Here is a 55,528-nt window from a genome sequence, read left to right on the forward strand (position 1 = left end):
GGCGGGCCAACTTATTGACCAACAAGTATAACTCATACTAAATCTAGATATTTTCACCTGCCTATTACCATGACTGAAGTAATTTTTCAAGTACATTTTATACCAAATTAGATGCTCTTACCCTGCTCTCTGGGGTTCGTAGCTTAATTGGTAAAGCATCTAACTGGCTAGAAAGATATCGGTTCAAATCCGATCGCAATCCACCACACCAATTTTAGATTTTAGATTTTAGATTTACTCGACAGGTGAATCTTTTACGCGGGGTCATAGCTCAATTGGTAGAGCGCTTGCTTTGCACGCAAGAGGTTAGGAGTTCAATTCTCCTTGATTCCACTGCGATGTCTGAAGTCGAAGCGATCGAGACGTTGGTTATTTCAACTAGCGACGTACTCATTATCGCGCTATATTATTTAGTAAAAACTGAAAACACTACTAATGCCGAAAAAATCTAAGTACACCAAGGAGCTTTTAGAGCCAATCGTCAGGGAAAGCATTACCCTTACTGAGGTGCTTAAAAAATTGGGTTTGGGAAAAACAGGAGGGAATCGCAGGAATATTAGTTCGCGCCTTAAAAACTTAGGAATTTCAACTCAACATTTTGTTGGGGCTTCTTGGGCTAAGGGAGAAACTGCTAGTAGTAATCCTGCCATTTGGCATAATAGAAATAAGAATACATATCCTGATGAGGAGGTATTTGTAGAGTGTTCAACTTATAATGGTGGCCCCAAGTTGACTAAAAGATTAATTCAAAAAGGTTGGAATTATAAATGTAATGAATGCGGGATTGACCAGTGGAGAGATAAGCCCTTAGCTTTGCACTTAGATCACATCAATGGAGTTCACGATGACAATCGATTAGAAAATCTCAGATTTTTATGTCCAAATTGCCATCAACAAACAGAAAATTGGGGTAACAAAAATCAAAGACTAAAGCAGGCAATCGACCACCAACTATTAGAGACACATATTTCTTCAGAAAAGGGGAGGATAAATGATTGTGCCAATGGGAAAAAAGAAATAAAAGTAAAAAGGAAGAAATGTGGCTCTCCAAGAATTAACTCCAGAAAAGTTGAGCGTCCTTCTAAAGAGGATTTGCAAAAGCTAGTCTGGGAAAAACCAACTACTCATATAGCTATAGATTTTGGTGTGAGTGACAAAGCAGTGGAGAAATGGTGTAAAGCTTATGACATTGAGAAACCTACTAGGGGTTACTGGGCCAAACAGAGTCGCAATCATACAGGTATGCAATGCCAAAACGAAAGCAGCTAATTTGCCATTACCGAAATTGTAGTTCGACTCCTATCGATATCCAATGAGAGTTAAGTAAACTGGTAGATTAACTTTAGACTCAATCATAGCATGATTAATAAGGAAGATGCCGCTAAATGGTTGGCAACCAGTCTTGAAAACTGGGGTACAGGTAACTGTAAGGGTTCGATTCCTTCATCTTCCTTTTAACCCACCGGAAGTCGAAAAGCGAGACACCGTGCTGATAACGCGGCGATAGGAGGGGCAGTACCTCCTCGGTGGATTGCTTATGATTTTATATATAAATAAGGGAGAATCATGGTCAATTTTTTACGACATTTGCTATCATATACTGAGCAAAATTGTGGGGAGGTCGCCTAAGTGGAATGGCACCGTAAAAATTTTGGAAAAGCGGCTCTCAAAAAGACGATCGCGTTTGTTGAGTAGGGTAAAAAGTTGCTTCGCGACGTTCCCTGAAAACGCAAACTGGCAGCGGGTTGCAGATGCACTGAAAGGAATTAAAAGTCCGAGATGGGGGCAGTTCCCGTCTGCTTGCGGGCAGTAAGGAAGCGCGTTTCCTGAAAGCTGCTGGCGATCGATGCGGGTTCGAGTCCCGTCCTCTCCATTCGTGATTCAAAAGCGACGAGTTTCAACCCGTACTCTGACAGTTAAAGCATAGATACTCGGCAGTTAACCGACTCAAATCAATGCTTTACGCCCTTGCACGGGTTTGAACCTCAGTTGCTGTTAAGGCTGACATCCCGATCGCAACTGCCGATCGGCCGCAGTCTGGTCATCAACTGCTTCAGCAAGAAGCCATTGCTGTTCCAAGCTGTATAAGGAGTAGCCCCTTGTCCCTTCAGGCACAAGGTTTGTCGGGCTTTGTTGTGGCAAATAGTTGCCAGCAGGCTAACGACAGCCACTAAGCCGAGTTCATCGACAAGGGCTTCGAGTTGATCTTGAGTCATAAGTACACCTCCAGGGTTGACTATTCCTGAAATATACCATATAGTACCTTTAAAGGGTACTTAAAGTATACTAACAGTTACTTAAACTCTGGTTCATCCACGAGGTTGTATTCCTTGACGGCCGCCATGACTAGCAGAGTGGACATAGGAACTCCTGTCTGCTGGGAGATTTTTCTCAGTTTTTCGTGCAAACTCTTGGGAACTGTGACTTTAATCACAGCAGTCTCTTCTTTGTCGGCCATTTTCAGCAGTCATATTTAGTTGACATCAGCTTATCTTCTTTCGGAGTACTGATCGCCCTTTCCGACGATCGACTGTAGGGATGCGGGCGATCGCGCACTTGAAAAGCGCTACTGCTAGGATGGTTTCAGCCTTGGTGATTCCCAAAACTTCTTAAAAAACGTTAAATATGAGAAAACTAATATATTACGTTGCTTGCACCGTTGACGGTTTTATTGCTCGCGAAGATGGCTCATTTGATTGTTTTCCGATGTCAGGAGAACATTTTGCCGATTTGTTCGATCGCTTTCCCGAAACTATTCCGGCGCACCTTCACGAAGCACTAGGCATTCGCGCGGGAAACAAGCAGTTTGATGCTGTTTTGATGGGACGCAAAACCTATGAAGTCGGGCTAAATGTGGGTTTACTAATCCTTATCCCAGCTTGAAACAGTATGTCTTTTCGCGCAGTATGCCAGCCAGCCCAGATCGGAATGTTGAACTCGTTTCCGACAATCCAGTTGGATTGGTTCAGGAATTGAAGCAGGAAACGGGTAAAGATATCTGGCTGTGCGGTGGCGGTGAGTTAGCGGCAACTCTTTTTTCTGAGATTGACGAGATGATTGTCAAGTTGAATCCGGTAGTCATGGGGGCGGGAATTCCGATGTTTGCGAGGGCGATCGCACCGACGAATCTGGAACTAGGCGATCGCCAAATTTACAGCAACGGTTTCATGCTGCTGCATTATCGAGTTAAACACGGCGACGATTAAAACTTAGGTTAAATTATGATTAATTTAAAACAGTTCAACTATTATCTCGTGCTCGATCTTGAAGCAACCTGCTGCGACAAAGGATCGATCGCCCGAAATGACATGGAAATTATCGAAATTGGAGCAGTGATGATAAAATCCACAACACTAACCATCGTTGATGAATTTCAAAGCTTCGTCAAACCCATACGCCATCCCATTCTTACCGAATTTTGCACGTCATTAACATCGATCGCCCAAACGCAAGTCGAGATCGCCCCAACTTACCCAGAAGCAAGCGCTATGCTGAAAAACTGGCTGTCTGGCTACTCAAACGGTGTATTTGGTTCCTGGGGCGACTTCGATCGCAAACAATTTAAAAAGGATAGCAACTTTCATCAACTCCCTTTTCCCATTGCTTATCCTCACGTCAATCTCAAAAAAGTGTTTTCAGAAACCCAAGGTTTGCCAAAACGGTACGGCATGGAAAAAGCCTTAGAACTTGCGGGTTTACCTCTAGAAGGAACTCATCACCGAGGGATTGATGATGCTAGAAATATCGCTAAATTGTTGCCTTATATTTTAGGTGATAAAATGCTGGGCTGAGTTGTCATATTTATTCAATTACATAATTTTTTGATTGATAAGTCAACCGCAGATACAAAGCGGATAAACACCGATTAACGCAGATAATTGCCAGACAAGAAAGTGAATGAATACAAAGTTTTTTGTATTCATCTGCGTTCATCTGCGTTCATCTGCGGTTAAAAATAAAAAACTTGGAAACTGCTGCTGTGTGGACGGCGACTGGTTTGGAAAACCAGAGTGCAGCGATAAGCTGTAGAGGTTCGACTCCTCCATTTTCCGTTTGAGCAGTTGTAAGATGGTGAGTGTGGCGATCGCTAGTCAATAGAAATAACGTTCGTGCCTGCACAACACAGTTGCGTTCAATAAACGCATGATGCTACAATAAGTAGATGAATTGTGAGTGGGATGAACATAAAGCAGCGGCAAATCGGTCAAAGCACGGAGTCTCATTTGAAGAGGCAAAAACTGTTTTTGACGATCGGCTATATGTCGATTTCTACGATCCCGACCATTCTGATGAGGAAGATCGATATATTATTATTGGAGCATCGCGCCGAGGTCGTTTATTAATAGTGTCGTATACGGAAAGGGGCGATGCAATTCGTTTAATTAGCGCCAGAGAAGTAACAAGAGGGGAGCGAGAAGTTTATGAAGAAGGTTGAAACAGATATGGAAGATGAGCTGCGATCGGAATACGATTTGAAGAGCTTGCGAGTGAGAAAGTTAGGCCCTGGACGGAAGAGTTTTGGCGGGCTGAACGTTCATCTGGAACCTGATGTTGCAGAAATGTTTCCTGACTCTGAAGCAGTGAATGAAGCTCTAAGATTTTTGATGAGAGTTATGAAAGACAATAAGTATTCTGTCGGTAATATTAGAGGCGATGGCTAGAAGTTACTGAGGGCGATCGCGATCGAACAAGGTATGCGTTTTGCCATTCGCGAGGGCGATCGTACCGTCGGTGCGGGTGTCGTCTCCCAAATTATCAAGTAGGCGGTTTGGGAATCAATTAGAATCAGTAGAGTGGGCAGTGCCAACCTTACAAATTGCTTGAAATGGATTGTGGTTTAACACACATCCCTGTTTTCCGTGATTACAGTCATAAGAGTTACTGCGGAAGCAAGGGTTTAAATTCCTTGTTGTAGGGGATAGTGGAATGCCAGCAGGTCAAGGATTTGTGGAGCAGAAATAATTGGATTTCTTCTATCTCCGGCAGGAGAGTTCCTCTGTTCTCTTCTGATAGGTAAATCGAACATTTGAGACGAAAGTACCGATATGAAAGTAAGAATAAGCGACACCTATACCTTGATCGCCAACTACTTCTAGGGTGAATTCCCCGGAATGACCTGAACTACCGGGCTCGAACGTAACATTGTTTGGACCTTGGGTAGGTGCCACAAATTTTACGCTGCCTACTCGCTGGATGATGGGCTGACAGTTTTTGATTGAATCCACAACTCCGCCATAATTCCAAAATTCTTTGTAAGCCCATTGCTGTCGAACCTCAGCAGGTGCTGCTACACCAGGAAAACCGTTGTTGTTAACCAATATAAATGTTAAAGCTATCGCAGACGGAATTAAAATTCTGAACAATGAAACGATTAGATTGCTTGTGGATTTACTCCGCTTAAATTTTCCAGCAACATAAATTCCTAAAATAGATAGCCAAAAAGAAAGTAAAACCCCCAATGGCCAATCCAACTTGTGTGGCAGAGTCGGCATTGATGAGTAGAAATAGGTAACTAAGTAGCCGCTCAGCAAACCGATGATGCAACCGAAAACCAGAAACAACGGCTCACTTTCCATTTCTTGTTGTGAAAGTTTTCTATCCACCATAGCAATGGTGTAAAGACCCAGAAGATATAGTGCCAGAGCTGTCATTATCCACAAGTAAAACCACTCACCAAGTGTCGCTTGACGATAGTTCATATAATTGCCTATAGATGTGAGGAATATAATGTCGATTGCTGCTATTAAAAGCAACTCTAATCTATCTAATAGTGCAACTCTATTGTTTCTCATAAGGCGATTGTTCCCAAAAGTATATAGTTCCTCGAAATACGACTGTATCTTGATGTTTTACAGAAGTCAATCCTGTTTTAATTGACCACAACTTAGAGGATTACGCTATTTTGGTATTGGGCAATTTAGCCACTGACGGCTGGCTCGATCTGGTGCTGATACGATTTGTGATGTTTGAAGAAGTTAAATTGCCAGTCGATCGCACTTAAATTCAATATTGATTCATCTCGCTCGCCCCCGATCGCGAAATCGCGGCCGATTCCCTACGGGATAGCTTCGCTTAACGCACTTTTTGCAGTTCCGGTAACTTGAAAGCCAAAACAATATCTGCTTCGGGAATTCCCGCCGCCATCAACTCGTAAGCAACTCCATCTTCCGTACCGTCGTGTTCGATCCAAAGTTTATTGTCGATAATTTCAATGTGGATCAGATTTCCATAGATGCGATAACCGTTTTGCCAGCCTGTTTCGACTAACAAATAGCGATCGTGCTTTTCGTCTAATACTAATTTGACCTCCGCTAGGTCGTCATTACCGAGAAAATCGATATATTCTTGGAGAAGTTTTTCAACGATGCTGCGATATTGAAGGTTCACTGAATCCATTGCACGATCGCCTCCTCTGCTGGCTCGAAGGTAACTAAACGAATGATACCATCAGTAGCTTCAGGGTTCTTGGCTCTTGTCGATCGCCCTTACAGAAAACTCGCGATCGGGCGATCGGCACAAAAATTTACAAAAATAGTTGATTTTTCAGAACAGTTGTGTTATAGTAGCCTAGATGCGGGAGTATAGCTCAGTTGGTTAGAGCAGGTGACTCTTAATCTCAAGGTCGAAGGTTCAAGTCCTTCTACTCCCATCTTTAAACAACATAGTACAATACCAATACCCGCAAGCTGTGGTGATATTGTCAATCTTAAAATTATTGACAATAATATCTGTGTCAATCAGCTTGTACAATAATCTCCATGAACATCCAGCAATTTGTTGACAATTCCCTCGGACAATGGCGATCGCAGCGCAGCGCCCATCACTTGACTTTCCGACACTTTGAAGCGATCGAGTCAGTCATTGATATCGTTGCAGTCTCACCCGATGATGCTGCCGTAATCGACCTCTGCAAATCCTACAACATTGACCCAGCCCAAGCAGTAAACCCCTTTCAAATGACCTGGGAGGGACACACAGATTGGGACGAAAACGCCGAAATGAAAGGCAGTTGTATCCTCGTACCAATCCCAGATCCGACAGTCCCCAATCGCGGTAAATTACTGCGAGACCAAGGATATGCCGAAACCATTCCCGCCGCCGCCGACTATCACATCACAGACGATGACACCTTTGTCCTCCTGACAAGCTACGATAACGCCGCAGCCGAAGAAAAAATTTGGTTCGCCAATCCCAACCTGCGCTTTCGTGTTTCCCTGATCAAAACAAGTCAAGGAAGTGGAGTAGTAACCGCATCATTTTCCTCAGAAATTCGATCGCTCTCCGCGAAATAACACCACTTCTCAAAAATCATGCAACAGTATTTGTAGGGTGCGTCGTCACAAACAATCCCTAATGTTCATCAACAATATCGGGGCGACGCACCTTACGTAAAGAGTCAATGAAACAAGCCGAACAATTGTTGGGTAGCCAGAGTTTTGATAAATGGTATAGCGGTTCTCAATCAAGTAAGGTACTCGCCGCAAATTACCAATTACCTTTTTACCAATCGCCAATTACCAATCAGTACATCCCTTGATAATTGCTATATAACCAAGTTTAAAAAAAGCTTATGAATTCATTTAAAACCAACGATTTAATCACTCTCGCTCAGTGGATGGCAGGGGATTTCAGCAACTACAAACAATCCTTTGAAAAGCCCCAACAATTTGCCCATATACATATATTTTTCCGACCTTTACCCTTTGAATTTTTCAATGCCATTGGATTTTACTCTGAGCAGGTTTATGACCACGATATGTGGACTCCCTACCGTCAAGGAGTACACAAATTAATTGACCAGGGATCACAAATTTATATAGAAAATTATAGTCTCAACGATCCAGTGCAGTACGCCGGCGCAGCAAGGGAATTAAGCATTCTCAAGACAATTACACCCGATTGTATTAAGCGGCGCTACAATTGCTCTATGGTTTTCAAACGAGAAGGAGAAATGTTTCGTGGTAGTGTAGAGCCAGGAAACCAGTGTCTCATCGAAAAAAAAGGTTGTTCAACCTACCTGATCAGTGACGTAGAAATTACCGAAACAACCTGGAGCAGTCTCGATCGCGGTATGGATGTAAATACTCATCAACAGATTTGGGGATCAGATAACGGCTCTTTATGGTTTGAAAAGCGTCAAAGTTTTGCTACAGAACTACCACAGATCTAATTATTCGTAGGAATAATTTACAGGCGATCGCAGCACATCCTACAGCCACACCTATCGCCAACAAATACTCCGGCACAAAAAAAGAACTACCTGTAGTACGTGAAGCAGCCACATCCTAGGTTATGTTAAATTATGTAAATTTTTCTAATCTAACATCTAATTATGGTAAATTTTCACATAACACAATAGTGGAGATTTTTTAAATGGTTTTTGGACCTGCATCTCGACTTGGAGTCAGTTTATTTGAAGAAACACCCTGTTTAGAACTGATGCCAGGACGTTCAGAAGAAGAAGTAGAAACCATTATTCGTGCCGTATATCGGCAAGTTTTGGGTAATGCTTACGTCATGGAAAGCGAACGGGCGACAATTCCTGAATCGCAATTCAAACGCGGTGAATTGAGTGTACGCGAATTTGTCCGCGCTCTTGCAAAATCAGATGTTTACCGTTCTCGCTTTTTCGATACTTGTCCTCGCTATCGGTTTCTTGAACTCAATTTCAAACATCTTCTCGGTCGCACTCCCGATGGCCTAGAAGAAATGAGAACCCATAGCACAATTTTAGATACCGAAGGCTACGAGGCAGACATTGATTCTTACCTCGACAGCGATGAATACCAAAACGCCTACGGCGAAAATATCGTTCCCTACTACCGAGGCTACAAAACCCAACCAGGACAAAACATGGTTGGGTTTACTCATATGTTTGCTCTCTTGCGTGGTGCTTCCAGCAGCGATTTCAAAGGAAGTCTGTCTGGAAAATCCCCAGTTCTGAACAAATACGTGATTCAGCAAACTCCTGTAGCAGTCATTCCTCCTTCCGGCGGTTCAGTTGGGGATGGTTGGTCATTTCCCGATAGACAGCGGGCTGCTAAAAGTGTTTACAACGTGGGCTCCGGTGACGAGGGTAAGGTGTTCCGTATCGAAGTCACTGGCTATCGCACTTCTGCCAAGAATCGGGTTCAAAAAATTCGGCAGAGCAACCAAGTTTATGTAGTGCCGTTTTCCAGACTTTCCCAAGAATATCAACGCATCCACAAACAAGGCGGCGTAATTGCCAGCATCACTGCTGTCAACTAGAAACCGCTTAAACTTGTAGCTTCACGACTTGGGGAATTATCTCCCTGAGCGTGTTTGCAAGCAATCCTTAATTTCCAGTTTTGAAGCGTTATTTAGCATTAGGAGAAATTCAATGAGTGTGGTTTTAGATGCACCAGTAGAACTTTGGTCTACTAGCAATGCCAATGATACACAGGCTGTAATTCGGGCAGTTTACAAACAAGTTTTGGGTAATCCCCATGTGATGGAAAGTGAACGCCTGACAGTGCCAGAATCGCAGTTGTGCGATGGTGCGATGACTGTACGGGAATTTGTCCGCGCTGTGGCAAAATCTGACTTTTATCGCAGTCGGTATTTTGAATCCTGCGCTCCCTACCGCTTTGTCGAACTCAACTTTAAACATTTGTTAGGTCGCGCTCCCTTAGACCAAGCAGAACTTTCCGAGCACATTCGCACCTGTATCGAAAAAGGCTACGAGGCAGAAATTGATTCCTACCTCGACAGTCAAGAATATCAGGACAAATTTGGAGAAAACGTCGTCCCTTACTATCAAGGGGCAAACAGTCAAGTCGGACAAAAGCAAGTTGGCTATAATCGCACTCTTTCCTTGTATCAAGGTTATGCAGGAGTTGACAGTGCTTTTACCGCTTCTCGCTTAGTTGACTTCGTAGCCGGTAATAGTGGTAACAAAATTACTTTACCAACCACAGGCGGTCGCATTAGTGCTTCCAAAGATGCCACCGAAAAAATGTTCAAAATTGTAGTCAAAGGAGCTAAATTTGATAGCCCTCGCCGACTAAGTAACACTGAATATCTTGTCTCTGGTGGGAAGATGACTCCGCAAATTCAGCGCATCCATCGCGCTGGCGGAAAAATTGTCAGCATCACCGAAGTTGCTTAAGCCATAGAGTGATGAGGTGAGCCTGATGTCAGGGATAACCAGAAAGTTTCTTGGGTTCCCCTTCATGAGCCGAGCTAGATTCTTATATCGTTTTTTTTGATTTAGGTTTCGTATCTTATACTTTATCTAGAGCGAGTTTTTATTATTCGCTCTTTTTTTGTTGAAAAAAGCCAAAAACTTGATTTATAAAAGAAGGTCTTAGTTATCTAGGGGAGAATAAAAAAATATTTGGTCGGAGCGCGTCCAGGAATGTTTGTAAAATCTAAATTCTAAAATGGTATTACCCCCTATAGCCGATAAAAAAATGCAGGCTTGGATACGAAGTCGTCACCTAATTTTTTTAGGCCAATTTGTGATTTTTGAAACTTTAGACTACCCAGCCGTTGAGAGATTTGAGCAATGTATCACCAGTCTAGGAGGATGCTTAATTTCTGTGGAACCGCTCAAACGAGTGTGGATGGGAAATCATCGACAAGTGATGCTCTATCAAGCGAAAGGAAGTTTGCATACACCTCATCATGAACTGCGACAATATTGGTTCAAATATGGTACTTTTCAGACTCGATTTGATGAGAGAGTTTAAAGAAACGAGGTTCACGGTTAAAAAAAGATTTCGTTAAGATAATTTTGGTAAGTTGCACAAAGTGAACTCTGTTGTTTAAAGTAAGGAAAGTCCTGCTCTGTTGCGGTTATGGATATTCACGAAATCGAAGCGTCTTTAGAAAATTCTGATTTTCAATATCGACTCAAGGCGATCGCAGCTCTGAAAGATTATACACCAGAGATTGCGGTTCCATTGCTAAAAGCTCGACTCAACGACCCAGAATTTTTAGTCCGCACCTTTGTCAGCAGGGGATTTGGACAACAACAAAGCGCCGAATCTTTCGCCGCCTTGCTCCAAATCATGAAACTTGATAACACTCCCAATGTGCGAGCCGAAGCAGCAAATTCCCTGTCGCTGTTCGGTAGATGCGCTGCATCTCATTTAGTGCTGACTTTTATTCAGGATGACCACTGGCTGGTGCGTCGCAGCATTCTGGGCGCTCTGGTGGATATGGAGTGCTACAACGAACTTTTTGAGGTATGTATCGAAGCCTTGGCTGGTGAAGATATGACCACCCAGGAAGCGGCGGTGGATGCACTGGGTGCGTTGGCCGGAAGCAGTCAGGAACCAGCGGCACTTGCTCGGTTATTGGCGCTGGCTGGTTCTGAGTATGAAGGGATTCGTCAGCACACTGCATCTGCTTTGAAGCATTTTGATGTTCCAGGGGCGAAGGAAGTCTTGAGTCAACTGCGCCAAGATTCCCATCATCGAGTGGTTGGTGCGGCTTTAGAAAACTTGCTTGAGAACAGTTAAGAATATTGTATGGAGTTCTAGAGGCAGAAACCGGGGTTTTTTCGGGAAATATGGTCTGGAGTGCGAGTAATATCGGTGAAAAACCCGGTTTCTTGAATGCCTGTGCGTAATTCCTGCGATTGTTAACGGCTCAAGCTTGACTAAACTGTTTTAAGCCTGCGATTAAATTATCAAAAGAAAGACCAGATAAATCCTGTTCCTCAGAACTAAATTGCTGTAAACTAACTGTTTTTAACTCTTCTAATCCACAGAGCATCGCCGCCAAAGGAACTCGCAATTCTTGATAAAGTAGTTCCATGTTTTCTAGTCCTGCTTGACTGGTAAATTCTGGATTTTTACCTGCTATGCTATAGGAGACGCAGCGCAAGAAGTGCCAAAAATCTCGCCAACAGGCTTCGGCGCGTGCAGGAGGATAGAGGTCATTGCCTGGTTCGGCGATATTAGGAAACTCGGCTAACACCTTTTCCCTGGCCTTCGATACAAGATTAGGTGCTTGTTCTCGCAGCAATCTTGCTTGTTCTAACATTAAAGAGGTATCGGGAACCAGATTTTTGATGTTTTCTAAATCTTCATCGGTGAGATATCGATTTTCGTCGTCAGCCTGTTGAAAAATGGCAATTACTTCATCTGAATAGAGGTTTTTCCAAGTGGCAAAGCTGACGATTCTGGCTTTGGGAATTAATTGTTTGGCTCTTTCACTTAATTGCATAGTTATTAGAATTGTACGGAGGTAGTTGGACACAATCCAAGTTATAGACGAGAATTATGAGAATTTTTATTAAGTTTTGTTACATTTGAGCCTGTCAAAGATGAGAGTGTGGTACAAAGTCTTCATTAGATAAGTCCGATCGCAGCTTTGGTTTCATAACGAAATATTACTTTGTTAGCCAAAAAAGAGACGGCGTTTAAGGCGATCGCTTATTATCCTGTTTCAGGGAGAGATTGAAGGAGCTAAATTATAATCTATGTTTAAGCCATTTCAGCAATTTCTAGAAAAAGAACTGTTTGATAACTTTGCACTAGAGAGCCGTCCCATTCCCTCTGGATTGGAATCTGTGGTGAGTGAAAGAGGTAAAAATCCCGCCACGATTCAAAGTTGGTGCTATGAATGCCCCCAATTGCGAAAAATACGCTACACCTACATCGATGCTGGGGAAACGGCTCAAATTTTCAACAGTGTGATTTATCCAAGCCACAATTACGATGTACCTTTGCTAGGAATTGATTTTTTAGCGTTTGGACAAAAGAAAATTTTGGTGGTGATAGATTTTCAGCCGTTATTTCGCGATCGCCCTTACATAGACAAGTATATCGAACCATTGACCGAAATTCGAGGTAAATACAGCTCGTTGGTGCAAGACTTAGAAATGAAGTTTTATGATGCCAACCAGTATTTTTCCAAAAATTTACTCTTTGCCAAAACTGATGCCGAAACAGTGGTCAACCAATTGTTTCCTGCCTATCAAGAATACGTCCAGTTGTATTGGAAAATGCTAGAGCAAGCTACTCCCCTTACCACTCCCGAAGAAATTCAGCGGATTGTGAAAGCACAAAAAGATTACGATCAGTATAGTGCAGAAAGAGACCCCGCATCCGGGCTATTTGGCAGCTATTTTGGTCATGAATGGTCAGAGCGCTTTTTGTACGAGTTTTTGTTTGAAGATGCTGTTCCCTTAGCGATTCCCGCCGGGAAAAAATAAATTTAAGATGACTCTCTATCAGCCTTTTTTAGATTACGCAATTCCACTACTAAGGGAGCGACTTCACCTAGCTCCCTATCCGATTCCGGCAGGTTTTGAAAGAAAAGAATGTATCACGGGAAAAGGGAAAAAAGAGCAGTTGGTTGTTACTACCAGTTATGCTTTTCAATCCCCAAAACTGCGGCAAATTCGGGCGGCTCACGTTGAGGGCGGTGATGCTCTCCAGGTACTGAATTTTGTGATTTTCCCCCAAATTAATTATGATTTGCCTTTTTTTGGGGCGGATTTGGTGACTTTGCCAGGGGGACATTTGATTGCTTTGGATATGCAGCCGCTTTTCCATGATGCTGCTTATCAGAAGCAATACTCTGAGCCGATTTTACCGATTTTTAACAAGTATCAAAAAGATTTGCCGTGGGGGGGAGATTTTCCTGAAGAGGCAAAACCTTTCTTTTCTCCGGCTTTTCTGTGGACTCGTCCCAAGGAAACTGAGGCTGTGCAGACTCTGGTGTTTGATGCTTTTAAGGATTATTTACAAGCTTATCTCGATTTGGTCGATCGCGCGCAACCAGTCACCGACAGTCAAAGATTGGCCGAGATTCTTCAAGCTCAACGGAATTATATCAACTATCGTGCTGCCAAAGATCCTGCTAGGGGGATGTTTCTGCGGTTCTATGGTGAGGAGTGGACTGAGGAGTACATTCACGGTTTTCTGTTCGATTTGGAACGGCATTTATAAAAGAAGGAAGAAGGAAGAAGGAAGAAGGAAGAAGGAAGAGGGGTGCATCGCTGTGAGATTGTCGATGTTGATTTAAGGATTTTCTACGACGACGCCCCCTAAAGCTAAGATTGGTTTGTAGTGAGGAATTTAGTCCGCAAAAATGAGAGGAATTTAGTCCTCACTACAAACCTTTTGATTACGGGAAATTGACCAGAGAATAGATAAATCCTGTTTAGATTAGCTGAATTAATATCCTTAACAACCAAGACTTTGAGCTGTATTATTCCGAGTAAAAGAATTCCAAGTACCTAACTCCTTGGAATCGCGACTGCAAAGCATCGCTCTCGCTTCCGCAGTCAATCCTTGTACTAAGCTAAAATCAGCACCAGCAATACTTTTTAATTGTTCTAAATTCGCCCCTGTCAAATCAGCAGCCCGTAAATCTGCTCCCTGCAATTCAACTCCAATTAACATGGCATTCCGTAAATAAGCACCGGTCAAAAAAGCATTTTGAAGATTAGCCCCGCTTAAAGCCGCTCCCTCTAAATTGGCTCCAGTTAAATCTGCTCCACTGAGATAAGCACCGCGCAAATTGCAGTAACTCAAATCCGCTCCTCGGAGATTGGCTGTATTCAGAAAAGCCCCACTCAGACTAGCTTTCGGGCCAATAGCTTCAGATTTTTGGTAATTAAATCCTGCTGGCCACATAGTCTTGCTATCATATAATGCTAATTTAAATTTAGCTGCTTCTAAGTTGGCATCGGCTAGATTGCAACCTTGTAAATCTGCTCTAAAAAAATAACTTTCTTGTAAGTTTGCGCCACTCAAATTGGCATCTCTGAGACTAGCCCGCCGTAAATCAACTCCCTGGAGATTTGCACCTTGGAAATTCGTTTTGCTGAGGTTCGCGCCGATTAAGTTGGTTCCACTCAAGTCAATCCCGGATAAATCCATCTGGCTGAGGTTGATTCCCTGGAGGTTGGTTTGAGCTAGACTTTTACTTTGCTCAAGAGCTTGTAAGACTTCTGTTAGGGTAAGCGGTTCTGAGAGGAAAAATGAGTGTTGATTAAGTGCCATTATATTTTTTGAAGATTTATTGATGGAATTGCTCAAAGTTGTCCGGTATAATTTATCCTAGAATTTGACTGTTGTGCGATCGCCAGAAAGTTAATTTTCTTAACCAAAATCCGATCCGATTTCCCTCCCATCCCCCCAGACAAGGGGACTTGCTTGATTCCTCTCGCTAAGCTGACACAGAAATGCTGCTAACACCACCGATGACTATGATGGATTTCTTTCGCAAGAGTGAGGGCGTTTGGTTCACTCAGCGAACAGTCCATAATTTTGATACTGCTGCTGCTGATGAGTCGGGAGAATCCAATGTCATGATTGATGTCTTGTCAATTGATGATCCCAGAGTTTTAGAGGTTTGTCAACAGCAAAATGTAGATCCTGCTTTGGTTAGTGGGGGATGCAGTTTCATGTGGCAAGATAATTTGGATGATGCCATCCCTAACCAAAATTATGCTGCAATTCTGATCGATGTGCCGAATCCTAATAACCCGAAGATGGGTAAGTTTCTGCGAAATCGAGGCTACGTTGAAGGCATTCCGGTGATTGGTATCTACAATTTTGCTGATGATGGGGTATTGACTATTGAGACGGAATATGAGACAAATCAAGGACAGGAACGCTGTTGGTTTATTAACGATCATTTTCGAGTGCGGGTGATGACTGTTCAAATGAGCAATGGGGTTAAACAAATGGCATACTGTTCTGAGCGTCGTTGTATTTCTCCGTCTGTTTTAGAAGAGTTGTTGGAACACAATCGCTTGAGAGTTTCTGGGGCGGCTGCGGTGTCATGTTAAAGTACACAAAGAAAAACCCGGCGATTGAAATCGCGGCTACAAAAACAAAGTCCGGATGGTGCGCGGACTAATTATCAAACTATCAAAACTATGTCTGAAAACGAAGAATTGACAACATCTGAGCATGATAAATCTGCCGCAGATTTAAGTGAAGATTCAACACAGGTAGATGCTGAAGAATTGGTGGAAGTTATTGCCGAATTTGAGCGGTATCGGGAACGTTTGGTGAATGAGACGATGGTGGCGGCACAAAAGGCTAAGCTGCCACAGAAAGCAGCTATGGCTAAAATTGAGCCGGAACTTGCTAAAATTGAGGCTGGACTAGAAAGTCTCCGCACTCAATTGGCGGCTATAACTACCAATAATTAGGTGACAATCATGGTCAATTCTAATGCTCAATCTCAGGATGCTTCAATTGTGTTAGCTCATGCAGAAACAGATGGTTTGCTTCAACAAGTTACTGAACAAATAGATTTAGATACTTTTGATGTTAATGATGCTGAGCTTTTGATGCGTCTGGTTGAATCTTTGGGAGATACGCGGGGGATGACTCGACTGCGTTGTGCGGAAACTCTGGCAGAAATTGGTGAAGCGGCGACTCCTTTTTTGTTGGAGGCTTTGGCGAATCATGCTAATCCGGTTGTGCGACGTGCGGCTGCTAAAACTCTGACTTTGATTGGCGATCCGACGGCGGTTCCTAATTTAATTCATGCTTTGTTGAACGATCGGGATACGGTGGTTAAGGGTTCGTCAATTGGGGCGCTGGCGAGGATTGGGGAACCTTCTGTGCAGGCTTTGTTGGATATTTTAGCATCTACTGATTTGCCTGAGAGTACGATCGGTCATGCGGCTTGGGCGTTGGCTTTTATTGGGGCGGGTGCGAAGGAGTATTTGTATCAGGCGATCGCCTCTGATTCGCCTGTGGTGCGTGGGGCTGTGGTTGGGGCGATCGCCAAAGTCGCCCAGGAAGAGCCCAAAGCGGAGTTATTTGAGATTTTGGTTAAGTCTCTGACGGATGTTGATGTTGACGTGCGTTGCGAGGCTGCTGCTGCTTTAGGAAATCTGGCATATAAGCCTGGAATCCCCAATCTGATTGAGTTATTGCATCATGGCGATGGCGAAAGTCGCAGGGCGGCGGCTTTGTCTTTGATGAAAGTGGGCGATCGAAGTGCGATCGAGCCGCTACAAGCTGCATTAGCAAAGGAATCGGAAGTGGCGATTCAAGGTGTGATTAAGTTGGCCATTTCTCAAATTAAGTAATTAAAAATATGACGGAATCTGGAACCGGGCGGATGTTGCTTTCTCATAATTTTGATATGCCAGAGGGTATTTTTAGACCCTTAAGTCGCGAAGATTTGACTCTGGTATTTGCTGAGGGTTTAAGTCAATATCCTCAGATCAAATGTCGTCAATTAAATCATCCGCATTGGATGGTAGAAGTTTTATTTTCTACTAATGAGTTTTCTCCTCCTCAAGTTGGGGGATTTTGCGCTGAAGCTTTGGTGGATCAGCGGATGAGTCAAGGAAAAGTTGATGATTTTTTTCCTGATATTTTGATTTTAGCGGGTTTGAAGAAGACTCCGCCCTTGAGTAGCGATGCTGAAGCATTGCAACCGGGAGAATGGGGGGTTGATGTGGTGGAAACTCCGTCGGCGGAGAGTTTTTTGCTGGCGATGGGCTGGGAGGATAAAACGGCGGGGAAAAGTATTGAGGATGTTTTTAAGGTTGAAAGGAGAAAAGGGTAAAAGCTGAAAGTTCGTGCTAGAGCCAAAAATGACCACCCTAAAATCTCGATCGCACAAACCAAGCTAAACAGCCAGAGCCTTAATACTTTCTTGGATATCAGGAGCGATTTTTTGCCAACTCATAGCAATGTTAATATTCATATTGGTTTGAGCGATGTCTAACAACGCATCATCAATGGAGTACGTCTGAACTTCGCGCAACCAAATTAAAATTTCTGCTAAATGCCAAATAGAATCCGTACCTTCATAAACAGGAATCGGAGATTTTGAGTCGCTTTTTATGAGGAGATTTCTGATGTTCTGTTGAGTGTAACCCAGAATTTTAGCTGCATCCGTCAAACCAACAAAATCTGGTGATGCTTCAATTAGAGTGGCGGCTGGAACAACTCTTTTAACATCATTAATTGCACTAGAAATAGCTTGATAAGCCGATGATGCCTCACGGATAAAATTTAGTGCAACATATCCTTTATTTCCAACTCCAATCAAGGCATCATCACAGCCACCTGCATATAGTCTCTCAATAAAATCTTCAGGATCGGCTTGGGAATCTTCCAGATTAAACTTCAAAGTAAAGTCATACTCGTTCATTTTTTATTCCTTCTCTGGGGAAGGCTCATTCACATTTTTATGCTTTGTGCAGTTATCCACTACTCGACGAATTTGTTTCCCATGATTCCCTGAGTTTTTTGGGGTACTCCAAATACTAGATATACAAAAAATCCCACTTCTACACTCTTTATCGTTGTAGGGGCAGTAGATTTTTCCCCAAGCATGAGAACCACCAACATCAACACGCCATCCATTTTCTTCAGCGTACCTCAACGCCTCCTCAACTTCGGGCTTTGGGTGAGTTTTTCTGACCATCACAAGTTTTGCTTACATACAAATTAGCTTTTAAATAGTTAAGATATTAGGGATATTAATTGATTGCTTCGACGTTAAACAAAGATAGCACAATTCTCACTAATTGTCATTTTCCGGTTTTGGCGATCGCCCTTTCCTCCTTGATACTCAACAACGCAGCCAATCTGTCATGCTTACCTCAGCGCGCCAATCGCCAACACATGGCGATCGCACAAACAAACCAAGCCGTCACAGCCAAAGCCTTAATACTTCATCACCCCAATAAAAACCTAACTATTCTGCACGCTTATAATTCATCACCAAATCCAACCGAGATAAAGAACTTGTCGCCGATTCCCGCACGTAGGAATCAACTGCTTCATCATTGGCAAATCTGGTGAGAATTTCTACACAACGTCGATCGCCCACAGAAGCAAGCGCATTGACAATCGCCACCTGTACCGCCACATTATCCGTTGTTGTCAGCGATTCTACCAAAATTTCAAATGCAGAGGAACCCATCTGCCCCAAGGCCATCACTGCTGCAATATGCACCACAGGATTAGCGTCATCGATCGCCTTTTTCAATCCCTGCAAACCCACTTCCGGGAAAGGCAACTCTGGATAATTAATCGCAATTTGCGCCAATACCTTCGCCGCACTCCCTCGCACAGTCACATTCTCACTGTTTAACATGGCGTCAACCACGGGTGGTATGGCATCCTCACCGATCGCACCCAAAGCCTTCACAGCCGCCCGACGATAGACGACATCTTCGTCATCTAAAATGCCCACCAGTCGAGAGATGGTATTTTCATCGCGGGAATCGGCAATTTCATACATTGCCCGATCGCGCATATGAGGATTCGGGTGTTTTAGTTGTTCAAACAAAGCATCTGTTGTCATAATTTTTAAAGAATGAAGAATGAAGAATGAAGAAGGAAGAAGGCTTTAATTAAGATAATTAGGATTTTACTGAATTATGAGCTTCTATTTTAGCTTGCACTAACCAATCTCGATTGGTCGTATCGGCTTGATAACCACTGATATCGCCTAGTTTTTCCAGGGCAATTAATGTAGCATACTGCAAATCCCAGATTTTTGTTTCCAAACAGGCTTGCAATTTTGGAATAGCACGCTCTTCTCCGAGTTCCCCTAGGGCGATCGCAGCCGCTGCACGGGATTTTTGAAACTGGGGCTGGGGGTTATTCAAAGCTTCCAATAACAAATCGTAGGCTGGAGAGTGTTTGAGCCAACCAAACAATTTTACTACATGAAAATGCGCTCCATAGTCATTATTTGCTTCTTCAGCAAAGGTGGCAAAAAGTGCAGCGGGTGCATCCTCTGAGTAATTTTCCAGAATCATTTTGCTGGCTAAATAGCAACGCCCAAAATCTGTTTCGTATAATTCGTGAATCAGAAATGGTAAATCTGGTAATTTTTCATAACTGTGGACTAAATCCAAATCACCTGGTTTATCTCGTAAGGTTTGCTCTAAGTAAGGTTGAATGGTGGCAAAGCTAAGGGATTTGTCAGCGATTCCGGCTGCTGCTAACATCCGAATTCCCCTCAGCCGAAAGACTAAAGATACGGGACATCGGGCAATATTGGGAATTGCATCGTAGTAACGGGCATCAATCAAATCCTGAATAGATAATCTGCGCCCTAGGACATTTTTGTGTTGTAGCATGGCGACAACTTGTCCCATTTTAGAAAAGTCTCTGGTTAGGCGACAAATTGCGGCGATCGCAGCACTAGCAGTGGGTGGATCAACATCATCGACAAATTTGCGAATTCTTTCTAAACCTGGCTGATAATCCAATTTAGTCAGGGTGTGGATAATTACCCGGTAAGTTTGCCCTGGTTTGTCCAGCAGTTGAGCAACTTCTTCTAAAATATCGCAGTCTTGAGTGCCTATTTCGCCGATCGCCCAAACAGCATTTTCCACGGTGTAGCAGTCATCATCGCTCAAACAGGTGCGAATCACCGGCAATGCTTGGACAGCTTGGAGTCTTCCCAAAGTTTCCACCGACTTGCGGCGCACAATGCGGTTGTCTAGGGCTGGATCGGTTTGTTGTACTGCTCGCATCAGTGCTGCGATCGATCGATCTGTGGCAAAATTTATCAAATGGGAAGCGGCTATGTAGCGGGAATCCTCTTCGCCAATTTCAGCTTGGGGCGTATCTAAAATGGCGATCGCCTGGTCTTCTGTTAAATTAAAAAAACTAAAAAAGCGTTTATCCATAGAGTGGGGAGGGGGAGATGGGGAGAAGAGGAGAGGGGGACGGGGAGAAGAGGAGAGTGAGCTACCGATGCCCGATGCCCGATGCCCGATGCCCGATGCCCGATGCCCGATAGAAATTAGGATATGTCTATTTAAACAAAATAACAAGCCCAGGAATTCTTTACCCTTACTTCACCGAAATCGGTAAAGCAACGAGCCAAGAGTTCCTAGACTTGTCGGGGTAAAAACTACCCAGTCACGACATTACAAACCTGTCAATTAATTAGGACAGGGAGTTGATGGCGTAGTCAAGAAGAGCATTGTACTCAGTCAAAGCTTGAGCAGACATATCGCGAGGAGTGCAACCGCGGTTACGAGCAAAGCTTAATGCTTCAACGTAAGGAGCAGTAGGCAAGCTCAAAGCGCGATAGACTTCGCGTTGACCAGCAATACCCCATTCATCAAGAGGGCCTGTGCCGCCAACTACCAAGCAGTATTGGATCAAGCGCAAGTAGTGCTTGATGTCACGATGGCATTTTGCTTTGAAAGTATCGGTGGAGTTAGCTTGACCGGCTTCGTTCAAGTAAGGATACTTTTTGATGCAAGCATCATAAGCTTCTTTAGCAACTGCATCCAGGTTGTTGCCTAATTTTTCTGCGGCTTCTAAACGAGCAGCAGAGCGTTGGATAGAACCTTGAACTGATTCTAAATCTGAGGTGCTAGGGAAGCGTCCTGCTGCATCAGCAGAAGCAATCGCGGTGGTGAGAACTGATTTCATTTCCTAAATCTCCTAAACTGATTTTGACTGTGAGCGTAGTTTCTATTTGGCTGAGCGAATTGCGATTAGCAATAAACTAGCTCAGGGCAGAAATGATGCGATCGAAGTAGCTGGAAGCTTCAGCAACCAAGCTAGCGCAACGATCTTCAACTACGATTGTTCCCATTTTCCGCAACTTAGCACCAGCAAATTTTTCGCTGGGGTTGTCTTGGATGTGAGCAGCGGCTTGAGCCTTCATGATTTGAACAGCACGCACGGTGGAGGTGGTGGGCACGCCCAAAGCTGCGTAGGTTTCTTTCAAGCCATTCAAGCAACGGTCATCAAGAACGGAAGCATCACCAGCCAAAATAGCGTAGGTGACATAGCGCAAAATGATTTCTGCATCGCGCAAGCAAGCAGCCATGCGACGGTTAGGGTAGCAGTTGCCACCGGCTTGAATCAAGCCTTGGTTTTCGCAGATCATACCGGCAACAGCGTCAGAAACCATGCAGCTAGCGTTGCTGGCGATCGCGTTGACAGCATCCAAGCGTCGGTTGCCGCTGGCAACGAAAGCTCTGAGGGCAGCAATATCACCAACGGTGGAGGTGCTGGCATCGGCTGAAACTACAGCTCTTGAAAAAGCGTCAAGCATTGAGTTCTCCTTAACTTAGACGAAAAATTATTTCTTATCTTTAGTTGGTCAACTTGGTGACTAACTTGATGTTTTTGAATATATCTCTGGGGTGATTCCTTCGTCTCATTCCTGAGAAACAAAGTAACAATTTGTTACTTTTGTCGCTAAAACTACATTTTCCTTTTCAAGAACAGGCAAGATGCCTGTTCCACAAGACATCAAGTTGCTTGTGGGGTGGGCAAAAGAGCCCGCCCTTGAAAAATTTGTGGGCAATGGTGCAAGATGTGATTTAAACTCACATCCTGAGCTGACAAGCTATGTTAAGTGTATCGAGCAGACCCTATGCCGGCGAAAGCGATTTAAATGCGATCGCGCATTTAATGAATACTTGCGAAGAAGTCGATCGGCTCGATGAAGGCACTTCCATCTCGGAATTAGGACAAAAATTTAGCGAACCTTCCCGATATTTAGCGCGCGATATCTGCCTTTGGGAAGATGCGGGCGGAAAATTAATCGGTTTTGCTTTGTTGTCGATTTCGGAACCAGGGGAAGTCACCGATGGCTGGCTGTGGTTTCGCGTCGATCCCGATGCGCGCTGCGGGGATGTGGAAGCGGCGGCAGTGGTTTGGGGCGAAACGCGAATGCGCGAGGTGGGATCATTGCGGGGTGCGCCAGTGAAGCTGCGATCCTGGGTTAACGCGGTAGATGCCGATCGCATTTCTGTGCTGGAAAGTTGCGGTTTTAGGGTCGATCGCTATTTTTGCCGCATGGCGCGATCGCTTTCTGAACCGATCGCAGAACCCCAATGCCCAGAAGGTTTTACGCTGCGTCTATTCCCCGGCGAACAGGATTCGGAAGCTTGGGTAGAAATGTTCAACCAATCGTTTATCGACCACTGGAATCACCACGATTTAACAGTCGAGAAATTCAAATACGATTTAGCCCAACCCAGTTACAGAAAGGATTTAGACTTAATTGCTGTTGCTGCTGACGGGACTTTTGCAGCTTTTTGCTACGCCGAAATTAGCCCGGAAGAGTGCGATCGCACTGGACGAAACGAAGGCTGGATTATGTCTCTGGGCACCCGGCGCGGCTTCCGCAAAATTGGCTTGGGACGAGCTATGTTGCTGGCTGGTTTGCATCGGCTGAAAGCTGCCGGTGTCGAGACTGCTATTATCGGTGTCGATACTGAAAATCCCTGGGGTGCGATGGGGCTTTACGAGTCTGTTGGTTTCCACAATATCCGCGATAGCATTTCCTATGTTAAAGATGTTTGAGCTATTTGGGTGCAGGGTTGAAGAAACCCGGTTTCTTGGTGTATGCCTCGTCGCCAAACAATATTGCTCGTAGAAACCCGGTTTCTGGGCCCGATTGCACAGTTGGCGATCGCACTTCAACTCAAAAAACCAGGTTTTTTAGTGCATTTACGAGTTATAACACAATATTTTCCTCAAAAACCCCGTTTCTACAACCTCTGTAAGTTTTATCTAAAAAACTTTTCCTACCCCCTTGACACCTTTGTAGTATAACTGTAGTATAAAAGTATGGAAAGCGCAGGAGAGCCAAAAACCTGTATTTTCCGTACCAAATCTGAACCTTGACAACTAAATAGCGATCGAGATTTCAAGGAACATCAAATTTGAAAGTCTTGCAATACAGACTTGATTGTCATGTTGTTACTTTTCACGAGACTGTTCAGTTACAGACTGACTCGATCTGAGTCAGATATTGTACCAAGTCAACCGAATTTCAACGAATTTCAGGCGGATGCAGAACAGAACAATTGCGATCGAGTGCGATCGGCAAACAAGACTGAGGAAATCCGCCATATCCAACAAGCTTACCATTTAGAACGGCGTTTGTTTATGTAAAAATTGTCGTATTAGCGCAGATGCTAACCCTCGCATTTTTTACCGACTAACGCCCTGACTAAACAGCAGATAAGCTACTAATCCAAAATCCAAAATATCAAATATAAAATTGCTTAAGGAGGTAACAGTTATGGTTCACATTCGTTTTGAAGGACGTTCCTATGATGTGGCAGAAAACCAACTGGGTATCACGGCAGGAATGAGCGACAAGGCAATTGGGGAACGTCTAGCAAATCATTTTGATGTCAAGAGCGATCGTTTCGAGTCTTACGTGCTGGATCGTCGTCCCAGCGGTGATTTAATTGTCCGCCCAGAAGCCGTTTACGGCTAGGAATCAACTTTTATTCCGCGCCCTAATTCGAGAAGCCTACACACATTAGGGTTCTAGTTCTGAAAAGATTGCGGGTTCAAGTCCCGCTAAAGGCTTCGGCTTTTATGGTGAAATGGTAAACACGCTAGAAATTGTCAACAGCTTTTCAAACTTGCGCGGTATAAAAAATCATCAATTGTCGGAGGCGCACCCTAACTAAAGAAGCTTACAAACTGGAAACGTTCGACTTAAAATCGAATCGTAGGTTCGATTCCTACTCGCCGCGAGGCGTAAAAAACAAAGCTTCTCTGACTTGTGCGCCGCCTCTTATACCTGAACTTTTTAGATCGATAAAGCGGTTGAAAGTTCCACTTCGTGCCCTAACAAAAGAAGCTTACATACTAGCTCTTGGTAGAGCATTTCTATTTAAAGAAAAGGTCGCGGGTTCAACTCCTGCATATGTGCAAACGGCTTTCTTAACTTGCGCGATGTGACTTTTACTGGTCTAATATTTTGATTTTAATTCTGTTTTTTGTTGCATCAGTTAACAGACGCAATTGGTCGTCTTTGCCAGAATATCCGCTCTTTTATTTTCAGTTCTGCGACCCAATATGTGAAGCGCATACACACAATTTAACCGATTAGTCACAGGTTCAAATCCTGTCAGTCCCGTTTAAGGGGCTGTAGCTCAGGGGTAGAGCAATCGGACTGTCAAAACGCTTTTCTAACTTGCGCGGAACCTCTATTTTTTTTAAGAACTGAAGTCCTTAATACAAACGAAATTACTTCAGTCTTAACTGCGATCGACATTAATTTTATCACTTCGCGCCCTAACTGATGAAGCTTACACACTTTCCTAACTATAAGGGCCCTAAGGTACCGATATTCGAGCGATCGAATTAGGGAAGCATTCCGAGTCTCTAGTTCTAGATGAGGTTTGCGTGTCCACTGCTAGGTAAAACTGGTAAGAACGGCTGTGCTTACAGCTTTATTAACTTGTGCGAAGTGTTTTAAATTTTAACATTTTTGGAGTATTAGTCGGCGATTGAAACCGATTATATACATACGAAGTCCGCCCCCGCGGACTAAGAAATTGATTGGGTATTAGCTATGAACAACAAACTTGCAATTTACCGATCGCCCTACGAGATAGATACCCTCCTCCACGCCTTCCAAGAATGCAGCCTGCCGCGCAGTCAATGGACGCACGAAGCCCATTTAACCGTTGCTTTATGGTATTTTCTGTTTGGCGAATCGGAATCAGAGGCGATCGATGCGATTCGCAATGGCATCAAACGTTACAACGCTGTGAATGGCATTGAAAGCACGCCAAACAGCGGGTATCACGAAACGCTAACGCTGTTTTGGGCACAAACTGTGCGCGAGTATCTGGCGGCTGAAAGTCGGAATCGCTCGATCGTACATTTGGCTAACGGTTTGATTGTCGAATATGCTGATCGCACTTTACCATTTCACCACTACACCCGCGAGCACCTGATGTCCTCGGAAGCCCGGAATAATTGGGTTGAACCGGATTTAAGGGCGATCGAAATCCCAGAATTTTCCCTGAAATAGTTTTAAAATAGCAGTTGTTGCCGCGCCCCAATCCGAAGAGCTTACATACAACCCTTACCTGGTTCTAAAAACAAAGCTCCTCAAACTTGCGCGGCGACTATTATATTTATTGCCAAGCGTGCAACAACTGCCATTCGCAGATTTTTGGATATTCCTAATAATTGAAAATCCAAAATCGCAAATCCAAAATTACAACTGGAGGCAGCACCAATGAATACAGCAGAGCGCGATTTACGTTTAGAAATGCTCAACAGTCTGCTCACCACACCTCACCGCCAACTGGAAAAGGTGACAGAAATTCACAAGTTAATTATCGAATTAGACCCGATTTTTTACGGTCATTTAGCAGTGTGGTATCAGCGTCACGGCGACGTGCGCGATCACAAGGAAGTTTTTGCCGGAAATTTGCTGACTTCGGCGCTGACAGAGCACCGAGATGCCGGGTTTATGATGTTGCAAGAGTTCCCGCCCTACGAGGTTTCGCGGATTGTGGACTTTATGAAGCAGCACCAAAATAAGGTTCCACGCAGCGCGCGCACTGCTGTCACTCGCTATCTGCGATCGCGCGAAAAGAATGCTCAGTTTTTCGATCGCGCCGCCCTACGCAACCGCAAGGCGATGAAGCACTTGTACGCCACTTTACACGTCAAGCCGAGCGATCGAGCTAATGCTATTCTGTTTAAGGACAATCCGCCAGAAGACTCGCTGGCATTCGTCTTGAAGCAGTTAGCGAAGGCTGCGACTCCTGCGGAACAGGCGAATTTGATTGTTGAGTACAAGATTCCCTATACGATCGCAGTTGGTGCGATCAAAATGCTCACGCCAACGGTGTTAGCAGCGCTGATTAACTCGATGTCGCCGCAGGAAGTGATCAACAACCTGAAATCAATTCAGTCTCGCGGCGCGATGGAGCACCCGGAAGTCAAGCAGTTGATTGATTCTAAGTTGGATGAAGCCGCCAAGTGCGATCGGGTTTCTGCTTACAAAGCTAGTGTGGCGGGCGCGGGCGCGAACTTCGACGCAGCCACGGCGGCGAAGCTGGAAGCGGTGACAAACGAACAGGTAAAGAAGCGTGGCAAGATTGTCAAAGCCACCGGTTTGTTGATTGACAAGTCGGGAAGTATGGAAAGTGCGATCGAAGTTGGGAAGCGTCTAGCTGCTTTGATATCGGGCATTTCCGAGGCTGCACTGTTCGTTTATGCCTTTGACACGATGCCGTATCCAGTGCAAGCAAACGGCAGCGAATTGACCGATTGGGAGCGCGCATTCCAGCACATTAACGCAGGCGGCGGCACTAGCTGCGGTTGCGCGGTGGAAGCAATGCGGATTAAGAAGCAAGTGGTTGAGCAGTTCATTATGGTAACAGATGAAGGCGAAAATTCTGCACCTTATTTTGCTGATGCTTATCAGAATTACTGCCGCAGTTTGGGGGTAATTCCTGATGTGGTGATTGTGCGAGTTGGCGCTTACTGCGATTATGTTGAGAACCAATTGAAGGACAAGCAAGTGTCAGTGGAAACGTTTACCTTTGCGGGTGATTATTACTCGCTGCCGAACTTGGTGCCGATGTTGTCTCGCCCTTCGCGGCTGGAGTTGTTGATGGAAATTCTGGATATGGCTTTGCCGGTCAGGGATGACAAGTGATAGAATGGGATTGCCCGTCAGTTATGCTGGTGAGCAATCCTCATATTTTTTATTCTGGTATGTCAACTGAGGTTACATCCGCTGAGGCTCAAGAAAATTTTGATTTACTTTGCGATCGTGCTGTTGAAACTGGGGAATTAATTGTGATAACCAGACATAACGGCAAAAATGCAGTTTTGATTTCTGAGGCAGAATTAGAAAGTTTGCTAGAAACGCTTTACTTACTGCGTTCTCCTGCTAATGCAACTCGCTTGTTAACGGCACTGAAACGAGCTAAATCAAGAGTCACTCAACCTCAGGCGCTTGATGAAATTTGTACAAAATTTGGGCTTGATGAAGATGCCGATGGACTCGATCCGTCAGACTAAGTTATGCTAGAGGGAATGCGTCAACATCATCGACATTTGGCAGAAACAGAATCGCAGAATTTTCGGAGTGCAGTGTGAGTTCGCCAGTGTTCGCGATATAATTCCAATCTAACCGTATTTGATATTACTCCCAAACATCTCCCTCAGTATCCTGAAGCGGCAACTTTTTGCCTATCGTCAATTCTTCTCTAGTTTGCTCGATAATTTCCAGTAATTCTGGATTGGCGATGGATGAAACTAACTGAAAATCCGCAGCAGCCAAAGCAGCGCGCAACTTCGGCGAAGTGAGTGTAGGATATTTCTCTAACACCTGTTGTTCCGTCCATCCCGCCGCAAACAGCCCCAGCAAGAATTCTACTGACAATCGAGTTTCTGGCGGTGCGGGTTGACTTGTTGCAGTTTTTGGGTTGGGATGAATGAGCTTTCGCCAGTCCATTGTTTTACTTAAACGATTTGGGAAGATTCCACTGATCATACTACATTTGGACACAGTATAAATACGTGGATCGTTGATTGACTCTGTAAATTGATACCGCAGATTATTTCCCGATTTTGCGATTAAATTGTTATTACGATCGCACTATGGCACTTTCTTATAGACTAGAGTAGTAGGGTGGCAACAGGGCGATCGCCCTTTTTGATTTTGTCCGTTTCAATACCAAATCGCGTTAGCGAAGCCCTCCAAGAGGATCGCACGCTTATCTCAACCCACTGTGCAACCCACAGTACCACTACTTTAACTTCTTAAAACTATGGGAAAAAAGTCTAAAGCCAAAAAATCCCAGGTCAAAAAATCCACTTTGCTCTGCCAGCGACTGCAAGAAGCTCTCGATCGAGGCTGTAAAGTTTGGGTTAAAACAAATAATAGCAGTTTCGGCGGCATCCCGATTAACTTGTACGGGGAGTTTGCCGAACTTTTGGTAATAGTTCCCCCTAACGAACACGGGGAAAATATCGATGCTTACGGACAAGTTACGTGGTTGATTCGACTCTCTGATATTATTGCACTTGCTTATCCTACTGAATACTGGTCTAAAGATAGATTAGAAAGTTTGCTGCCACCTGATGCAGTTACTTCGGAAGTAGGAGATTAACTAGGTAAGGTGCTTGTGGTGCAGCCTACTGGTTTGTAGTGAGGACTTTATTCCTTACAATCTGAGGACTAAAGTCTTCACTACAAACCGTTTTCGCCTCGGAAATGAACGGACATAATATGGTTATTTTCTCGGCTATTTTACAAGCGAAAATATACACCGCTCAAACCGATTTCGATCGGTTCAATTAATTGTTGCAAGCTGAAAGTTCTATTTTGCAGTTGCCTCCTTCCAGTTCACTGCAAGCAGCGAGAGCTTGAGCTTCTGCTGCTGCTTTATCATCGCCCCAGCCTGCACCTGCTCCTCCCTTCCCTACTGATATCGCTCCACAATTATTCGTATTAGATGTCAGAGCTACACAATCGTTAGCCCCGCCACTTTGTTGATTGCAGGCAGTTACTGCTGCATCTAGTGCTTCTTTTTCTGTAGCATGATCCCAACTAATACCCGTGGCGTCAGAAGTCGGAGAATAAGCAGTAGCTCCATGAGTGTTCTGAGCATGAGCAACCTGGGCCAATGCTAAGATAGGAATTGTCAAAGCTGTCACAATAACTAACTTAGAAAAGAGTTTTTTCAGCATATTTACTTGATATCTCTACAAGGTTAAATTTGGAGGCTCGATAAATATTATCCTATAATATTTATTGATGTCAAGATTTTTGGTAAATGTTTATAATCGCTTAAGTTAAGAGCAGGTTATGTAAAAATAAGTAAAATTACGGAGGTCAATTCAGTGGCAGATATCCGCAAAATCCTCAGCCAACTCGCGGCGCAAGAAGGGCAACTGCTCGATACGCAATTCCTGGCTCCCTGCGTGCGGGGGGGAAGGGTGCGGATAAGGATAAGTGGGATGACTTATCTGTTTCAACCGCAGCCGCAAAATTTTGAAGGATGGGCTATTTTTAAGCCTGTAAATGAGAAAATTGCTGCTGTAATTGAGGAGCCTATTTTGCCGCAAGTGGCAGAGTATTTGCAACTACTCATGCCGATTCGCTTGCATTTGGCTTGCGTGCTGCAAGGGCAAACTTGGCTGGGTTATCCTGTTAATGAATCTGATGCTAAACAGCGCACTGGTTTTGCTAAACCCGTGCCAGTACATTTAGTAACTAAAGGCTCGCAGTTCGAGCCGATTCTGGCGCGGTGGGACGGTGATTGTTTGTGGTTTGAAGAAATTGACAGGCGCGCCGATCCGCTGCTTGCTGAGCAGTTGAGAAGAGCTTTGAAAAAATTGATTTTACCTGAAGAAGTTTGCTTTAAAGGGATGACGCCGGAAATGCGAACTGTTTACGAATTGGTCTCCCGAAATATTAAACATTTAGACCCGAATGTGCAGGCAGAACAGCGCTTGCAGCGGGCTTTGAAGATGGGCGGCGGGGAATTGCGGGATTTTTGCGATCGCAAAAATTACTGGCTGGTTGAATGGACTAGCGGCAGTGGAGAACATCATAGTTCTGCGATCGCCAAAAATGACTTAACAGTAATGAGTGCTGGCATTTGTCTCAGTGGCTTGGACAAAGATTTCGACTTGCAGTCATTAGTCGGAGTCGTCGAAAATCGATAATGGGAATGGGGAATTGGGCGAAGCGAAGCGGAGGGATGGGGCATCGGGGAATATCTAATAGTTGTCAGTTGTCAGTTGTTAGTTGTTAGTTGATCCTGGTTTTTATAATCAAGAAATAACCAATGCCCAATGCCCAATGCCCAATGCCCCATGCCCCATGCCCCATTCGCAATTACCATGAGTATATTTTTTCACGAACAACTTTACAGAAATTCCTCAGTGATGTCGCTGATCAAAAATTTCCCGGTAACGGTATGCGGCGCGGGCGCTTTGGGTGCGAATATTGTAGAGAGTCTGGCGCGATCGGGCTTTTGTCAGTTAAGAGTCATCGATCGCGATCGCATCGAAGAGCGCAACCTTTCCACTCAACCCTATTATCGATCGGACATCGGCGCATTCAAAGCCAAAATTCTCGCCAACAACCTCTACCGCGCCTTGGGAGTCAGCATTGACGCGCACTCAAAGGAATTGACACCCGCCAATGTCGATCGACTGCTTGCCAACAGCGCCGTTGCGATCGATACTTTTGATAACAGCATCGGGCGACAAGCAGTCAAGGATTACTGTGCCAGTACCTCCATTCCCTGCGTGCACGTCGGATTAGCAGCAGATTACTCCGAAATAATTTGGAACCAACACTATCGCGTTCCTTCACCGGCGAATGATGACATTTGTGATTACCCGCTGGCAAGAAACTTGGTAATCCTGACGGTTGCTATTGCCTGCGAAGTAATTGTTACCTTTGCTGCTACCCAAGAGCAACAAAATTTAACTTGCACGATCAAAGATTTTGCAGTAAAGCCACTTCTATTGTAGAATGTCGATTGACTGTTGCCAGAAACCCGGTCTAGCGAGATTGGATACCTCCATCCCATAAACCCGGTTGCTCACTCTCAAACAATCGTCAAAATTTCCGAAAACGCTTGATAAAATTAACAGGGAAACTATGTCCGCAAAAGTTTGTACTGGTACTATTTCACTAGAATGCCACCCAAAACCGCCTGAGGTTAAGCATGAGGTTAAGCCTACGCATAAGCCTAAGCAGCCGACTTTTTATTATTTACTAGCAGTTCTTGGCATATTAGTGTTGACTGGCGCCAATGCAGCCAATTATTATTCAGGCGGCGAAGTTTGCCCCACTAATGATTGCCACGAACCAGAAGTTAGATTCCATAAAAGGATTTTAAAACACGGATCGAGAGGGGCAGATGTGAAGAAACTGCAAAAATTGTTGAACGCGCAGGGTGTCTGCCCAGAACCGATCGCACTTGATGGCATATTCGGCCGGACAACCCTAGATGCAGTGAAAATATTTCAGCGACAAGCCAACCTTCCTGTAGACGGAATTGTGGGAGGCAAAACTTGGGACAGACTGTTTGCTAGTTCGTAAATTTAAGCACCGGACAACAAACGCTTCTCAGTCCTCATTGCCAATCATTAATCGCTGCGGTTTGTAGTTGTGCATCAAGCACATTTTGTGCAACTACAGACACAGAAGCTGCAATCAACAATCAATCAAACACTCGATTGCTAATGAATGAAGTTTTAGATTTTTGGTTTGGTCGATCGAACTCTCCTGAGTTTGGAAAAGTCCAAAACAAGTGGTTTAAAAAAGATGCGAATTTTGATGCGGAAATACTAACGAACTTTCTCCCGCAATACGAACTAGCAGCATCCGGTCAACTCGACTCCTGGCAAGATTCTCCCGAAAACTGTTTAGCATTAATCATACTGCTCGATCAATTTCCGCGCAATATGTTTCGCGCAACACCTCAAGCATTCGCCACAGACAGCAAAGCTTTAGCCAGCGCCGAATACGCTGTTAATAATAACTTCGATCGCGAATTGCTGCAAGTACAAAAATGGTTTATGTACCTGCCTTTTGAACACAGCGAAAACTTAGAACACCAGCAAAAATCTGTGGAACTATTTCGCCAACTCAGCGGCGAACCTGACAGCGGTTCAGTCATTGATTTCGCAGTGCGCCATTTTAAAATAATCGAGCGTTTTGGGAGATTTCCTCACCGCAATCAGATTCTCGGGCGCGAAACAACTCTCGCAGAAGCAGAGTTTTTGAGACAACCGGGTTCGGGATTTTAAAACGCGATCGCCAAATTTTTAGGTTGTTTGCTATACAGACTTAAAAATACTATAGTTAACAGGAATACCCCACTGATTTTACAGCAAAAAGCACGGATTACCATTGTTATAAAAAATAGCGATTTTCTGCTAAACTTTAAAATCAAATCGGCTACTAAAATTATCAATATGTGTTTCAAACATCAAGAATATATAGATAAGCTTTCAACTCAATGCCCACCACTGGACTATGAACCTAAAGAAATGCTGGCTTTTAGATTTGTATTTAAACCCAATGATGAACGATCTATTGATAACTTTAAACCAGTGCTGATAATAACTCCGCAGCGCAACCTAAAACCAGAAACTGAAGCAACCAGATGTCAAGGTTATGCGCTATCATTATTTGATACCAGGGAAAATGCCGAAAAACGTTATTTAAAACTAACAAAAAAAAGAAAAAAACTGCGTGATTCTCTGGGGACTCACATAGCAGCAGGAGCGCTCTGCAAGACAGATGGAGTTCTCTCCAAAATAGATGATAACGGTCACTTCAGCCTACATGAATTTGCTACTGCTGATTTAGCAGCCAAATTTGTAATAACATCTTGTTTATTGTAAGGTAGAAAAATATGGAACAATTAATAGGATTTAAACTAAGTAAATTTCCTCTAACTCTCAGAAGCATAGTCCATTTAGAGTATTTCGACGGCCCCCTGCTATCGCTTTTTGAGAATGAATACGGCGATAGCTATCTTTATTCTTGGTGCGATGTAGATAATTTGTACAATCGCTGGTTGGTTTTCAGAGTTGCACAACTAACTCTCAAGCTTTACATAGAGGGACAAGTTTCATTGCACGAGTTAATTGTAAATCCTGTTGACGGATTTCTATATTCATTAGATATAGACAATGATTTACAGGTGAAAAACACTTATTTAATCCTGCCTGAAAATTTACCGGAAATCTACTTGCCCGAAACAGATTCCTATTACGAACTGTCTGATTTAAATCGAGAAACTGCGGAAGAAGATAGGTTATTAATTTTTCAGAAATTTTCCAGTGAATCTCAACTTAGCAAGGTTTGAAGCTGACTAAACAACCAGATACCGACTTCTTGAAAAAGTCGGCATCTAATCGATCGCCCAATCGTCAGCCGCGATACTGAACCCGATAAATCCGGTTATTCCCTTCCTCAGTAAACAGCAAACTCCCATCAGGTAAAACCAACAAACCAACAGGCCGCCCCCAAGTTTTCGGGCCCGACGGATCTGTGAGAAAACCAGTCAGAAAATCCTCATAATAACCTTGAGGCCGTCCAGTTGCCGCATTAAAGGGTACAAACACAATTTTATACCCAGTTCCTGCATTGCGGTTCCAACTGCCGCGAAACGCCACAAATGCCCCATTAAAAAATCTTTTAGGAAACGTTTTTCCGTCATAAAACTGAAGTCCCAAAGCCGCAGAATGCGCCTGAAACAACACATCTGGCATCAATGTTTTAGCTGCTAAATCGGGTCGATCGCTCTTGCCGTTTTTAGCGTGGCGCGGGTCGAGCAAATTCGGCTTAAAATAAGTATAAGGCCAGCCGTAAAACTCGCCTTGACGAATTCTGGTCAAGTAATCCGGCACCAAATCATCTCCCAAACCGTCGCGTTCGTTGACTGTCGTGTAGAGTTGATTGGTTTTCGGGTGAAAATCCAATCCCACCGGATTTCGCAAACCGGAAGCAAATGTTTGTTGGCTTGTGCCGTCCAAATTCATCACTTGCACAGATGCTCTCGGCAGCGGTTCGGAGTCGGCATTAGACTGGGAACCAACTGATACGAAAAGCTGGCGGTTGTTCGGGGAAGCGACAACATTTCGCGTCCAGTGTTGGTTGTAGCCACCGCCAGGTAAATCGGCAATCTTTTCACCGCTACCTGTTAATTGTTCCTGCCCTTTTGTGTAGGGAAATCGGCGGACTTCAGCGGTGTTTCCGAGGAAAAAATAGCGATCGGCAAAAGCCATGCCAAAGGGAATATTTAACCCATTTTGGGCGCTAGCAAAAGTCATGTTCACCTCAGCAACGCCGTCACCGTTGGCATCCCGCAGCAGCCTAATCCGATTTTGGCGCGTTTCTGTTACCAAAACATCCCCTGTCGGCGTTAAAGCCAGCCATCGGGGAGCGTCTAAATTGTCAGCAAAAACGTTGACGACAAAGCCAGGAGGCACTCGCAGCACTGGCGATGCGGGAATCGGTACTACTTGAGGAGGTTTTGAGGCGCTTTGGCTGGCGAAAGGTTGCGGTAAAGCAGTTGCAACAATGCGGATGGGCTGTGGCGAAAGCGGTTTGGTCGGTACAATTTGAGTTGTGCGAACATTTGTCAGCGGCGCAAGGGAGGGAATTTGCGACAGCGGACTTGGTGCGGGTACAGGAGTTGCTGTAGCATCTGTAGGTCGATCGCACGCAACCAGAGGTAACAGCAGAATTAGCAACAGGAAACGCAGGTAATACATAGCAGCCATTTCTCCACAATTGCTCGACAATTCTATGATTTTAACTGCTCCTAAACAGCGAAGCCACCGCGCGCGCGATGGCTTAATTCCGTTTATAACGGTAACTCTACCAAAGTCCTCTCACAGGAGGAGCTGGACGGGGAGCCGGAATCGGACGGGGAGCCGGAATCGGAGCGGGAACCGGACGGGGAACCGGGCGGGGAGCCGGACGAGGTGGCGGTTCAGGAGTCGGACGCGGTGCGGGGGTGGCAGGACGAACAACGGTTGTAGAGACCACTTTATAATTGGGGATCACGGTGAGATTTTCCACCTGATCTCCCGATACCGTCGCTCTGACTTTCATTCCCGGTACGAGAGACGTAATTCTCAGGACGCATCTTTGAATCCTGAGAGTCCTGTACGGCCCGCTTTCTGGGCGAATTGTTACTATGTCGCCGACAATATTTTTGACAAAACCCGTAAAAATTTGAGCGTTTGCTGTTGTGGTGGTCTGTGTTTGGGCTATTTCAATTGCAGGGTTAGCCATCGCAGGATGCACTGAGACCGCCGAAATGAGCACCGACAGGGTTGCACCTGTCAATAATTTGATGTTCTGAAGACGCATTGAAACCTCACATTAACTGCCTTTGAGGGTCGGGCTTGCTTTCGCTACGCGAAAATCCCAACCTTTAAACCTAATCCAGTTTAATCCCCGGAGTAGTAAATTTATGACAATCTCAAAAAAAGATTATCGAACAAGTTTTGAAAGACTGAATTATACATGAAAAGTTCCCCATTTACAACAAGTTCAGCGCTTGGCATCTCTTGAGTGTAGGCATGATATATTGAGTTTGTTCGATCGACCGTTGCAGTTTTTTTGCGCCCACCTAACTGTTGTGGCACTCGCGGGAAACTCTGCCAACAGACAGATTCTGCTTGCCCGATGCAGTAGCGCCATAGTTTCAATTCGCGATCGCCAGCCTGCCACAGTTGACAGTTGACAGTTGACAGTTGACAGTTGACAGTTGACAGTTGACTTTGGAGTGCGAAGTTTTTAGGCAGGGGATTTAAGCCCCAGCCTAAAAACAATCCACCTAAAGGTGGGGGCTTTAAATCCCCTGTGCTTTGATGAACTTTCAACTAAAAACGGCGCAATATTGACAGTCAAAAAGCCATCTCAAAACTTTTCAGATCGGGTGCGGTTGGCGGATAATTAGATAGGAACTTTGTAGGAACTGCTGATGAGGAGTTTAGCGAACAAAAAAATGGTGAACAGCAAATTTTTATTTAACAAGCTAATTGCGTTGAGTTTGAGTGCAGCGCTGCTGTCTGTTGCCCTACAGCAGCAGGCGACTGCCCAATTTGTTGCTAATTTAAGTAATAGTGCGATCGCCCAGCGCTCAAAATCCGATGTAAAATTGCCAAATCTCGGAGTTCCAGAACTGCCACCATTGGGCGAACCGTCTCAGTATATTCCCCAAGAACCAAAGGCGGCAGAAAATCCCATTGAGGAAGTACGTTTAGTGCTGAAATTGCGAGAACGTCGGGTCTATGTTTACCGCAAAAATAAGGTGCAAGCGAGTTTCCCGGTGGCGATCGGGAAACAGGGCTGGGAAACTCCCACGGGCAGCTTTAAAGTCATGCAAATGATTAAAGATCCTGCTTGGGAGCATCCTTGGACGGGAGAAATTGTACCCGCAGGGCCCGACAATCCGCTGGGTACAAGGTGGATCGGGTTTTGGACGGATGGTAAGAATGTGATCGGTTTTCACGGGACTCCGACTCTAGAGTCGATCGGGCGAGCAGCTTCTCACGGTTGTGTCAGAATGTTTGACAAAGATGCCCAGGCTTTATTTGAGAAAGTCGCAGTTGGCACGACGGTGATAGTTGAAAAGTAATTATTCGGAAACTGGGGTGCTTGAAAATATTCAGCAACAGGCAAGATGCCTGTGCCACTCTTGATGAATTTGATTATGGGGTGGGCCGGAGAACCCGCCCCCTTTCTTAGCAACAGGCAAGATGCCTGTTCCACAAAGAGTTAAATAGATTGCTGATATTTTTCCAGCAATTCTGGGATGTAATCGTAGCCATCAACACCAATTACCGGAATGATATTCGATCGACTTTTCGCCAAAGATTCTTTAAAAGCTTCAGCCCCCATTTGTCCGCGCAAAATAGTCAGCAAACCAGCCGATTGCCGCCACTCCATCGCCCCAATTTGCTCCAAAGTATACATCCCCAAACTACCAGCAAATATCGCTTGTTCTAGTTCATTCATCCTGTAATAAGCTTGAGCCAAATAAGCCAAATTCAGACCTTGCAAATACAAATCGCCCGAAAATTGGGCAGCTTGCCAACCTTTGACCAAATACTCGATCGCACCGGCGGCATTTTCCAGAGTAATTTTAGCAATTCCGAGGCTGCTAGAGCAAAAAGCTTGACTTTGCCTGTCTCCCAATTTCTCCGATAATAACAAGCCTTGCTCCAAATAGCCGATCGCACTTTCATAAACCTCCGGTTCCACCTCCTCCAACTGCCGCGCTTGAAACACCTCGCTGTAGCCCAAATTAGCCAGCGCATTTGCCTCACCTTGCCGCTCTCCCGCTTGTCGTGCCATAATTAAAGCCCGCTGACTGTAATTAATCGCTTCTTGATAATTTTTTTGAGCAACATAATTGCGGCTGATGTGATTGAGATTAGCAACTTCGCAGGCCTTATCCTCCTCCAGACGGGCAATTTCCAGCGCTTGCTTGTGCAATAAGATCGATCGCTCATAGGCCCCAGCCGCCTGCATCGAATAACCCAAAAGTGTCAAAATCCGAGCCTTAGCTTGAGTACCCTCAACACGGCGCAGAGGTTCATCTAAATAATCCAAAGTATGCCGCAGAGCTTTACCATCAAACGAAGCAAAAATCCCGCCATAAAGCGGAAAGTATTCCCGCTGAGAAAACGCGCGCAAAATTTGCAAAGTCACTTGAAAACAAGCATTTGCCAACTGCTCGCCGCTCTTAGTAGAATTATTAAATCCACTAGCTAGCTGACTCCAAATTACCGCAAAAGTAATGTAAGTAGAAATCGAAGCTTTTGTGGATACTTTAGAATCGTAAACTTGCTTATCGAACCATGTCGCCAAAGCCCGCTGTAAGCACTGCAAAATAATTGCCAACTCAACCAATGTACTTAATTCTACATTAGACTGCTTGGCTGCCAGTTCAACGATAGAATCACCCCTGGCAATAGTCTGCAAAAGAGCGTGAGGAAACGGACTATTAACCTTTTTTGCCCAAAAAGCCCAAGGCCCATTTTGTTCGGGACTACCAGCGAATCCTAGCTGCTGCGGCTGATAAATCCAGCCGACGAGTTCCGGTTCCAAGCGCTGCCAAGATTCTAAACCTTTGGCAATCCCGCTGGTGATTTGCTGCAAATCTCGCTCGGTTTCGGGATTGGTAGTTTGCAGCATTTGTTGGTGCACGGATTTGGACAACTGCTGCAATTGCTCTAAAGTCAGCGGATGTTCTTTATTGGGATCGATTATTTGCAATATTGCCAGGAGGCGGCCGTTGGATTCGGCGGTAAGGATTTGTTGGATGGAAGATGCAATTTCGCGATCGACTCGGTTATCCTTCTGCCAGCGTTCCCATTCTCCTTGGATGGTTTTTAGCGCTCTGAGGCTACGATTTGCCTTGGCTTGTTTGATTTCGTCCTTTTCATTTCTGAGCAGGTTTTCGGTGGCATCTAAGCGTTCGCCGAAACAGCGTTCAAAGATTTCGCCGGTGCCGGTGCCAATGTCTTGCACCAACATTTGATATACTTGTTCTTTAGAGCGAATTTGACCTTTGAGGGTGATTTCGACAATTTTATCGATCAGTGCTAGGTAGCGATCGCGCAATGAAGTAGATTCTGGCATAAGTTATTTTTAGTTAATAAATTTTTATTGAGACAGCAGACAGTATTTCACGCTGCTACTTCATTTTACAGTTCATCTGGATTAATGCCCATTGCTCGCAGGCGATCGGCCAATTGATTGGCTCGTTGACTTTCCGATTCAGCCCGTTGTCTTTCCGATTCGGCTCGTTGTCTTTCAAATTCAGCTCGCTGTCTTTCCGATTCAGCGCGTTGCCTTTCTGATTCAGTTTGCTGTCTTTCAATTTCAGCTTGCTGCCTTTCAAATTCGGCTCGTTGGCTTTCCAATTGAGCTCGCTGTCTTTCAAATTCTTCAGGAGTCAGAACCAAATTACCATTAAGATCATACCAGCGCAGCCACAACCTTTCATTTTGTAGAAAAGCGCCTTGCCACAAACCCAAACTTAACTGGATTTCCGGTATCCAGAATCGAGAACCTGTTAACACTTGTTCGCGGTAACGGTTGCCAATCAAGCGAAATACTCTCAGTTGATTGTTGTATTTGCTAAAAACAAAGTAATAAGGAATTTTCAAAATTCTCTCGTAAACTTGCCATTTAGTCGGCGGTTTGTTGGGTTCCGATTCTGTCAGCCCTAAATCTTCATCTTCCGTACTTGGTGATAGAAATTCCATCGCAATTAAAGGACTTACCACCTCATCCCAAATCACGTAACTTTGGCGCAAGTCTCTGTCTTGGTAAAATCTCGAAACGCCGACAACTAAATACCAATCGGGTCTTTTGTACCAATTGAGGTGGTTGGAGTCGTAGTATAGATTGAGATCGCTGGCAGAAAATACGCGATCGGCTGGATAATTAGGGGGAATGCAGCTATCGCACAAAACTTGTGCTTGCAAGCGGTGGTATTCGTCAGGCAAACCAGGCTCCTCCGGGTCTTCACTGGGTAGATCGTACATCGTCGGTAGCACTTTTGCTTGGGAAGATTGCGAATCTGGTATGTACATGGTTATATGATTAGCATAAAACTACAGTTCATCTGGATTAATGCCCATGTCTCGCAGGCGATCGGCCAATTGATTTGCCCGTTGTTTTTCAAATTCAGCACGTTGCCTTTCCGATTCAGCTTGCTGTCTTTCAATTTCAGCTTGCTGCCTTTCAAATTCGGCTCGTTGGCGTTCCAATTCAGCTCGTTGGCTTTCCAATTGAGCTCGCTGTCTTTCAAATTCTTCAGGAGTCAGAACCAAATTACCATTAAGATCATACCAGCGCAGCCACAACCTTTCATTTTGTAGAAAAGCGCCTTGCCACAAACCCAAACTTAACTGGATTTCCGGTATCCAGAATCGAGAACCTGTTAACACTTGTTCGCGGTAACGGTTGCCAATCAAGCGAAATACTCTCAGTTGATTGTTGTATTTGCTAAACACAAAGTAATAGGGAATCTTCAAGATCCTCTCGTAAACCTGCCACTTAGTCGGAGGTTTGTTTGGTGCGGATTCTGTCAGCCCCAAATCTTCATCTTCCGTACTTGGTGATAAAAATTCCATCGCAATTAAAGGACTTACCACCTCATCCCAAATCACATAACTTTGGCGCAAGTCTCTGTCTTGGTAAAATCTCGAAACGCCGACAACTAAATACCAATCGGGTCTTTTGTACCAATTGAGGTGGTTGGAGTCGTAGTATAGATTTAGATCGCTGGCAGAGAATACGCGATCGGCTGGATAATTAGGGGGAATGCAGCTATCGCACAAAACTTGTGCTTGCAAGCGGTGGTATTCGTCAGGCAAACCAGGCTCCTCCGGGTCTTCACTGGGTAGATCGTACATCGTCGGTAGCACTTTTGCTTGGGAAGGCTGCGAGTCATGTTTGTATGCAGTCATAGGATTACCCTGGCGAGACGGCTTGAGGAGATTGAAGCGGTACGGTAATTAGGACATTATAGCGGTTTTCCTTTTCTGGCGAGTGCTGCGAAGGGCGATCGTATCTTCCCAAACCAACCAAAAATGATTTACGTGTAACTTTTGGTAGGAATTTGGATATATGAATCAGGCATTTCATTCTGCTGGTGAATAGCAAAGAAACGGCGCTCAATTTCTTTAAGCACTGCTGCATCATAATAAATCATGCCGCAATCAAGACAAATCTCAACGGTTGTGTTAGGAACTAGCAAGTATTTACCTTTGTGACTGTAAAGGTAATTGATTTTACGTTCCTCATAGCGGTTGCTACCGCAGGTATTGCATCGGATTTCTCGCATGAGTTTATCCTCATAATCCCGGATTTCGGATTCTCAATCGACAATTAGACAAGCTTGAATATCTTCTCTTTCTAGCCAAGGATAGCCTTCTAAAATAATTTCTGGTGTGTCGCCGACTCTAGCATTCCTAGAATATGCTCAACAGCCAGACGGCGACCCCGAATAATCGGTTTTCCGTTAAATATTTTGGGGTTTACGGTAATTCGTTCTAAAAGTTTTTGAGCATCCATAATTTGAGGCATAATTAGATAATCACTATTTTATCATATTTAATGATTGCGGAACCACTTACCCTCTCACAAACCACTCCCATCTTAGAAGCCCAAGGATTAACTCGCCGCTTTGGCGGTTTAGTTGCTGTAAACGATGTATCTTTTGCAGTTCAAAAACACGAGATTTTTGGATTGATCGGCCCTAACGGCGCTGGCAAGACCACTCTGTTTAATGTAATGACTGGACTGATACCTGCTTCTAGTGGTAATCTGATTTATCAAAACGAAAATATTTCTAAATTGCGACCTTATCAAATTGCGAATAAAGGTATTGCCAGAACATTTCAAAATATTCGGTTGTTTGGAGAACTTTCTGTTTTGGATAATGTGGCGATCGCCCGACACATCCACAGCCGATCGCAAAATCCGGTATTATCGCTACTATCGGGGATTTTCGGCTTACCAGAATCTAACGCAATGGAGCGCAAAACCCAGCGTAAAGCCCTGGAATTGTTGGATTTGGTCGGTTTGGGCGATCGGGCGCAGGAACAAGCTAAAAACCTGCCCTACGGCGACCAGAGGCGCTTAGAAATCGCCCGCGCCCTAGCCCTAGAACCGACAATATTGCTGTTAGATGAACCAGCGGCGGGGATGAATCCCAGCGAAAAGCACAAGTTAAGTGAATTTATCCGCGAAGTGCGGGAACAATTCAATTTAACTGTAATATTGATCGAGCATCATGTACCGCTGGTGATGGGATTGTGCGATCGAATTGCGGTGCTGCATTTCGGTCAGTTGATTGCCTTGGGCGAGCCTGGTGTAGTGAGGAATAATCCTGCTGTGATTGAAGCTTATTTGGGAGATGAAGGATAAAATAAAATTGGTTTAATAGATAAGCGGGCGATTGAAAGAGACTGTTGGCGAATGTCTGAGGGGTTTCACCCCTCAGACATTCGCCGTCCTGAATAGGCAGAATGATTGTGTAATAACAATACTTCGGACAGTTTTAGAGCCGATCGAGTGTCCGAAACCCTTACTGGCTATATAGTGGACTATTTTTTCAAGGTTTAAGTAAGCGCCCTAAGTTTCCTAAAATGCGTTAAAAATGGCAGGGCTTCCTCGCGCGAGGCTTACAAGGCCGTTAAAAAACTGTCCTAAGTATTGTAATAAGACACCATATTAAATAATTTATTATGACTCTTCACCCCCGCGACTGGTCGTCAATTCCTGAAATGACCGCCTCCGTAGCACGAACCTCCTTTCCCAAAGGCAATCCATATATGAAAATGCGCGACGAATTAGGAGTGCTGTACTTGGATACTGACTTTATCACCTTGTTTCGAGCCGACTGCGGTCAAACTGCATTATCACCAGGGCAATTAGCATTAATCAGTGTGATGCAATTTGCCGAGGGATTGACTGACCGACAAGCAGCAGAAGCGGTCAGAAGCCGTATAGACTGGAAGTATGCTCTGGGACTAGAAATTACAGATAGCGGTTTTAATTATTCAGTTTTAAGTGAATGGAGAAGTCGATTAATTGCTGCGGGACGTGAAAGCCAATTACTTGATAAAATGTTAGGACATTTTATGGACAAAGGATGGCTCAAAGCCAGGGGGAAAGCCAGAACTGACTCCACCCATGTCATCGGAGCCATCCGCAAAATGAACCGCCTCGAATGCGTTGGAGAAACTTTACGTCATGCTTTAAATCAGTTAGCAACAGTTGCCGATGAATGGTTATTAACAGTAGTCAATCAGGATTGGTCTGAGCGTTATGGCACGAGATTTGAGCAGTATCGTTTGCCGAAATCTGAAACCGAAAAACAAAGCTTGGTATTGACTATTGGCTGTGATGGTCATCACTTATTGTCAGCTTTGTATGACCCCTTGAGTCCTGAATGGTTACGTCAGCTAAAAGCGGTAGAAATTTTACGCTGTGTCTGGATACAGCAATATGGGTGGTGCAAAGGTAAAGTTTATTGGCGAGAAGCTGATAATTTACCGCCCCACAAGCAGTTAATTACTTCCCCTTATGATATCGAGGCTCGCAATCGGACAAAAAGAGATACTAATTGGACAGGTTATACAGTACATCTTACAGAAACTTGCGATCGAGATTTACCTCATTTAATTACCAATGTGGAAACGACACCCGCCACCACTGGAGATGTAGAAATGACTCAGGTGATTCATCAAGCTTTAGCTGATAAACACCTGTTACCACAACAACATATTGTCGATACTGCTTATGTTGATGCTCAACACTTGCTCAAAGCGTGAGACACAATTAGGTATTGAGCTTCTTGGCCCTGTACCGCCTGACTCTAGTTGGCAAGAAAAAGCTAAGCTGGGCTTTGAGCTTTCTTGTTTTACCGTTGATTGGGACCATCGCCATGCTACTTGTCCGCAAGGGCGCATCAGCAAATCCTGGCATCAACGCTCGGATAACTATGGCAATCCGGTCATTCAAGTACGTTTTCGTCGCCCCGATTGCGCCGCTTGTCCTGTTCGCTCTCAATGTACTCATTCGCCCGCACAGGCTCGTGTTCTGACTCTCAAACCTCAACCTCTTTACGAAGCTCTAGCCAAGGGTAGGGCTAGACAACATACCCTGGATTTTAAGCAGCGTTATGCCCTCAGGGCCGGTGTTGAAAGTTCGCTGTCTCAAGGAATTCGTGTTTTTGGTTTGCGTGACGCTCGTTACATGGGTCTTGCCAAAACTCGTCTGCAACATATTATGACTGCTGCTGCAATGAATCTGTCAAGAATGTGGGCATTTTGGCGCAACATTCCGATTGGCTTGACCCGTGTATCTCGTTTTTCCGCTCTTTTTACCTCTGCCTTATCATAGTTCTCTTGCCAGGATTACGGGATGTTTGGTTTCACCCTTTTTTAATTCGCCAACAGTCTCTTGAAATCGCGCCTACACAAACAATGTCCGCCTCCGCGGACTAAGAGTTAGAGTGATGCCTTACAGTCCTCTTTTAGAGGACTTTAGCTATGAGACAGGGGTTTTCAACCCCTGGCGGACTGCTGAAAAAAACATAAACTTTATGGCTGATAATAAATTTTAAAACAACAAAAGAATGCAACACAGCCCAATCCAAGCCAAAGAAAACATCCTCTTAGAAATCAAAAACCTCTGTGTAAATTACGGCGGAATTCAAGCCCTCACAAATGTTGATTTAACCGTAAATGCAGGCGAAGTTGTCAGTCTCATCGGTGCCAACGGTGCGGGGAAAAGTACCACCCTGAGAGCAATTTCTAAAATAGTTAATTTGCGCCAAGGACAAATTATTTATAGCGGGCGCGATATTACCCGCCGTCAAGCTCACGAAGTGGTAAAATTGGGAATCGCCCACAGTCCCGAAGGGCGAAGGGTTTTGGCGCAGCAAACGGTGTTGACAAACTTGGAATTAGGGGCCTATGTGCGATCGGACTTTGCGGCCATCAAAGCCGATTTAACCCGCCAATTCGAGCTATTTCCGCGCCTAGCAGAAAGGCGCACTCAACTGGCGGGAACCCTTAGCGGTGGGGAACAGCAAATGTTGGCGATCGCCCGCGCGCTCATGAGCCGCCCGAAACTGCTATTATTAGACGAACCGAGTTTAGGCTTAGCACCTGCGATCGTCAAAGAAATTTTCGCAATTATTCAAAACCTGCGCTCTACGGGCGTTACAATTCTATTGGTCGAACAAAACGCCAACTTAGCACTCCAAATTGCCGATCGGGCTTATGTACTAGAAGCTGGTAAAATTACCCTCACAGGTATAGGATTGGACTTGCTAAACGACGAGCGAATCAGGAGCGCATATTTAGGTTGACTTGGTTAATTTTTGGAATTCTCACTGCTTTTTTTGAAGCAATAAAAGACGTTTTTGGCAAGCAAAACCTGAAAAAAAACGACGAATACGTGGTAGCTTGGTCACTAGCATTTTTTTCAGCCGTCTTTTTAACTCCCTTTCTATTTTTCATAAAAATACCCCAATTAAACCCGCAACTAAACCCGCAATTCTGGATAGCATTGTCAATCGGAGGAAGCATCAACGCAGTCACAGCTATCCTCTACATTAAAGCCATCAAACTATCGGACTTATCCCTCACAGTACCGCTAGTAGCTTTGACACCCTTATTCATGCTGTTCACTTCACCGTTAATTGTCGGCGAATATCCCAATTTTTTTGATTATATCGGAATTTTTCTCATAGTCACAGGCTCCTATCTATTAAACATTAAAGAAAAATCTAAAGGATACCTAGCGCCCTTCAAAGCACTGCTGTACGAACCAGGGCCAAAATTAATGTTAATCGTAGCATTCCTCTGGAGTATCACCTCAAATTTTGACAAAATAGGCGTGCAGAATTCCTCCCCAATTTTTTGGTTATTCTCATTATTTACGACTATGAGTATTGTATTACTACCAGTTTTACTCAAGAAAACCCCTAACCCCAGCCGCAAAATCATCAAAAACTTACCGCTGCTAGTAACAATGGGATTTTTCAATGCTTTAGGAGTCATTTTTCAGATGCAAGCTTTAACAATGACTTTAGTAGTGCAAGTAATAGCAGTTAAACGTACCAGCGTATTAATGGGTGTACTGTTCGGTCATTTCATTTTCAAAGAAAAAGATATTCAGCAAAGATTGTTAGGAGCTGCTATCATGATTGTGGGAGTTTTCTTTATCACATTATGATTTTTCCAAGTACCTTAAAAAAATCTAGCCGTAGGGTGCGTCGCCTGCGATAAATACCTAACTAAGTATCGACCATCTGAAAGCGACGCACCTGGGTTATTTAAAAGCGATTCTAATATAAATTCTCAAAATTTTTGCTATAAAAGAAGTGTTAGGTTTATTTTATCGACTATTTTGTCAGGTGCGTCGCTATGAGATAGTCTGTATTTTTTAAGGATTTTCGAGGGCGACACACCCTACAATTGTATCCGTTATCTAAGTTTGATTGTCGTTTTTATAGAGGAAAAGATAATGCACAAAATAGCCGCCACACCCGGAGGTTGGAACCCTCAAGCAGAAGGAGTAATTTTTATTCAGCAAACCCCAGCACCAATCGTATTTATTAGTGCTGCTGACACCGACATTCAAACACTCGCGGCCGCCTCCTCCAAAATGCCGCCAGAATTCCCCAAAGTGCGGGCCGTAAACCTGCTTCAATTGCAGCAACAATTAACCATTGACACCTATGCAGAGGAAATTTTAGAACAGGCGGAGGTAATAATTTTAAGGCTGTTAGGCGGTCGTTCCTATTGGTCTTACGGGTTAGAAATTCTGCGGGAAACGGCGCAGAAAACTAATGCAGCATTGATTGTGATGCCCGGTGAAGATAGTCCAGATCCCGATTTAATTAGTCATTCTAATGTATCGCTATCAGCAGTCAATCAACTGTGGCGCTATTTCACAGAAGGCGGAGTCCAAAATTTTATTAACGCCCTCAAATTTACCGCCGATACTTGTCTGAAAACTGCTTACACTCCGCCTCTTCCTCAAACAGTTTCCCGCGTCGGGATTTACGATTGGGGTGGCCGCGCGGCGGCGTGTTTGGAAACTTCCCAACCAGATGCAGAGCCCCCTAAATCCCCCTTATTAAGGGGGACTTTGACAACTTCTTGCTCCCCCCTTCTTAAGGGGGGCAGGGGGGGATCTCCGGATTTACCATCACAGGCTAAAGGAGACGGGGAGGGCGGGCACAGGGGCACCGCCCCTACAGTCGGGATATTATTTTATCGCGCTCATTATTTATCAGGAAATTTAGCACCAATTGATGCACTTTGTCAAGCTTTAATAGAGCGAAACTTAGTCCCAGTTCCCGTATTTGTATCTTCGCTGCGGGAACCAGATTTGCAAATAGAACTGCTGCAATATTTTCAACCCAAAGACTCAGAACCAATTCAATTATTGCTAAATACCACAAGTTTTGCAGTCTCCGGTTTCAGCAGTCCAGAACCGGAACAAAATAGTTTAAACTCCTTAGATGTTCCTATCTTGCAAGCCATCTTCAGCGGCGGCGGTTTAGAACAGTGGGAAACTGAATTACAAGGACTTTCGCCCCGCGATGTCGCCATGAATGTAGCTTTGCCAGAAGTAGATGGTAAAATTATTACTAGGGCTGTTTCTTTCAAAGCTGTACAGACTTGGAACGATGAATTAGAAACAGATGTGGTAGGATATGTCGCAGCGGGCGATCGCATTTCATTCGTAGCAGACTTAACGGCGAGTTGGGTGAAAATGAAACAAACCCCTGCCGCCAACAGACGCATCGCCATAATTCTCGCAAATTATCCCACTCGCAACGCCCGCTTAGCTAACGGCGTCGGCTTGGATACGCCCGCTAGCTGTGTGGAAATCCTCAAAGCTATGCAGGAAGCCGGTTATCAAGTTGAAAATATCCCCGCTAGCGGTAATGAGTTAATTGAAATGCTGACTTCTGGCGTGACAAATGACCCGGAAGGACGCGAATTGCGGCCTGTTAATCAATCTTTAGATTTGGCAGAATATGAAGAATATTTTACTACTTTACCGCCAGAAGTACAGGAGGAAATGTGTAAAAGATGGGGAATTCCAGGAATCCACCCACAGGATTTAATCGCTGACAATACATCTTTTGCGATTCCAGGAATTCAATTCGGCAATGTATTTGTGGGAATTCAACCATCGCGGGGCTACGAAATTGATCCAGCCTTAAACTATCACGCCCCAGATTTGGAACCTACCCACAATTATCTAGCTTACTATTACTGGTTGCGCGAAAAATTGGGAATTGATGCGATAATTCATGCGGGAAAACACGGCAATTTAGAATGGCTTCCCGGTAAAAGTATCGCCTTGTCTAACAAATGTTATCCCGAAGTAGCATTAGGCGCGATGCCGAATTTCTATCCCTTCATTGTTAACGATCCGGGGGAAGGTGCTCAGGCAAAAAGACGATCGCAAGCCGTGATAATCGACCACCTCACCCCGCCGATGACTCGCGCCGAACTTTACGGGCCTTTGCAGCAATTAGAAGCCTTAATCGATGAATATTGCGAAGCCCAAAGCTTAGATCCGTCCAGATTACCGATGATTCGCGATCGCATTGTAGCCCTCACCAACCAGGAAAACTTAGATAAAGACTTAGGCATCCAACTAAATAAATCGGAGTTTACGGAGTTTATCACCCGCACAGACGGCTACCTTTGCGAACTCAAAGAGTCCCAAATTCGCGACGGATTGCACATTTTCGGTCAATGTCCCCAAGGTAGACAGTTGCGAGATTTGATAATTGCGATCGCCCGCCATCCTAGCACAAATCGCGCCGGCTTAACCCGCGCCCTCGCCCAAGACTTAAACCTAGATTTCGACCCCTTAACTACAGCAGGCGATTTAACAGCAGAATTAGAAGAAAAAGCCGCTGAATTAGTAGATAATTTAATCGAAAACATCCGCGTTCATCCGCGTCCATCTGCGGTTACAAATCCAGAAATAGGAGAAGCAACCCAACAAGAATTAGATTGGATTGCCAACTATCTTTTACCCTCACTGCTGCAAACAAACCAAGAAATTACTAATTTGTTGCGCGGACTAGATGGGCGGCACATCCCCAGCGGCGCATCCGGCGCACCAACTCGCGGCAGGCCCGATGTATTGCCCACAGGTCGCAATTTTTACTCAGTAGATATCCGTGCTATTCCCACAGAAACCGCTTGGAGAGTTGGCAAAGTTGCGGCCGAAACTTTAATTGAAAGATACACTCAAGAAAACGGCGAATATCCCAAAACTTTGGGTTTGTCAGTGTGGGGAACATCGACAATGCGGACGGGGGGAGACGACATCGCCGAAGCCTTAGCGCTGATGGGAGTTCAACCAATTTGGGATGGGCCTTCGCGCCGGGTTGTAGATTTTGAAATCTTGCCTGTTGCTGTTTTGGGGCGGCCGAGAGTTGATGTTACTTTGCGGATTTCGGGATTTTTTCGCGATGCTTTTTTTAATTTAATAGACTTGTTTGATAGTGCCGTAAAAGCTGTGGCAAATTTAGATGAACCTGCGGAAGATAATCCTTTAGCAGCGCAAGTTAAACAAGAGATTTTGGATTGGAAATCGGCGGGTTTGAGTCGGGAAGATGCAGAAGTGCGATCGCAATTTCGAGTCTTTGGCTCAAAACCAGGTGCTTACGGCGCAGGACTTCAAGGCATAATTGAAGCTCAAAACTGGACAGACGACAGCGATTTAGCAAAAGCTTACATTAATTGGAGCAGCTACGCCTATACTTCCTCTAGTTCCTCAAATTTGCAGGGAGATGTAGCAGGAGTTAAACAAAGTGAATGGGGATGTTGTGCACCCGAAGCATTTGAAAAACGCCTCGGCGAAATGCAAATAGTTTTGCAAAACCAAGACAATCGCGAACACGACATCCTCGACTCCGATGATTATTATCAATTCCAAGGCGGAATGACGGCGGCAATTCGCAATTTGCAAGGCAAAAATCCTGAAACTTATTTCGGCGATAATTCGATTCCCGAAAATCCGAAAGTGCGACAACTGAAAGAAGAAATTGCGCGGGTTTATCGCAGCAGGGCGGTAAATCCGAAATGGATTGAAGGGGCGATGCGCCACGGTTATAAAGGTGCTTTTGAAATTGCCGCAACGGTAGATTTTTTGTTTGCTTATGATGCTACGGCAAATTGTGTAGAAGATTTTATGTATGAGGGAATCGCACAGGCTTACATTTTTGATGAGAAAGTGCAGGGATTTATTCAGGAAAATAACCCTTGGGCGCTGCGAGATATGGCGGAGAGATTGCTAGAAGCTCGTCAACGGGGATTGTGGCAGAGTGCTAATCAGGATACTCTTGATAAATTGCGATCGATCGCCCTGCAAGCCGAAGCAGTCATCGAATCCCATACCGAAATACGCAATTAACCTGACCAGACCGTTTGCGGTAATATCTACTAATGTTTCGCCAACGGTGAAAGCTGTATGATTCGCCGCTATATTGCTAGCCTGACCACTAACATCTTAAAACTTACCTGCGCCGCCGCAACCGCGATCGCCCTAACAGCCGGATGTTCGCAACCCAACCAGCCCAACAGCCCTAGGGCATCTAACACCACCGAACCGGCAGCCCTAGCGGAGCTGCCAAGCTCTGTGTTGGCTAAAAACCCCAAAAAAAACCAAAAAGCCCTCAGCGCTTCCTCCTGCACCCAAAACGACCCATTTGCGGAGTCAATTAACTTTGCCACCCAAGCTTCTAATTTAGCTCAATCTGCCAATTCAAAAGAAGAGTGGGACGAAGTAGCAGCCCTGTGGGTGCAAGCCGTCGCTTGGATGCAAGCAGTTCCCCCCGGCAGTCCCCGGCGGGCGTTTGCCGAGAAAAAAGTCATCGAGTACACGAAAAACCTGGTTTATTCCCAACAGCAAGCGGGCGCAACCCGATCGCAAGCTAGTACAGTCAGCTTCAGCAGCGATTTACTCGACGAACAGCTAGAACTATACCTATCCTACGTTGCAGCCGTTGGCCCGCCAGATGTTTTGATTGTCGGTAGTTCCCGCGCCTTGCAAGGCGTCGATCCCAAACAGCTAAAACAAGCTTTAGCCGCGTCCGGGCGTCCGGGCTTAAAAATATTCAACTTTGCAATCAACGGCGCAACTGCCCAAGTAGTTGACTTTCAACTGCGGCGGCTTTTGAAGCCAGATTATTTGCCTCAAATGATTGTCTGGGCGGACGGTGTGCGCGCATTTAACAGCGGCCGGGACGATCGCACTTTTAATTCGATCGTCGATTCTGAAGGCAGCCAGCTTTTAGCAGCAGGCGTTCGTCCTCAACTCGTGTCTGATGAACCGAATGTGATTCCCCAGTGTTACAGATTCCCGCAGCCCTGCGCTAACAGCACTTTCCGCCGAGCACAGGCATCTGTCGATCAGCTTTCCAGGGGCGGGCAAGATGCCCACCCCACAGTCAAATTTATGTCTAGTGGAACGGGCATCTTGCCTGTTGCTAACAATGCAGCGCCACCAACAACAGTAGCAATTAGACAAGTCAGCGAATTAGCAGATGCGATCGACTCTAACGGATTCATGTCTATGTCAGGCAGTTACAACCCCAACACCTATTATCGACAACGGGCTTACGTTTCAGGTAAGTACGATCGCGACTACGAAGACTTCAACCTCAGCGGCCAACAAGCAACAGCCTTTAATTCAGTCGTAGCATTTACCAAAACTCGCAAAATCCCCCTAATTTTCGTCAATCTGCCCCTCACCGACGACTACTTAGATCCCACACGTCGATCGGCAGAACAGCAGTTTCGGCAGCGAATGCAGCAACTCTCGCGACAAAAAGGCTTCGCTTTCCGTGACTTCTCGCAGCGGTGGCCAGGCCGCAACGACTTTTTTTTCGATCCAAGCCACCTCAACCGTCTTGGAGCGATCGCAGTTTCTCGCATCCTCGCAGCCGATTCCAGCATTGTCTGGCCCCGCCCCAAATCCCGGAGTATTGATGGCTGATGGGATTTTTCGATGACGAATGACTTATTATATAAGGGTTTGGAGCTTTCCTTCTTGGCAGTGCGAAATCCTTCGACTGAGCGCTAGCCGAAGTCTAAAATCTAAAATCGACGGACTAATTGTGCAACTAAAACAAGTAATTATCGCCCACAAAGCCAGAGACATCCTCAGCCAGCGGTGGGCAGAACAATGTGCCCGCCAGTTAGAAAGTCGCGGATGTCAAGTTTTAATGGGCCCCAGCGGCCCAAAAGATAACCCATATCCAGTATTTTTAGCTTCTAGTAACAGCCCTATCGATCTAGCAGTAGTCCTCGGTGGCGACGGTACAGCCCTGGCGGCAGCGCGGAATTTGGCTGCTGACGGTATCCCGATTTTGGCGGCGAATGTGGGGGGACATCTGGGTTTTTTAACCGAGTCTTTTGAGGATTTCCAAAATACTGAGGAGATTTGGGACAGACTAGCCGAAGATAGGTATGCTGTGCAGAAGCGGATGATGTTGCAGGCGACGGTTTTTGAGGGAAACAGAACTAATCTGGAACCGGAGAGCGATCGATTTTTGGCACTGAATGAAATGTGTGTCAAACCCGCTTCTGCCGATCGAATGCCGAGCTGTATTCTAGAAATGGAAGTTGACGGCGAAGTCGTCGATCAATACCAAGGCGACGGCTTAATTGTGGCAACTCCCACAGGTTCAACTTGCTACACCGCCTCCGCCCACGGGCCGATTATTCATCCAGGGATGAATGCGATCGCAGTTACTCCGATTTGCCCTTTAAGCTTATCCAGTCGGGCTGTAGTTTTACCACCCGGTTCAGTCGTCAGCATTTGGCCCTTAGCAGATTACGAACTCAGCACAAAACTCTGGATGGACGGCGTTTTAGGTACAGCAATTTGGCCCGGACAGCGCGTAGACGTGCGGATGGCAGACTGCGAAGCCAAGTTTATCATTTTGCGAGAAAACTATTCTTATTACGGCACTTTGAGGGAAAAACTTCAATGGGCAGGAGCCCGAATTAAGTACAGCAACAATCACCGCAATTAATCTACATTAATGTAGCGGCGGGTTTAGCGACAATCGATCGCATCTCAACCAATAACTTCATTCAAAACCCGCCCCCACCCCACTATCAAATATTCTGCGACTTACAAAAACCCGCCCTCACCCAACTCTGTTAAGATCTCTCAATATCTTGACAAGCAGCCCGATCCATGCAGACTATTAAAAAATCAACCAGACCTTTCAACTCTCAAGATACATATCCCTGTCCCGTCTGTCGCACCGGTGAAATTGCTACCATGCCGATGATGGAAGCCCTAGCTTGCAACTTCTGCCAGCACATTTTTACCGCCAACGAAGAAAGGCAATCGCTCAAAATGGCCGATCGCCAGCCGCCGGTAACTTGGCACTGGAATGGCAAAAAATGGATAGGAGCACACCTCGAAGGCGTAGAATTCGGATGGCCTTATTTTGCCGCAGCGATCGGTCTCATCTTCCTTCCCACCATCTTGCTCGGACTTTCCGCTTACTACTTTCCTCCGGTTCCCGGCAGCCGCTTGTCGTGGCTGCCTGCAGCTTGGACTGGTTTAGCCTTTTTGTCCCATTTAGGCATAGTGCTGTGGTTGGTAGGCGAATTTTATCAATTCCCCGCGGCCACTTATTTAAGAGCTTGGGGGCGCAGGATTCGCAGGCGCTAGCTGGTTGGTGTCAGACGGTTGAGGGGCCGCGCACCGAGATTTATTGCGGTAAAGTTAGAGGCGATCGCAAAACTCAACTCCAAATCAGCGCCACTAAAGCTATAATCATTTGCTATTCTAAATACTCAGATACGAGCGCATAGCGATTTGTGAGGAGACGGATGAACATACTTGGAATCTCGGCGTACTACCATGACAGCGCCGCAGCCTTAATTTGCGATGGAGAAATTATCGCCGCAGCGCAGGAAGAAAGATTTTCCCGCAAAAAGCACGACGCCAGATTTCCCAAGAATGCGATCGCCTATTGCCTAAAAGAAGCGAACATAGAATTACGGGAAGTCGATCGCATAGTCTTTTACGACAAACCATTAATCAAATTCGAGCGCCTTCTCGAAACCTACTTAGCCTACGCACCCCAAGGTTTTCGCTCTTTCCTAACCGCCATGCCCATATGGCTGAAAGAAAAGCTTTACCTCAAAACCATGCTCAAAAGAGATTTAGCAGAAATAGCAAACTGCAAAACCAATAAACTGCCACCTCTGCTATTTACCGAGCACCACCAATCCCACGCAGCCTCAGCATTTTTCCCCAGCCCATTCCAAAAAGCCGCCGTTTTGTGTCTCGACGGCGTAGGCGAGTGGGCCACAACCTCCGTTTGGCTGGGAGACGGCAACCAACTAACACCTCAGTGGGAAATCGATTTTCCCCACTCCCTAGGTTTGCTTTATTCAGCTTTCACCTACTACACAGGCTTCAAAGTCAACTCTGGTGAATACAAACTCATGGGTTTAGCGCCCTACGGCGAACCCAAGTATGTAGACAAAATTCTCACCCATTTGATGGATCTCAAAGATGACGGAACTTTCCGTTTAAACATGGATTATTTCAACTACACAGTTGGCTTAACCATGACAAATAAGAAGTTTGACGAACTGTTTGAAGGGCCGCCGCGTCAAGGTGAAGGACAACTGACTCAGCGGGAAATGGACATTGCAGCTTCCATTCAAGTTGTTACCGAAGAAGTTGTTTTGCGGCTTTGCAGAACAGTTAAAAAAGAATTGGATGTCGATTATCTTTGTCTCGCGGGCGGCGTTGCTCTCAACTGCGTTGCTAACGGCCGACTTTTGCGGGAAGGTATTTTCAAAGATATTTGGATTCAACCGGCAGCGGGAGATGCTGGCGGTGCTTTGGGCGCGGCTTTGGCGATTTGGTATCAGTATTGCGAACAAACTCGCACTGTGGGCGACGAGTTACCTGTCGCAAATAATCTCAAACAAGAGAGGAGTGAAGTCCTTACTACGAACGAGGAGAGGACTGAAGTCCTCACTACAAGCCAAGCTGTCGCAACAGTGGCGAAGTCGGTGGCTCATTTAACTTGTCACGACAAAATGCGCGGTTCCTATTTGGGGCCAAGGTTTACTGACGCAGAAATTCTTGAATATTTGGATGCTGTCAAAGCTAGCTATCACCGATTGGACGATGCCGAATTGATGCCGCAGTTGGCAGAAATTTTGGCACAGGGAAATGTCGTCGGATGGTTCCAAGGGCGGATGGAATTTGGGCCGCGGGCTCTGGGCGGGCGATCGATTATTGGCGATCCACGCAATGCTAAAATGCAGTCTGTGATGAACCTGAAAATCAAATATCGGGAATCATTTCGACCTTTTGCACCCTCAATCTTAGCTGAACGAGTTGCGGATTATTTCGAAATTGACCATTCCAGCCCTTATATGCTATTGGTTGCTCCAGTCAAAGGCAGTCTCCGCATTCCCATGACAGCGGAACAAGAACAGTTGTTTGGCATTGAAAAGCTTAACATTCCGCGATCGGAAATTCCGTCTGTTACCCACGTCGATTACTCGGCTCGCATCCAAACAGTTCACAAAGAAACCAATCCTCGGTACTATGACTTAATCAGTCACTTTGAAGAGCGATCGGGATGTTCGATTCTGGTAAATACTTCTTTCAACGTCCGAGGCGAACCCATTGTTTGCACTCCCGAAGATGCTTACCGCTGTTTCATGCGAACCGAAATGGATTA

The 55,528-nt window shown here is 45.0% G+C and carries 63 protein-coding genes, 5 tRNA genes and 3 pseudogenes (1 of these 71 cut by a window edge); 49 read left to right on the forward strand and 22 right to left on the reverse strand.

Annotation, left to right across the window (positions count from 1 at the left end):
- The first annotated feature begins 132 nt into the window (after positions 1–132).
- The 4 genes from K4039_RS04985 to K4039_RS05000 all read left to right on the forward strand — a co-directional run bounded on the left by K4039_RS04985 (position 133) and on the right by K4039_RS05000 (position 1,454).
- A tRNA-OTHER gene (locus tag K4039_RS04985) sits at positions 133–206 on the forward strand.
- 54 nt (positions 207–260) lie between these two features.
- Positions 261–333 (forward strand) — tRNA-Ala (locus tag K4039_RS04990).
- Between the two features lie 102 nt (positions 334–435).
- Positions 436–1,269: an HNH endonuclease gene (locus K4039_RS04995; RefSeq protein ID WP_265234031.1), complete on the forward strand. Its 834-nt coding sequence runs from the start codon at positions 436–438 to the stop codon at positions 1,267–1,269.
- A 100-nt stretch (positions 1,270–1,369) separates the two neighbouring features.
- Positions 1,370–1,454, forward strand: a tRNA-OTHER gene (locus K4039_RS05000).
- 531 nt (positions 1,455–1,985) lie between these two features.
- On the opposite strand, the gene K4039_RS05005 is transcribed toward K4039_RS05000, so the two are convergent.
- Both K4039_RS05005 and K4039_RS05010 read right to left on the reverse strand, forming a co-directional pair.
- Positions 1,986–2,216, reverse strand: a complete 231-nt coding sequence (locus tag K4039_RS05005) for a hypothetical protein (protein ID WP_265234032.1) — start codon at positions 2,214–2,216, stop codon at positions 1,986–1,988.
- Positions 2,217–2,293: 77 nt separating this feature from the next.
- Positions 2,294–2,458, reverse strand: a complete 165-nt coding sequence (locus K4039_RS05010) for a ribbon-helix-helix domain-containing protein (protein ID WP_265234033.1) — start codon at positions 2,456–2,458, stop codon at positions 2,294–2,296.
- Between the two features lie 167 nt (positions 2,459–2,625).
- On the opposite strand from K4039_RS05010, the gene K4039_RS05015 reads away from it, so the two are divergent.
- From K4039_RS05015 to K4039_RS05040, 6 genes and pseudogenes are all read left to right on the forward strand, one after another.
- Positions 2,626–2,883, forward strand: coding sequence for a dihydrofolate reductase family protein (locus K4039_RS05015; protein WP_265234034.1), 258 nt, complete (start codon positions 2,626–2,628; stop codon positions 2,881–2,883).
- Positions 2,884–2,906: 23 nt separating this feature from the next.
- Positions 2,907–3,206 carry a dihydrofolate reductase family protein gene (locus K4039_RS05020; RefSeq protein ID WP_265234035.1) on the forward strand — a complete coding sequence of 100 codons (300 nt, stop codon included), beginning with the start codon at positions 2,907–2,909 and terminating at the stop codon, positions 3,204–3,206.
- A 15-nt stretch (positions 3,207–3,221) separates the two neighbouring features.
- The gene (locus K4039_RS05025) at positions 3,222–3,791 is read left to right on the forward strand and encodes a 3'-5' exonuclease (protein ID WP_265234036.1); all 570 of its coding nucleotides are present in this window, start codon (positions 3,222–3,224) and stop codon (positions 3,789–3,791) included.
- Between the two features lie 371 nt (positions 3,792–4,162).
- On the forward strand, positions 4,163–4,435 hold the full coding sequence (locus tag K4039_RS05030) for a BrnT family toxin (RefSeq protein ID WP_265234037.1): 273 nt from the start codon (positions 4,163–4,165) through the stop codon (positions 4,433–4,435).
- Entirely contained in the window at positions 4,422–4,661 is a 240-nt protein-coding gene (locus K4039_RS05035) for a hypothetical protein (protein ID WP_265234038.1), read from the forward strand. Before K4039_RS05030 ends, K4039_RS05035 begins: the two co-directional genes overlap by 14 nt.
- Positions 4,662–4,763 (forward strand): annotated as a pseudogene (locus K4039_RS05040) (hypothetical protein); the annotation flags it as partial.
- Between the two features lie 210 nt (positions 4,764–4,973).
- Here the strand turns inward: K4039_RS05040 and K4039_RS05045 are convergent.
- Positions 4,974–5,792, reverse strand: a complete 819-nt coding sequence (locus tag K4039_RS05045; protein ID WP_265234039.1) for a hypothetical protein — start codon at positions 5,790–5,792, stop codon at positions 4,974–4,976.
- A 280-nt stretch (positions 5,793–6,072) separates the two neighbouring features.
- A complete protein-coding gene (locus K4039_RS05050) occupies positions 6,073–6,396 on the reverse strand; it encodes a XisI protein (RefSeq protein ID WP_265234040.1) in 324 nt (107 codons plus the stop codon).
- Between the two features lie 42 nt (positions 6,397–6,438).
- On the opposite strand from K4039_RS05050, the gene K4039_RS05055 reads away from it, so the two are divergent.
- From K4039_RS05055 to K4039_RS05095, 9 genes are all read left to right on the forward strand, one after another.
- Positions 6,439–6,585 carry a hypothetical protein gene (locus tag K4039_RS05055; protein WP_265234041.1) on the forward strand — a complete coding sequence of 49 codons (147 nt, stop codon included), beginning with the start codon at positions 6,439–6,441 and terminating at the stop codon, positions 6,583–6,585.
- Positions 6,576–6,649 (forward strand) — tRNA-Lys (locus tag K4039_RS05060). The genes K4039_RS05055 and K4039_RS05060 overlap by 10 nt, the downstream gene beginning before the upstream one ends.
- A gap of 109 nt (positions 6,650–6,758) precedes the next feature.
- Complete coding sequence (locus K4039_RS05065) at positions 6,759–7,292, forward strand: phycobiliprotein lyase (protein ID WP_265234042.1); 534 nt, start codon at positions 6,759–6,761, stop codon at positions 7,290–7,292.
- A 107-nt stretch (positions 7,293–7,399) separates the two neighbouring features.
- Positions 7,400–7,537, forward strand: coding sequence for a hypothetical protein (locus tag K4039_RS05070; RefSeq protein WP_265234043.1), 138 nt, complete (start codon positions 7,400–7,402; stop codon positions 7,535–7,537).
- 33 nt (positions 7,538–7,570) lie between these two features.
- Positions 7,571–8,170 carry a chromophore lyase CpcT/CpeT gene (locus tag K4039_RS05075; RefSeq protein ID WP_265234044.1) on the forward strand — a complete coding sequence of 200 codons (600 nt, stop codon included), beginning with the start codon at positions 7,571–7,573 and terminating at the stop codon, positions 8,168–8,170.
- A 203-nt stretch (positions 8,171–8,373) separates the two neighbouring features.
- A complete protein-coding gene (locus tag K4039_RS05080; RefSeq protein ID WP_265234045.1) occupies positions 8,374–9,249 on the forward strand; it encodes a phycobilisome linker polypeptide in 876 nt (291 codons plus the stop codon).
- 112 nt (positions 9,250–9,361) lie between these two features.
- Positions 9,362–10,129, forward strand: coding sequence for a phycobilisome rod-core linker polypeptide (locus tag K4039_RS05085; RefSeq protein ID WP_265234046.1), 768 nt, complete (start codon positions 9,362–9,364; stop codon positions 10,127–10,129).
- A 274-nt stretch (positions 10,130–10,403) separates the two neighbouring features.
- Positions 10,404–10,712 carry a CpeR family transcriptional regulator gene (locus K4039_RS05090; protein WP_265234047.1) on the forward strand — a complete coding sequence of 103 codons (309 nt, stop codon included), beginning with the start codon at positions 10,404–10,406 and terminating at the stop codon, positions 10,710–10,712.
- Between the two features lie 108 nt (positions 10,713–10,820).
- Positions 10,821–11,486, forward strand: a complete 666-nt coding sequence (locus K4039_RS05095) for a HEAT repeat domain-containing protein (protein WP_265234048.1) — start codon at positions 10,821–10,823, stop codon at positions 11,484–11,486.
- A gap of 130 nt (positions 11,487–11,616) precedes the next feature.
- Here K4039_RS05095 and K4039_RS05100 read toward each other — a convergent pair whose 3' ends face one another.
- Positions 11,617–12,195 (reverse strand): phycobilisome protein, encoded by a 579-nt coding sequence (locus K4039_RS05100; protein ID WP_265234049.1) that lies wholly within the window; start codon positions 12,193–12,195, stop codon positions 11,617–11,619.
- 256 nt (positions 12,196–12,451) lie between these two features.
- On the opposite strand from K4039_RS05100, the gene K4039_RS05105 reads away from it, so the two are divergent.
- Positions 12,452–13,186: a 15,16-dihydrobiliverdin:ferredoxin oxidoreductase gene (locus K4039_RS05105; protein WP_265234050.1), complete on the forward strand. Its 735-nt coding sequence runs from the start codon at positions 12,452–12,454 to the stop codon at positions 13,184–13,186.
- Positions 13,187–13,193: 7 nt separating this feature from the next.
- Entirely contained in the window at positions 13,194–13,925 is a 732-nt protein-coding gene (locus K4039_RS05110; protein WP_265234051.1) for a phycoerythrobilin:ferredoxin oxidoreductase, read from the forward strand.
- A 237-nt stretch (positions 13,926–14,162) separates the two neighbouring features.
- Here the strand turns inward: K4039_RS05110 and K4039_RS05115 are convergent, their stop codons facing one another.
- On the reverse strand, positions 14,163–14,984 hold the full coding sequence (locus tag K4039_RS05115; RefSeq protein ID WP_265234052.1) for a pentapeptide repeat-containing protein: 822 nt from the start codon (positions 14,982–14,984) through the stop codon (positions 14,163–14,165).
- Positions 14,985–15,166: 182 nt separating this feature from the next.
- Here K4039_RS05115 and K4039_RS05120 point away from each other — a divergent pair, with 182 nt between their 5' ends.
- From K4039_RS05120 to K4039_RS05135, 4 genes are all read left to right on the forward strand, one after another.
- On the forward strand, positions 15,167–15,775 hold the full coding sequence (locus K4039_RS05120; RefSeq protein ID WP_265234053.1) for a phycobiliprotein lyase: 609 nt from the start codon (positions 15,167–15,169) through the stop codon (positions 15,773–15,775).
- Positions 15,776–15,865: 90 nt separating this feature from the next.
- Positions 15,866–16,144, forward strand: a complete 279-nt coding sequence (locus K4039_RS05125) for a hypothetical protein (protein ID WP_265234054.1) — start codon at positions 15,866–15,868, stop codon at positions 16,142–16,144.
- Positions 16,145–16,153: 9 nt separating this feature from the next.
- Positions 16,154–17,035, forward strand: a complete 882-nt coding sequence (locus K4039_RS05130) for a HEAT repeat domain-containing protein (RefSeq protein WP_265234055.1) — start codon at positions 16,154–16,156, stop codon at positions 17,033–17,035.
- Between the two features lie 8 nt (positions 17,036–17,043).
- The gene (locus K4039_RS05135; protein ID WP_265234056.1) at positions 17,044–17,520 is read left to right on the forward strand and encodes a DUF2656 domain-containing protein; all 477 of its coding nucleotides are present in this window, start codon (positions 17,044–17,046) and stop codon (positions 17,518–17,520) included.
- A 63-nt stretch (positions 17,521–17,583) separates the two neighbouring features.
- Here K4039_RS05135 and K4039_RS05140 read toward each other — a convergent pair whose 3' ends face one another.
- From K4039_RS05140 to cpeB, 6 genes are all read right to left on the reverse strand, one after another.
- Positions 17,584–18,111 carry a hypothetical protein gene (locus K4039_RS05140; protein WP_265234057.1) on the reverse strand — a complete coding sequence of 176 codons (528 nt, stop codon included), beginning with the start codon at positions 18,109–18,111 and terminating at the stop codon, positions 17,584–17,586.
- 3 nt (positions 18,112–18,114) lie between these two features.
- Positions 18,115–18,387, reverse strand: a complete 273-nt coding sequence (locus K4039_RS05145) for a hypothetical protein (protein WP_265234058.1) — start codon at positions 18,385–18,387, stop codon at positions 18,115–18,117.
- 273 nt (positions 18,388–18,660) lie between these two features.
- Positions 18,661–19,272, reverse strand: coding sequence for a HEAT repeat domain-containing protein (locus K4039_RS05150; RefSeq protein WP_265234059.1), 612 nt, complete (start codon positions 19,270–19,272; stop codon positions 18,661–18,663).
- 58 nt (positions 19,273–19,330) lie between these two features.
- The gene (locus K4039_RS05155; RefSeq protein ID WP_265234060.1) at positions 19,331–20,611 is read right to left on the reverse strand and encodes a HEAT repeat domain-containing protein; all 1,281 of its coding nucleotides are present in this window, start codon (positions 20,609–20,611) and stop codon (positions 19,331–19,333) included.
- A 262-nt stretch (positions 20,612–20,873) separates the two neighbouring features.
- A complete protein-coding gene (locus tag K4039_RS05160) occupies positions 20,874–21,368 on the reverse strand; it encodes a bleomycin hydrolase (RefSeq protein ID WP_265234061.1) in 495 nt (164 codons plus the stop codon).
- 76 nt (positions 21,369–21,444) lie between these two features.
- Positions 21,445–21,999 carry a C-phycoerythrin subunit beta gene (cpeB, locus tag K4039_RS05165; protein WP_265234062.1) on the reverse strand — a complete coding sequence of 185 codons (555 nt, stop codon included), beginning with the start codon at positions 21,997–21,999 and terminating at the stop codon, positions 21,445–21,447.
- Between the two features lie 299 nt (positions 22,000–22,298).
- Here cpeB and K4039_RS05170 point away from each other — a divergent pair, with 299 nt between their 5' ends.
- The 7 genes from K4039_RS05170 to K4039_RS05200 all read left to right on the forward strand — a co-directional run bounded on the left by K4039_RS05170 (position 22,299) and on the right by K4039_RS05200 (position 27,749).
- Positions 22,299–23,258 (forward strand): GNAT family N-acetyltransferase, encoded by a 960-nt coding sequence (locus tag K4039_RS05170; RefSeq protein ID WP_265234063.1) that lies wholly within the window; start codon positions 22,299–22,301, stop codon positions 23,256–23,258.
- Positions 23,259–23,651: 393 nt separating this feature from the next.
- On the forward strand, positions 23,652–23,852 hold the full coding sequence (locus K4039_RS05175) for a radical SAM protein (protein ID WP_265234064.1): 201 nt from the start codon (positions 23,652–23,654) through the stop codon (positions 23,850–23,852).
- Between the two features lie 130 nt (positions 23,853–23,982).
- A complete protein-coding gene (locus tag K4039_RS05180; RefSeq protein WP_265234065.1) occupies positions 23,983–24,183 on the forward strand; it encodes a hypothetical protein in 201 nt (66 codons plus the stop codon).
- Between the two features lie 375 nt (positions 24,184–24,558).
- Positions 24,559–24,628, forward strand: a tRNA-OTHER gene (locus K4039_RS05185).
- 644 nt (positions 24,629–25,272) lie between these two features.
- Positions 25,273–25,737, forward strand: coding sequence for a hypothetical protein (locus K4039_RS05190; protein ID WP_265234066.1), 465 nt, complete (start codon positions 25,273–25,275; stop codon positions 25,735–25,737).
- Between the two features lie 210 nt (positions 25,738–25,947).
- Positions 25,948–27,381 carry a hypothetical protein gene (locus K4039_RS05195; RefSeq protein WP_265234067.1) on the forward strand — a complete coding sequence of 478 codons (1,434 nt, stop codon included), beginning with the start codon at positions 25,948–25,950 and terminating at the stop codon, positions 27,379–27,381.
- Positions 27,382–27,440: 59 nt separating this feature from the next.
- Complete coding sequence (locus tag K4039_RS05200) at positions 27,441–27,749, forward strand: type II toxin-antitoxin system Phd/YefM family antitoxin (protein WP_265234068.1); 309 nt, start codon at positions 27,441–27,443, stop codon at positions 27,747–27,749.
- Positions 27,750–27,873: 124 nt separating this feature from the next.
- Here the strand turns inward: K4039_RS05200 and K4039_RS05205 are convergent, their stop codons facing one another.
- Entirely contained in the window at positions 27,874–28,185 is a 312-nt protein-coding gene (locus K4039_RS05205; RefSeq protein WP_265234069.1) for a DUF433 domain-containing protein, read from the reverse strand.
- A gap of 316 nt (positions 28,186–28,501) precedes the next feature.
- Between K4039_RS05205 and K4039_RS05210 the strand changes: the two genes are divergently transcribed.
- Entirely contained in the window at positions 28,502–28,843 is a 342-nt protein-coding gene (locus K4039_RS05210) for a hypothetical protein (RefSeq protein WP_265234070.1), read from the forward strand.
- Positions 28,844–29,030: 187 nt separating this feature from the next.
- On the opposite strand, the gene K4039_RS05215 is transcribed toward K4039_RS05210, so the two are convergent.
- A complete protein-coding gene (locus K4039_RS05215; protein ID WP_265234071.1) occupies positions 29,031–29,423 on the reverse strand; it encodes a DUF4189 domain-containing protein in 393 nt (130 codons plus the stop codon).
- Between the two features lie 153 nt (positions 29,424–29,576).
- Between K4039_RS05215 and K4039_RS05220 the strand changes: the two genes are divergently transcribed.
- The 6 genes from K4039_RS05220 to K4039_RS05245 all read left to right on the forward strand — a co-directional run bounded on the left by K4039_RS05220 (position 29,577) and on the right by K4039_RS05245 (position 33,571).
- Entirely contained in the window at positions 29,577–30,404 is an 828-nt protein-coding gene (locus tag K4039_RS05220) for a hypothetical protein (RefSeq protein ID WP_265234072.1), read from the forward strand.
- Positions 30,405–30,581: 177 nt separating this feature from the next.
- Positions 30,582–31,220 (forward strand): ThiF family adenylyltransferase, encoded by a 639-nt coding sequence (locus tag K4039_RS05225; protein WP_265234073.1) that lies wholly within the window; start codon positions 30,582–30,584, stop codon positions 31,218–31,220.
- Between the two features lie 130 nt (positions 31,221–31,350).
- Positions 31,351–31,794, forward strand: coding sequence for a peptidoglycan-binding protein (locus tag K4039_RS05230; protein ID WP_265234074.1), 444 nt, complete (start codon positions 31,351–31,353; stop codon positions 31,792–31,794).
- A 143-nt stretch (positions 31,795–31,937) separates the two neighbouring features.
- On the forward strand, positions 31,938–32,504 hold the full coding sequence (locus K4039_RS05235; RefSeq protein WP_265234075.1) for a DUF924 family protein: 567 nt from the start codon (positions 31,938–31,940) through the stop codon (positions 32,502–32,504).
- Between the two features lie 27 nt (positions 32,505–32,531).
- On the forward strand, positions 32,532–33,104 hold the full coding sequence (locus tag K4039_RS05240; protein ID WP_265234076.1) for a hypothetical protein: 573 nt from the start codon (positions 32,532–32,534) through the stop codon (positions 33,102–33,104).
- A gap of 11 nt (positions 33,105–33,115) precedes the next feature.
- On the forward strand, positions 33,116–33,571 hold the full coding sequence (locus K4039_RS05245) for a DUF6575 domain-containing protein (protein WP_265234077.1): 456 nt from the start codon (positions 33,116–33,118) through the stop codon (positions 33,569–33,571).
- 64 nt (positions 33,572–33,635) lie between these two features.
- Here K4039_RS05245 and K4039_RS05250 read toward each other — a convergent pair whose 3' ends face one another.
- The 3 genes from K4039_RS05250 to K4039_RS05260 all read right to left on the reverse strand — a co-directional run bounded on the left by K4039_RS05250 (position 33,636) and on the right by K4039_RS05260 (position 36,101).
- Positions 33,636–34,991: a PQQ-dependent sugar dehydrogenase gene (locus K4039_RS05250; protein WP_321161545.1), complete on the reverse strand. Its 1,356-nt coding sequence runs from the start codon at positions 34,989–34,991 to the stop codon at positions 33,636–33,638.
- A 97-nt stretch (positions 34,992–35,088) separates the two neighbouring features.
- Positions 35,089–35,586: an autotransporter gene (locus tag K4039_RS05255; protein WP_265234078.1), complete on the reverse strand. Its 498-nt coding sequence runs from the start codon at positions 35,584–35,586 to the stop codon at positions 35,089–35,091.
- 101 nt (positions 35,587–35,687) lie between these two features.
- Complete coding sequence (locus K4039_RS05260) at positions 35,688–36,101, reverse strand: hypothetical protein (protein WP_265234079.1); 414 nt, start codon at positions 36,099–36,101, stop codon at positions 35,688–35,690.
- Positions 36,102–36,226: 125 nt separating this feature from the next.
- Here K4039_RS05260 and K4039_RS05265 point away from each other — a divergent pair, with 125 nt between their 5' ends.
- Positions 36,227–36,859, forward strand: coding sequence for a L,D-transpeptidase (locus tag K4039_RS05265; protein ID WP_265234080.1), 633 nt, complete (start codon positions 36,227–36,229; stop codon positions 36,857–36,859).
- Positions 36,860–36,999: 140 nt separating this feature from the next.
- On the opposite strand, the gene K4039_RS05270 is transcribed toward K4039_RS05265, so the two are convergent.
- The 5 genes and pseudogenes from K4039_RS05270 to K4039_RS05290 all read right to left on the reverse strand — a co-directional run bounded on the left by K4039_RS05270 (position 37,000) and on the right by K4039_RS05290 (position 41,325).
- Positions 37,000–38,868, reverse strand: a complete 1,869-nt coding sequence (locus K4039_RS05270; RefSeq protein WP_265234081.1) for a tetratricopeptide repeat protein — start codon at positions 38,866–38,868, stop codon at positions 37,000–37,002.
- Between the two features lie 65 nt (positions 38,869–38,933).
- Complete coding sequence (locus tag K4039_RS05275) at positions 38,934–39,827, reverse strand: Uma2 family endonuclease (RefSeq protein ID WP_265234082.1); 894 nt, start codon at positions 39,825–39,827, stop codon at positions 38,934–38,936.
- 21 nt (positions 39,828–39,848) lie between these two features.
- On the reverse strand, positions 39,849–40,706 hold the full coding sequence (locus K4039_RS05280; RefSeq protein WP_265234083.1) for a Uma2 family endonuclease: 858 nt from the start codon (positions 40,704–40,706) through the stop codon (positions 39,849–39,851).
- 128 nt (positions 40,707–40,834) lie between these two features.
- Positions 40,835–41,083, reverse strand: coding sequence for a type II toxin-antitoxin system MqsA family antitoxin (locus tag K4039_RS05285; protein ID WP_265234084.1), 249 nt, complete (start codon positions 41,081–41,083; stop codon positions 40,835–40,837).
- 33 nt (positions 41,084–41,116) lie between these two features.
- Positions 41,117–41,325 (reverse strand): annotated as a pseudogene (locus K4039_RS05290) (DUF433 domain-containing protein).
- A 30-nt stretch (positions 41,326–41,355) separates the two neighbouring features.
- Here K4039_RS05290 and K4039_RS05295 point away from each other — a divergent pair.
- The 9 genes and pseudogenes from K4039_RS05295 to K4039_RS05335 form a co-directional block, all read left to right on the forward strand.
- Complete coding sequence (locus K4039_RS05295; protein WP_265234086.1) at positions 41,356–42,168, forward strand: ABC transporter ATP-binding protein; 813 nt, start codon at positions 41,356–41,358, stop codon at positions 42,166–42,168.
- Between the two features lie 320 nt (positions 42,169–42,488).
- Positions 42,489–44,148, forward strand: a pseudogene (locus K4039_RS05300) (IS1182 family transposase).
- A 235-nt stretch (positions 44,149–44,383) separates the two neighbouring features.
- Positions 44,384–45,121, forward strand: a complete 738-nt coding sequence (locus K4039_RS05305) for an ABC transporter ATP-binding protein (RefSeq protein ID WP_265234087.1) — start codon at positions 44,384–44,386, stop codon at positions 45,119–45,121.
- Positions 45,118–45,990, forward strand: coding sequence for an EamA family transporter (locus K4039_RS05310; protein ID WP_265234088.1), 873 nt, complete (start codon positions 45,118–45,120; stop codon positions 45,988–45,990). The genes K4039_RS05305 and K4039_RS05310 overlap by 4 nt, the downstream gene beginning before the upstream one ends.
- Before the next feature lie 291 nt (positions 45,991–46,281).
- Positions 46,282–50,208 (forward strand): cobaltochelatase subunit CobN, encoded by a 3,927-nt coding sequence (gene cobN / locus K4039_RS05315; RefSeq protein WP_265234089.1) that lies wholly within the window; start codon positions 46,282–46,284, stop codon positions 50,206–50,208.
- Between the two features lie 57 nt (positions 50,209–50,265).
- Positions 50,266–51,792, forward strand: a complete 1,527-nt coding sequence (locus tag K4039_RS05320) for a hypothetical protein (RefSeq protein ID WP_265234090.1) — start codon at positions 50,266–50,268, stop codon at positions 51,790–51,792.
- Positions 51,793–51,913: 121 nt separating this feature from the next.
- The gene (locus K4039_RS05325) at positions 51,914–52,834 is read left to right on the forward strand and encodes an NAD(+) kinase (protein ID WP_265234091.1); all 921 of its coding nucleotides are present in this window, start codon (positions 51,914–51,916) and stop codon (positions 52,832–52,834) included.
- Positions 52,835–53,001: 167 nt separating this feature from the next.
- Entirely contained in the window at positions 53,002–53,487 is a 486-nt protein-coding gene (locus tag K4039_RS05330) for a hypothetical protein (RefSeq protein WP_265234092.1), read from the forward strand.
- Between the two features lie 161 nt (positions 53,488–53,648).
- Positions 53,649–55,528: the 5' portion of a carbamoyltransferase gene (locus K4039_RS05335; protein ID WP_265234093.1), read on the forward strand. It continues 91 nt past the right edge of the window; the window shows 1,880 of its 1,971 coding nt (coding positions 1–1,880); it begins with the start codon at positions 53,649–53,651; the stop codon falls past the right edge of the window.

Source organism: Lyngbya sp. CCAP 1446/10, assembly GCF_026130175.1.
Taxonomy (GTDB): Bacteria; Cyanobacteriota; Cyanobacteriia; order Cyanobacteriales; family Microcoleaceae; genus Microcoleus.

Bases quoted from the DNA above. Each gene is read 5' to 3' on its own strand.
- K4039_RS04995 (WP_265234031.1), top strand. From the start codon at position 436: ATGCCGAAAAAATCTAAGTACACCAAGGAGCTTTTAGAGCCAATCGTC.
- K4039_RS05005 (WP_265234032.1), bottom strand. From the start codon at position 2,216: ATGACTCAAGATCAACTCGAAGCCCTTGTCGATGAACTCGGCTTAGTG.
- K4039_RS05010 (WP_265234033.1), bottom strand. From the start codon at position 2,458: ATGGCCGACAAAGAAGAGACTGCTGTGATTAAAGTCACAGTTCCCAAG.
- K4039_RS05015 (WP_265234034.1), top strand. From the start codon at position 2,626: ATGAGAAAACTAATATATTACGTTGCTTGCACCGTTGACGGTTTTATT.
- K4039_RS05020 (WP_265234035.1), top strand. From the start codon at position 2,907: ATGCCAGCCAGCCCAGATCGGAATGTTGAACTCGTTTCCGACAATCCA.
- K4039_RS05025 (WP_265234036.1), top strand. From the start codon at position 3,222: ATGATTAATTTAAAACAGTTCAACTATTATCTCGTGCTCGATCTTGAA.
- K4039_RS05030 (WP_265234037.1), top strand. From the start codon at position 4,163: ATGAATTGTGAGTGGGATGAACATAAAGCAGCGGCAAATCGGTCAAAG.
- K4039_RS05035 (WP_265234038.1), top strand. From the start codon at position 4,422: ATGAAGAAGGTTGAAACAGATATGGAAGATGAGCTGCGATCGGAATAC.
- K4039_RS05045 (WP_265234039.1), bottom strand. From the start codon at position 5,792: ATGAGAAACAATAGAGTTGCACTATTAGATAGATTAGAGTTGCTTTTA.
- K4039_RS05050 (WP_265234040.1), bottom strand. From the start codon at position 6,396: ATGGATTCAGTGAACCTTCAATATCGCAGCATCGTTGAAAAACTTCTC.
- K4039_RS05055 (WP_265234041.1), top strand. From the start codon at position 6,439: ATGATACCATCAGTAGCTTCAGGGTTCTTGGCTCTTGTCGATCGCCCT.
- K4039_RS05065 (WP_265234042.1), top strand. From the start codon at position 6,759: ATGAACATCCAGCAATTTGTTGACAATTCCCTCGGACAATGGCGATCG.
- K4039_RS05070 (WP_265234043.1), top strand. From the start codon at position 7,400: ATGAAACAAGCCGAACAATTGTTGGGTAGCCAGAGTTTTGATAAATGG.
- K4039_RS05075 (WP_265234044.1), top strand. From the start codon at position 7,571: ATGAATTCATTTAAAACCAACGATTTAATCACTCTCGCTCAGTGGATG.
- K4039_RS05080 (WP_265234045.1), top strand. From the start codon at position 8,374: ATGGTTTTTGGACCTGCATCTCGACTTGGAGTCAGTTTATTTGAAGAA.
- K4039_RS05085 (WP_265234046.1), top strand. From the start codon at position 9,362: ATGAGTGTGGTTTTAGATGCACCAGTAGAACTTTGGTCTACTAGCAAT.
- K4039_RS05090 (WP_265234047.1), top strand. From the start codon at position 10,404: ATGGTATTACCCCCTATAGCCGATAAAAAAATGCAGGCTTGGATACGA.
- K4039_RS05095 (WP_265234048.1), top strand. From the start codon at position 10,821: ATGGATATTCACGAAATCGAAGCGTCTTTAGAAAATTCTGATTTTCAA.
- K4039_RS05100 (WP_265234049.1), bottom strand. From the start codon at position 12,195: ATGCAATTAAGTGAAAGAGCCAAACAATTAATTCCCAAAGCCAGAATC.
- K4039_RS05105 (WP_265234050.1), top strand. From the start codon at position 12,452: ATGTTTAAGCCATTTCAGCAATTTCTAGAAAAAGAACTGTTTGATAAC.
- K4039_RS05110 (WP_265234051.1), top strand. From the start codon at position 13,194: ATGACTCTCTATCAGCCTTTTTTAGATTACGCAATTCCACTACTAAGG.
- K4039_RS05115 (WP_265234052.1), bottom strand. From the start codon at position 14,984: ATGGCACTTAATCAACACTCATTTTTCCTCTCAGAACCGCTTACCCTA.
- K4039_RS05120 (WP_265234053.1), top strand. From the start codon at position 15,167: ATGCTGCTAACACCACCGATGACTATGATGGATTTCTTTCGCAAGAGT.
- K4039_RS05125 (WP_265234054.1), top strand. From the start codon at position 15,866: ATGTCTGAAAACGAAGAATTGACAACATCTGAGCATGATAAATCTGCC.
- K4039_RS05130 (WP_265234055.1), top strand. From the start codon at position 16,154: ATGGTCAATTCTAATGCTCAATCTCAGGATGCTTCAATTGTGTTAGCT.
- K4039_RS05135 (WP_265234056.1), top strand. From the start codon at position 17,044: ATGACGGAATCTGGAACCGGGCGGATGTTGCTTTCTCATAATTTTGAT.
- K4039_RS05140 (WP_265234057.1), bottom strand. From the start codon at position 18,111: ATGAACGAGTATGACTTTACTTTGAAGTTTAATCTGGAAGATTCCCAA.
- K4039_RS05145 (WP_265234058.1), bottom strand. From the start codon at position 18,387: ATGGTCAGAAAAACTCACCCAAAGCCCGAAGTTGAGGAGGCGTTGAGG.
- K4039_RS05150 (WP_265234059.1), bottom strand. From the start codon at position 19,272: ATGACAACAGATGCTTTGTTTGAACAACTAAAACACCCGAATCCTCAT.
- K4039_RS05155 (WP_265234060.1), bottom strand. From the start codon at position 20,611: ATGGATAAACGCTTTTTTAGTTTTTTTAATTTAACAGAAGACCAGGCG.
- K4039_RS05160 (WP_265234061.1), bottom strand. From the start codon at position 21,368: ATGAAATCAGTTCTCACCACCGCGATTGCTTCTGCTGATGCAGCAGGA.
- cpeB (WP_265234062.1), bottom strand. From the start codon at position 21,999: ATGCTTGACGCTTTTTCAAGAGCTGTAGTTTCAGCCGATGCCAGCACC.
- K4039_RS05170 (WP_265234063.1), top strand. From the start codon at position 22,299: ATGTTAAGTGTATCGAGCAGACCCTATGCCGGCGAAAGCGATTTAAAT.
- K4039_RS05175 (WP_265234064.1), top strand. From the start codon at position 23,652: ATGTTGTTACTTTTCACGAGACTGTTCAGTTACAGACTGACTCGATCT.
- K4039_RS05180 (WP_265234065.1), top strand. From the start codon at position 23,983: ATGGTTCACATTCGTTTTGAAGGACGTTCCTATGATGTGGCAGAAAAC.
- K4039_RS05190 (WP_265234066.1), top strand. From the start codon at position 25,273: ATGAACAACAAACTTGCAATTTACCGATCGCCCTACGAGATAGATACC.
- K4039_RS05195 (WP_265234067.1), top strand. From the start codon at position 25,948: ATGAATACAGCAGAGCGCGATTTACGTTTAGAAATGCTCAACAGTCTG.
- K4039_RS05200 (WP_265234068.1), top strand. From the start codon at position 27,441: ATGTCAACTGAGGTTACATCCGCTGAGGCTCAAGAAAATTTTGATTTA.
- K4039_RS05205 (WP_265234069.1), bottom strand. From the start codon at position 28,185: ATGGACTGGCGAAAGCTCATTCATCCCAACCCAAAAACTGCAACAAGT.
- K4039_RS05210 (WP_265234070.1), top strand. From the start codon at position 28,502: ATGGGAAAAAAGTCTAAAGCCAAAAAATCCCAGGTCAAAAAATCCACT.
- K4039_RS05215 (WP_265234071.1), bottom strand. From the start codon at position 29,423: ATGCTGAAAAAACTCTTTTCTAAGTTAGTTATTGTGACAGCTTTGACA.
- K4039_RS05225 (WP_265234073.1), top strand. From the start codon at position 30,582: ATGAGTATATTTTTTCACGAACAACTTTACAGAAATTCCTCAGTGATG.
- K4039_RS05230 (WP_265234074.1), top strand. From the start codon at position 31,351: ATGTCCGCAAAAGTTTGTACTGGTACTATTTCACTAGAATGCCACCCA.
- K4039_RS05235 (WP_265234075.1), top strand. From the start codon at position 31,938: ATGAATGAAGTTTTAGATTTTTGGTTTGGTCGATCGAACTCTCCTGAG.
- K4039_RS05245 (WP_265234077.1), top strand. From the start codon at position 33,116: ATGGAACAATTAATAGGATTTAAACTAAGTAAATTTCCTCTAACTCTC.
- K4039_RS05250 (WP_321161545.1), bottom strand. From the start codon at position 34,991: ATGGCTGCTATGTATTACCTGCGTTTCCTGTTGCTAATTCTGCTGTTA.
- K4039_RS05255 (WP_265234078.1), bottom strand. From the start codon at position 35,586: ATGCGTCTTCAGAACATCAAATTATTGACAGGTGCAACCCTGTCGGTG.
- K4039_RS05265 (WP_265234080.1), top strand. From the start codon at position 36,227: ATGGTGAACAGCAAATTTTTATTTAACAAGCTAATTGCGTTGAGTTTG.
- K4039_RS05270 (WP_265234081.1), bottom strand. From the start codon at position 38,868: ATGCCAGAATCTACTTCATTGCGCGATCGCTACCTAGCACTGATCGAT.
- K4039_RS05275 (WP_265234082.1), bottom strand. From the start codon at position 39,827: ATGTACATACCAGATTCGCAATCTTCCCAAGCAAAAGTGCTACCGACG.
- K4039_RS05280 (WP_265234083.1), bottom strand. From the start codon at position 40,706: ATGACTGCATACAAACATGACTCGCAGCCTTCCCAAGCAAAAGTGCTA.
- K4039_RS05285 (WP_265234084.1), bottom strand. From the start codon at position 41,083: ATGCGAGAAATCCGATGCAATACCTGCGGTAGCAACCGCTATGAGGAA.
- K4039_RS05295 (WP_265234086.1), top strand. From the start codon at position 41,356: ATGATTGCGGAACCACTTACCCTCTCACAAACCACTCCCATCTTAGAA.
- K4039_RS05305 (WP_265234087.1), top strand. From the start codon at position 44,384: ATGCAACACAGCCCAATCCAAGCCAAAGAAAACATCCTCTTAGAAATC.
- cobN (WP_265234089.1), top strand. From the start codon at position 46,282: ATGCACAAAATAGCCGCCACACCCGGAGGTTGGAACCCTCAAGCAGAA.
- K4039_RS05320 (WP_265234090.1), top strand. From the start codon at position 50,266: ATGATTCGCCGCTATATTGCTAGCCTGACCACTAACATCTTAAAACTT.
- K4039_RS05330 (WP_265234092.1), top strand. From the start codon at position 53,002: ATGCAGACTATTAAAAAATCAACCAGACCTTTCAACTCTCAAGATACA.